Source organism: Enterovibrio sp. FF113, assembly GCF_041439165.1.
Taxonomy (GTDB): Bacteria; Pseudomonadota; Gammaproteobacteria; order Enterobacterales; family Vibrionaceae; genus Enterovibrio; species Enterovibrio norvegicus_A.
The window spans coordinates 1-57,671 of the sequence record NZ_JBGONO010000008.1 but is presented as its reverse complement, the minus strand read 5'-3'; the positions used below and the strand labels follow the sequence as shown (position 1 = coordinate 57,671).

The window sequence follows — 57,671 nt, the reverse complement described above, 5'->3', positions numbered from 1 at the left end:
TGAATGTTGAACGAGACACGGTTGGCATTGAGCTTGGCGGTAGAAGATTCCGTTACTTTATCTAAGACGTGTGATTGGAAAGTGTTGACCGCTTTTTGCATCGTCAGGGTTTTGCCCTGATTCGAACATGCTGCCAGCGTCATCGACTCGCTACACGTAATGGTATGCACGACTTCGATAGTATCGGCAAACGTCAATTCTTGACGAAGACGTTTCACGCGCGCTTCTTTTTTCGATTCTTGCAAATTGTCGAGTGCGCTTACCAACAGTTGTTTCTGGCGGTTTTCACCTTCAACAATACGTGTTTGTTCAGCGACAACTTGATCATTTTGAAGCGTCGATGTTTGATTTTCTTTTACAGCTTTCCATGCTGATTGATAATCATTTTTATACTGCGTGAGGTCAGTATCCGGATTTTCGATTAGGCGACGGAATTGTTCATCAAGACGCTCTTGCGCCATTGTCCGTCTCTTCTCTAGTTCAATCGCTTTACTTGCTAATGACTCTCGTTCTGCGAGCAAAGCATCCAGTTTATCTCTTTGCGTCTGGAGGTTTTCAGCGTGTAAGCCTATTTCACTTCTTTTATCAGCTAGCTTCTGCTCCAGAGCAACGACCGGATCATTGGTTGCTACATTGGTGTCATTGGCAAGCGATTGACCACTAAGAAGTATCGGCGATAACGCGAATACCAACGCGGTGATGCGATTACTTTTCATATGTCCCTTGCTTATTCTCAGAATTTCAATAGAAAAGCTTTGTCCCAAATAGCTAGATTAACACGTATGTGCTATTTAGCTCGTCCATGTTACTCATTATTTGATGCTTATCGTTATTAATCAATCTCTATCTTTTGATTAATAGCTCAGTAATTTTTACCCTTATTTAGATTAAGCCATAAATAGAGGGTGATGCTCACTTAATGATGGATAGAATAAGGTAATTATTGACGCATAATTATTATTTGGCGTCATAATTTTGACGTTTTGGGAAATAATGTTAATTCCGCGGGATGCTTAACGTGAATATGAAAAACGAAGGATCTTTTTCATCGGAACGATGATCATGGATTGATCATGACAAGAAAGTATCGAAAGCATGATCAAGCGATGTATTTACCCCTAAATTCAATTTTAATTAATTTAAGTTGTTGTTTTTAAAGTTATTGTTGGTTTTTCCCTATTTGGTCTTTGATTCGTGAACTTGAATGCCACTGAGATCTACAGCCAAATTTTGTTGAGATCATGCACAAAATCACAATCCAAATGACATTGCCCGTAGTTTGACCATCTCTTGATCATCTTTCCGTAGCGATTTTACTTCTTGTTTTCAGGGATAGCGTGGCAGAATAGAAGCAGTTAAGTCATCTATCATTATCCTATGGCATCTGAATTGAAGCACTCGCAAGTCATGGCATTACCCAACCATCCGTCGTTGCATGCGCACGACTACCGTCAGGTAGTGATTGGGTTGCAAGGCCAAACAGAGTTTGAGCTTTCTGGGCGCGGCAGTCTTGTCGGGCCGGGTCAAGGTTGCCTGGTGTCTGAGTCCGAGCTTCATGCGTTCTCTGGGCGTGGTCACAACGAGATTTTGGTGATCAACTTGCCAGATGCGGTGCTGATGGGTGAGCTGAGCATGAAACAGAAGGTCGATACCTTGTTTCAGCGCGACGCGTATTTTCAACTGGATAGCCAAGCGCAGGTATTAGTGAAAGCGTTGACAGCTGAAATGGTCGCCAATCCCGATGACCTTATATTGGGTAGAGCCTGCGCGGATACCTTACTTTGCGTCATGGAGCGACACTTTCGTGACCAGCTTGCACCGCGCCGCCAGGGTCATCGGCTTAACATGGATATTATCGACCTTTATATCCGTCAACATATCAGCCGTAAGATCAGTGTGGCGCAAATGGCAGGCTCGGTATTCCTGGCAGAAAGTCAGTTCCATCAGCTATTTAAAGCCCAAGTGGGCATGACGCCGCATCAGTACGTGCTGAAAAAACGCTTTGACCTTGCACAAGAACTGCTTTGTACCAGCGAACTCAATCTTACCCAGATATCAGACAGCTGTGGGTTCTCCTCCCAGAGCGGCTTTACCTCTGCATTCTCCCGATACTTTGGCACATCGCCATCTCGCTTCCGCCAACAACACTGATCTAAATCATTAGATATGAAATAAATTGTTATGCCTTGATAAAGGCAGTGGTTCTCTGTTTGTTAATCATCGGAGTTTTTTGCAATAATGCCGCAGAATTTTGAAAGACTCCCCGTCATATCACACCTAGAATCGGTCGCTAATCTAACATATTAGTAACATTTACCACTGCCTCGTGGTTTCAAGGAGAGAGGAATCTGCTTATGTTGAAAGCGACCGATGTGTTGGTGCCAAGCTATCTTGAGCAACCATCGAAAGATCTGTGGCCGGCTATTTCTGCCCACTACTGCGTGGACGAAAGTACGCTACTTGAATCATTGATTCCGTTGGCAACGCCATCGGCGCAGGAACGCAGTGAAGCAGAAGCACGTGCCACTGAGCTTATTGAGCGGGTGCGTGCAGATAAAAAAGCGGTGCAGATGATTGATGCGCTGCTCCTAGAATACAGTCTGGACACCCGAGAAGGCATTTTGCTGATGTGTTTGGCCGAAGCCTTGATGCGAGTGCCGGATAAGAAAACCGCAGATGCATTGATCCGTGACAAGTTAGGCGTGGCGGATTGGAAGGCCCATCTTAAAGGCTCTGACTCGTTATTTGTTAATGCCTCAACGTGGGGTCTGATGTTGACGGGGAAAGTCGTCAATTTGGATGAACGCGAGGAAGGCGGTCCCAGTAAGGTGATAAACCGCTTTGTGAACAAGATGTCTGAGCCAGTGATCCGCCAGGCTATGCATCAAGCAATGAAAGTGATGGGACACCAGTTTGTGCTGGGTCGTAACATCAATGAAGCGCTGGATAATGGCAAGCCACTGCGTCAAAAAGGTTTTTCATACTCTTTTGACATGCTTGGCGAAGCTGCGCTGACCACGCAAGATGCGCAGAAATATCTGAATGACTACATGCAGGCGATTGAAACAGTCGCACAGCATCTTCAAGTGGGTGGCGCACCGACGCCATCGGTTTCGATTAAACTCTCTGCGCTCCACCCGCGTTATGAAGTGGCCAATGAAGATCGCGTTCTGAGCGAGATGTTTGACACTGTGCTGGGGTTGCTCAAACGCGCTCGTGAGCTAAATGTTGCGATCACGATTGATGCAGAAGAAGCGGATCGCCTTGAGCTGTCGCTAAAACTGTTCGAAAAACTGTTCACCCATGAAGACATCAAAGGGTGGGGACAGTTTGGTCTGGTTGTTCAGGCGTACTCAAAACGTGCTCTCCCTGTCATCGTTTGGCTTGCCGCTCTAGCTCGCGAAAACAACACCAAGATCCCGATGCGCTTGGTCAAAGGGGCGTATTGGGACAGCGAAATTAAGCTGTCACAGCAAAACGGCTTACCGGGCTACCCGGTCTACACCCGCAAAGAGGGTACGGATGTTGCGTATCTTGCTTGTGCCCGGTTTCTCCTGTCTCAGCACGTTAGTGGCCTAATTTTCCCGCAATTTGCTAGCCATAACGCCCAAACCGTTGCAGCGATTCATGCCATGGCTTGCCATGATGATTATGAATTCCAGCGTCTTCATGGCATGGGCGATGCGCTTTATGCCCATGCACACGCCATGTTTGGCCAATCTGTCCGTATCTACGCACCTGTAGGCAGTCACAAAGACCTTCTGCCGTATCTCGTTCGTCGCTTGCTCGAAAATGGCGCTAACAGTTCGTTTGTTCACCGTTTGGTCGATGCACGTTGCCCAGTCAGTGACTTGACGTCGCATCCTGTCGACATGCTGGCATCACGCCCAACGCTTCATAACCCACGTATTCCTATGCCGAATGAGATTTTCGGTGAATCGCGCAGGAACTCAAAGGGCGTCGCTATCGACATTGAAAGCGAATGGCAAACGTTTGATGCCAGTGTTCAACGCTTCATGGCCACGCAATGGCAGGCCGGCCCTATTATCAATGGCGAACGCTTGTTAGGTGGTGAGCACAACGTGGTCGCGCCTTATGATCATCGCATTGACGTCGGCGTTATTCGTTGGGCGAATGCCCATGATGTTGATACTGCACTTTCTGTTGCTGCTGACAACACAGAAGCTTGGCGTACCTTGCCGACGGCAGAAAGAGGTAAGTACCTACTTCTACTTGCGGACAAGCTGGAAGAGAACTTGGGCGAGTTGGTCGCGCTTTGTCACCGTGAAGCGGGTAAAACCATTCATGACAGCATTGATGAAGTGCGCGAAGCGGTCGATTTTCTCCGTTACTACCCAGTGCAAGCCGAGCAAGTGATAAGCGATCTCCAAACCTTTACGCGCTTTGATGGCAAGACGGCGATACTCCGTCGTGAAGGCCGAGGTGTTTTTACCTGCATTAGCCCTTGGAACTTTCCGCTAGCCATATTTATCGGTCAAATTTCAGCGGCCTTGGTAACGGGGAATACCGTCGTGGCCAAGCCCGCAGAGCAAACGTCGTTGATTGCATTCCGCACCATTGAATTACTGCTGGAAACGGGCATACCGAAAGGCGTGATCCACCTGCTTCCGGGCAGTGGCGCAGTGGTAGGTAGTGCATTGACGGGTGATGATCGCATTGCGGGGGTTGCTTTCACGGGCTCAACGCCAACCGCGCAGCGCATTAACCAAACGCTGGCTTCTCGTCACGCGCTTCCGGTGCCATTTATCGCAGAGACGGGCGGGCAAAATGCCATGATCGTGGACAGCACTGCATTGCCAGAGCAGGTGACTCGAGATGTGATTCGTTCAGCATTTGCTTCTGCAGGGCAGCGTTGCTCCGCCCTTCGTGTGTTGTATGTCCAACAAGACGTCGCTGATCGCGTGATTGGTTTGATTAAGGGCGCGATGGCAGAAATGCGGGTAGGTTTACCTTATCTGCATTCCACCGATGTCGGTCCAGTGATTGACGAATTAGCGCAGCAAAAGCTGCAAAATCACGTTAATGAGCTATTTAAAACCAGCAACTTCATCGCTAAAGCGCCGATGGGCAGTGAAACGCGTATAGGCACTTACATTGCTCCCGTGGCCTTTGAAATCAACAGTATTACACAGCTGACTCAAGAGCACTTTGGCCCGATTCTCCATGTGGTGCGTTATCACGCTGATCATCTTGATCGTGTGATTGATGACATTAATCATGCAGGCTTTGGGTTGACGCTGGGTGTGCACAGCCGCAACGAAAACACCTATCGGCATATTGAATCACGCGCAAAAGTGGGTAACTGCTACATCAACCGTGACCAAGTTGGCGCGGTGGTTGGCGTGCAACCCTTTGGTGGACAAGGCCTATCAGGCACGGGTCCGAAAGCGGGTGGTCCGCACTATCTCTACCGCTTCACCAAAGAGGAGGTTGTGGCATGAGCAAGGTTCAAGGAATACAGAATATGACAGAAACAACGCGCTTGGCGGCACAGAGTCTAGCTGTCTGGGAAGAGTGGAATGGCATGGGTGTGGCAGATCGTCGAGTGTTACTGACTGCTTGGGCTGACAATGTAGAGCAGCGTGGAGGTGTTTTTGAAACCGCCGCACAAATGATTCGTTTTCATTTGCAACACGCCGAAGCTTTGTTAGAGCCAGTACACGATATGCCAGGCCCGACAGGGGAAACCAATGAACTGTATACCGCAGGTCGAGGCTTATTCCTGATCACGGGTGACGACAGCTTGTCACTGACTGCACTTGCCGGACAGCTGACGGCAACCTTGGTTGCAGGAAACTGTGCGTTGGTGGCTGTACCTGCTGCATTGCGTCACGACACAGATGCCCTGCTCGCTGATTTAGTCAAAGCGAGTGTATCGCATCGATTAGTGCTCACGATCGAACTAAATGACGTCGATAGTGCGTTAGCCGACGCGCCACTTTGCGGTGTAGCTGCAGTGGCCAGTGATGCACTTTTGATTGAAATGAACCGAACCTTGGCTGCCCGAGACGGTGTGTTGGTCCAATTTGTCGCTGAGAACAATGCCGACCTGCTGCCTATCGTGGCCTCGCCAACCTATTTGCTTCGCTTTATTACAGAGCGAACGCGAACCATAAATATCACTGCTGTAGGGGGCAATGCCACCTTGTTAGAACTCGGCAGTGGTGAACATTAAAACCAACAAAAATTGGGCGTCTCATTTTGGCGCCCGCGCATTGAGGGAAATAGAATGATTGAAAACAGCGTTGCAATCAGCGCCACGTTTATCGTGTACCTGGTTCTTATGCTTGGCATTGGTATTTATGCCTACAAACGTACATCAAGCTCGGAAGATTACTTCCTTGGTGGTCGATCGCTGGGCCCTTGGCCTGCGGCTATTTCTGCCGGCGCATCTGACATGAGTGGCTGGTTGCTGCTTGGTTTACCGGGTTATGCATATGCCGCTGGCATCGAATCCTTGTGGCTGGCGGCGGGTTTGTTAGCAGGCACTTACTTAAACTGGCTGATATGCGCCAAGCGACTTCGTACCTACAGTATTGAAGTTGATAATGCGCTGACCATTCCAGAGTTTTTATCGCGTCGCTTTGAAGACAAATCCAAGTTACTGCAAACCATTTCCGCGTTCTTCATTTTGCTGTTCTTCCTTTTCTACACCAGCTCAGGTCTGGTTGCTGGTGGCAAGCTGTTTGAAACTGTGTTCGGTCTTGATTACTCCACGGCCGTGATTGTTGGCACCGTGTGCGTGGTGTCTTACACCTTGTTCGGTGGTTTCTTGGCGGTATCGTGGACCGATCTGGTTCAGGGCTTGTTGATGGCTGCGGCCCTGATGATTGTTCCAATTGCGACCATGGACGGTGCGTTTACTGACCTGCCTGGGGCATTGGAAGCGAAAAATCCAGAATTGCTAACGCTTTGGAATGACATTAACGGTGAGCCTCTGTCTGCGATTGCAATCATCTCTTTGGTTGCGTGGGGGCTGGGTTACTTCGGACAACCACACATTTTGGCGCGTTTTCAGGCTACCCGTACCAACAAAGACATCACGACAGCGCGTCATATCGCAGTGGTTTGGAGTGCCATCTCTATGGTGGGTGCTGTGCTGATCGGTCTTGTGGGAATCTTGTATGTTGACCAACACCTTGGTGGTGAACTGGCTGACGGCGAAACCATTTTCATGTATCTGGTGAATGCGGCATTCCACCCTGTGATCGCTGGCATTCTTTTAGCGGCTATCTTGGCTGCGGTGATGAGTACAGCAGATTCACAATTGTTAGTTTCCTCTTCGGCATTGGCCGAAGACTTCTACAAACAAGTATTCCGTCCGCAAGCATCAACGAAAGAAGTCGTCATGGTGGGTCGTTTCGCCGTGGTTGTTCTTTCTGTTGTGGCATTGGCGCTGGCGATGAACCCAGAAAGTTCAGTGCTTGGCTTAGTGTCTTATGCATGGGCAGGATTTGGTGCAGCCTTTGGTCCTGCGCTGCTGTTGAGCTTGTTCTGGAAAGATATGAACCGCAACGGCGCACTCGCTGGGGTTATCATCGGTGGCGTGACTGTGGTTGTTTGGAAACAAATCTCGGGCGGCATTTTCGATATCTACGAAATCGTACCTGGATTTATTTTTGCTTCTGTTGCCATTATCTCGATAAGTAAAATGACAGGCGGTGCAGCGGATGCAGTCATGCAAAAATTTGATGATTATGAACAGAGCCTAAAGACACTGCCATAACTCAACATTGAATTGAATTCTTCAAAAAGAATTCATGAAGCAGAAAAGGGGGGATGCGAAAGCATCCCCCCTTTTTTATTTCAATCATAGGGTTAGTGTGAGTGGACTGATTTACTCATACTTTTCTCATGCCTAGCATGAGTATTGAATTATTAACAGATAACTCAAAAGCGAGATTCATGGGCTACAGTTACTAATGGGCAAATGCGTCTAGCGACCTATTTTTTTGTTGCACCGTTTAACCCGTGAGTTAAGAAAAGGCTGAGGGCGTTGATATGGCAAGCAAATTAATCATTACACAACTTGAAGGCAATGCACTGATTTTTGCCGCAGATGGAAGTGTGAGGGCGGCAGAGCAATATGCAGAGCTGAAGCCCGATGAAGTGCTTGTGACCGAAAATGGCGGTGCCGTGCTAAAAGAAAACGGCGACCGTGAGATACGACTTGGCCCAAATAGCGGCTTTCTTTTCGAACCTCCCCCAGAGTCTGACAACGATGTAAATGCCCTGAAGCGTGGTGTCGAAGAAGGTGATGACCCAACAGAAGGCGCGGATCCTGCAGCGGGAGAGCAAAGCAGTTCGTCCGTGTTTTTTGGCGCTGGCAATGTGATCGTGCAAGCTGCAGGCAGTGGCCGCCCTGGTTTGGGAGAGCTATTGCAAGAGGCTAAAGGGGAGGAGAACCAAAGCGTCGAGCCCCTGTCTATTAACAATTTCACGACGCAGCAACTAGGCTCTTTGTCTACCTTACAACGATTTTTTCTTGATCGTCTGAATCAAAGCGAGGCAAACGAAGAGTCTACTGCTTCCACTACAACGCCAGACATTACCACCTCTGCGTCCCCAGCGCCTGTGCCCACAAACCCAGAGCCATCTCCGTCATCAGAACCCACTGATCCTTCAGATTCTGACTCTGGCAATAATGCACCCGCAGTGACGCTCGCATTGAATAACGTCACTGAAGAGTCGGTATCTGAAGGGCAGTCAGTTGCAACGATCACGGCGACGGATGCCAATAATGATGCTGTTACGGTTAACTTGCTTAACAATGAAGCCGGTTATTTCCGCATTGAAGGCGGGCAGGTCGTTCTAACGCAAATCGGGGTGGACGCCATCAATGATGATGCGCTCGGACTTGATGCGTTGGAAATCGTCGTTGAAGCCAGCGATGGTGATTTGGTTGAACAAATAAGCGGTACGATTACCGTGAATAAAGTGAACGATAACGTGCCTACTCTCACAGTGGACGCAGTCAATGTGACGGAAGAAGCGGTCACCGAAGGCATGGTATTGGCAACCTACACGGCCAATGACGCAGATGGAAATACGCTCACCTTTACCCTCACTGACAATGATGATGGCTATCTGTCAATACAGGACGGTAACGTGACGCTGACTGCGGAAGGTGTTGCTGCCATTAATAACGACGCTTTGTCTATCGAGGCGATTGCCGTCAATATTACGGTGAGTGACGGAGACTTTCAGACCAGTGCTTCCGATCTTGTGGTGGTAACGCGCGTGAACGACAGCTCTCCTGAGATATCAGTGATTGCGAGCGATGTGACGGAAGATAGTGTATCAGTCGGTCAAACGATCGCGACGTTTACGGCATCAGATGCCGATGGCGGCGATTTGACGTTCTCACTGTTGAATAATGACAGCGGCTACTTTGTCATTTCCGGTAGCAATGTTCAGCTGACAGAAGCAGGTGTAAACGCGATTCAAGATGATGAGCTGGATATTCGCAGCTTGTCGATATCTGTCACCGCTTCTGATGGTGAAAATCAGACCACCGCCGCAGATACGATTTTGGTTGGTCGCGCCAATGACAACTTACCTAATGTATCAATATCGGTGAATTCACTGCTGGAAGAAGACGTGTCGGAATCGACGTTAGTCGCCACGGTGTTAGCGACCGATGCAGATAATGACCCAATAACCCTTACGTTGGCAAATAACGAAAGTGACTACTTCGTTTTAACCGGCAACGAAGTGTATCTCACTGAGACAGGCGTTGCTGCTATCAATCAAGATGGCGTAGATCCTCTCACGGCGATGTCGTTATCAGTACAAGCGTCTGACGGCACTTATTCCGTGGTAGCGACAGAATCAGTGAGCATTGATCGGGTCAACGACAACGACCCAACCATCACGTTGAATGTCTCCGACGCGATGGAAGAATCTGTCAGTGAAGGCCAAGTGCTGGCAACGATTGTTGCATCAGATCTAGATTCAGATTCGCTGGAATACAGCCTGATGACTGCCAATGCTGATTGGCTGGAAATCGTTGGGGATGAAGTGCGATTGACTGCTGATGGCGTCGCCGCCATCAATGATGATGTGGCAGAGCTGAACAGCATCAGTTTCAGCGTGACGGCAGATGATGGTGACCGTCAAACCAGCGTGGACGCCGATGTAACAGTGAATCGCGTCAACGACAATGCCCCTGTGATTAGCCTCACGGTGAACGATCTGACCGAAGAGTCCGTGTCAGAAAACGATGTGGTGGCGACCTTCACCGTCTCTGATGCGGATGAAGATGAGCTATCGATTACGCTCATTAACAACGATAGCAATTACTTTGTGTTGAGTGGCACGCAAGTGTTGCTTACTGCGACAGGCGTTGCTGCGATTAACAGCGACAGTGCAGACCCCTTGCTTACCTCAATGTCTTTCTCTGTGACAGCAAACGATGGTACAACGACCACAGAAGCGTCTGCCACTGTGTCCGTGACACGTATTGAAGATATTGTGGCGGCAGATGACCAAAATGAGATTACAGCACTAGGTACTATTACTGGCAATGTGATCTCAGGGCTAAATGGCGATGGCAGCGATACTGTGCACGATGGTGTTACCGTGACGCAGGTAAGCTATCTGGGTGATGATTACGTGCTGTCGGAAGGCAGCGTGACAATTGCGACTGAGTCTGGTTCTTTCACCATGACGGACGACGGCAATTACACCTATATCTCATCCATTCAAACTCAATTCTATGCGAGCGAGCTTATCGCGGCATTTGATAGCTCAAATGGCGTGACTTTCTATGGCGCCGGCTTAGACCAAAACATCTTCCTTGGTGGCAATGCCGCTGCAGGGCTAGATTTGGACACCCTCTTAAACCAAGAAATTCATGATGACAATCCTGCTCCAGCCAACACCAGCGACGATGTGATTGATGGCGGTAATGGTGATGACGTTCTCTACGGATATGGTGGCAACGATAACATCGAAGGAGGTAACGGGGTTGATGAGCTGCATGGCGGAGAAGGTAACGACATTCTCTCCGGTGGCAATGGCAAAGATGTGCTTTATGGTGATGCGGGGAACGATACTCTGGACGGCGGCAGAGGTGGAGACCGTCTTGTCGGTGGCGAAGGTGACGACACGCTAACATTGGGCAATGGCCCTGATGTGGTGGTGTTTGAGTCCGGCACTGACACTGTGAATGGTTTCAAAACCAGTAACGACAGCATCATCATCAAGAATGCCACCTCAATCGACACATTCGATGAACTCGTGATGGAGCAAGTCGGTGATGATACCCATATCACGCTCGACACTGGCAAACTGATTTTAAAAGACATCGATATAGATGATTTGGATACCGACAACTTTACCTTTGAAGGTGCTGTTGCTGGTGGAGATTACGCCGCATTAGTGTATGGGTTTCGTGATGAAATTGACCAGACTATCTTGACCCTGAGTGGACTCAATACCGACGACACCTTCGATTACTACTTGTATGGCGCTGATGGCGAGCAAGTGGGTAAGGGGTCTTCAACCTACACCGGAAGCGATGTGACTATCGAGGCGACAGAAAATACCTCGTTTCGCTACTTAGTGATAGACAATACCGATGTGCTAGTGGAAGCGCTTTATGGATCGTTAGAAACCCTGACCCTTACGGATGAAGCTTTCATTTACACGGTTGTTGATAGCGATTCAAACCTAGATCAAGCCACGCTGACGATAAGCTTTGACGACGCCACCAGTTTGGTTGCAACCGTTCAGACCGCTGGGCTCAGTGGTGAAGTCAGTGGTGCGCATATTGCCGAAGGAAATCTGGTTAATAATGATCACCTTACAGGCGATTGGTCTCTGTCTGCGGTCAGTTTTGACGGAGCGATCTATAACGCTGCAGAAGGCATCATGCTGATTGAAACACCCTATGGATCGCTGACCATTTATGGTGAAGATGAAGGCACTCATAAAAAAGGAGACTTCAGCTATCAATTGATGACAGATGTCACTGAAAACGACGTATTGGAATCGTTTAGCTATGAATTAGTGAATGATAGCAGCGGTCTGCGTTTTGAAAGCACGCTGGATATCCGCCTTGCAGACAACACCAATGAAGATTTGAGCGACCTTGTCAATACCACTGAGTTGACGGGTGACGACAACGCGAATTTGTTAGCGGGTCATCAAGGGGACGATACCATCAGCGGCGACGCGGGTGCTGACCATATTTACGGTGGCGCGGGTATTGATGTCATTGATGCTGGCTTAGGTGATGATCTGATTGTGGGTGGCAAGGGCAGCGATTCGCTAACAGGCGGGACGGGCGCAGATGTATTTGCGTTTCTTAAAGGCGATGCCGACACGTTTGCGACAGACGTAATTGCAGACTTTGATGTTGCGTTTGATAAATTGGATTTGTCTGATCTCCTCGAAGGTGCAAATGCAGATAACATTGATGATTACTTGGTATCTCTAAGTGACGAAAATGGTAAAGCGACACTATCAGTGGCGAGCGACGGTGAGAACACCGATCAAGTTATTGTGTTTAATGACAAATCGCTCACAGAGTTGAGCCAGGATGTACTGGGTATTGCGTCAGGATCGGGTTCAGAAATCTTGGGTCGAATGTTAGAAGATGGACTGCTGATCACGCATCAATAGTTTCAGATACGCCAGCTAAGCCCAGCTATTAGACAGAGGAAGACTCGCCATGAGAGATTTGAGCTCTTTGATAGAGCTTACACACGTTACTAACGGGTGATCAATTTGCATCTTCTTACCCTCATTCAGATACACCGTTCGCATACCTGCATTTACCCCTGCTTGTACCCCCAAAATTGTATCATCCACAAATAAACATTGGTCAGTGGGAGCCGCCATATTCATCGCTGCATAGTGAAGTAAATCGGGTGCAGGTTTCCAGCTGTTAGCATCAAACGCGCTGAATAGCCGACCTGTAAAGTGCGAAAGTAACCCTGTCATGCCGAGCGACAGTTCCATTTTTTCTACGGGGCCATTGGATGCCACGCACATATCGACTCCGGCTTCTTCAAGCATGTTGAGTAAATCAGGCACGCCATTAATGGGAGTGAGGTGTGTTTTAAACAAAGATTCGCACTTTTTCCGATACAGCGGCTCTAGCTCGTCTAAAGAGATTAATAGCCCATATCGCTCACAGGTCTGAAGCAAAATATCAGCGAGTTTCCCACCTTGGAAATTATCTAAACATTCTTGTAAATCAAGCACGATATCGTAGTGAGCGAATACATCGACCATGGCCATTTGACTGAGGACTTCACTGTCTACCAGCGTACCGTCACAGTCAAAAATAACGCAAGACAAAGGGGTGTCGTAGTCAAAAAGATTCATTCGATTTTAGTTAACCTGTTTACTGGGTTGAACAATCGGGCATACCGTAAGCCTTGACCTGACTAAGAAATTCGACAAGTGCTATTTAGTAAATTGCCAACTAGGTCTTGTCATTGGTGGTTAATCGGGGGAAAAATCAACGCCAGATCGGGTTTTATTATCAGTGAGTCAATGTGTTAGAAATGGGACGGGGAAAGGCGATCCTCGGCTCAGGAAGCCGAGGATCTAACAAGGGAAATGTGTGTCGTGAGTGTTAGTGGTCGAGGTATAGGTAGTTCTGCCAGCTCTTCATGCGGATAAGAATTTTACGCATGATGGAGACATGGTGGAAGCTGTCAGAATAAACGGCAATTTCAACGTTGGTGCCAAATGGAAGGTTGTACTCGCTCATATCATCGTTGATTTGAAGTACCACCAAAGCTCTGCCCTGCTTATTGAACATGGCATCACCAAGCAGTGCACCCTGCGCTTGAACTTGTCCTTCTCCAATAGCGGGTATGACTTCAACGACTTCTCCGCTGAATGTTTTGCCCGGCAAAGCACGGAAAATAAATTCAGCCTCAAAGCCCGTCTTCAAACGGAGCAAACTGTTTTGTCTGAATGCGCCTACAAAGCGCTCTTTTTCTTCATTCACGAACGTCATAACAGGACGCAAAGGCATAGGCACAGCCATCATGCCGGGGCGGAGTGTTACTTGTGTCACTAAGCCGTCAGTTGGCGCACGAACCACAGTGCTGTCGAGATCAAATTGAGCTTGTTCCAAGCTCGCCTGCGCTTGTGCAACCTGCGTGTTAACGCCATCAATAACAGATTCTAACGCAATAAGCTGGCGACTTTCTTCTGCTTCAGCAGCGGCTAACAAGGCTTGTGCAGCAAGATAAAATTGTCGTTTGTTGTCAACGTCAGACTTGGTGAATGCGCCTTTTTTTGCCCCTTTTTGGTAACGCTCAAATTCTAATTTGGTGCGATCGCGTTCTGCGACTGCTCGCAAGGTATTGGCTTTAGCCGTTTGATATGAGGCTTCCAAACCTAGAGCAGATTGTTTAGCTGCGGTGAGTGCTGCTTGAGCGTCAATCACGCGTGAGTTAAATCGCGTTGGATCAATCTTGAATAGCACGTCACCTTGCTTTAAAGGCTGGTTGGGTTGTACCGGTACTTCCACCACTTGTCCGCGTACATTGGGAATGATAGGGGTAGTGACATACACATTGCCACCTAGCGATGTGTGAGGGTGGTTATAGTTCATTAGCAAAATCAATGAGCCAATGAGCACCACGCCACCTAATACAGCGGTAGGCACTGTCCACTTGTTTAAAGGAATACGAAATATTTTGAAAATAGCGATACATAGCGCGGTATAGGTGAGAATAAGCAGTAAATCCATTAGATTTCTCCCTTTTTCGGCGCTAGGTCGTCTTGTGATGGAGGCGTTGATGAAGGTTGTTTTTCCAACTCTTGCACTCTTTTCTTGAGTGCGTTTAACTCCTCCTGTATCGACTCTTGATTGTGCTCAAGCGTACTCATGCCCCAACCTCTGTCGTGTTGCCACAGCGTTGCCCATATCCACAAAAAAGGCCAGAGGACGTGTAACGTGAACAAGCTGACCCATCCGGCATGATGAATTGCGTCCTGATGGGGGTGATTGCGCTTTTTAGCGATTTCATAGGGAATGTCATGAATCACTATCACGCCATAGAAGATGACCAGCGCGACAAAAATCAGCAGCGCCAGCGCGATGTAATCAAGGTTCATTTTTCATCCTTAAAATTTTGATATTGATATAAACCTACCTGTTTGCCTACATTTGAACACATGAATAGATGTGGGCACGGATAAGGCATTGTCAGTGTATAAGAATTTTCATTCCATCTCATTGTTTGTATGTCCAATAATTTTGAACCGACAAGCAGCGATGACAGTCATTCGCCATTTTTGTTTGAAGGCGCGGGATTGTTTGCTTGTGTGCGGAATCGAGTACACTGAGATTTCAATGCTAGGTGTTGTATCAAAGCATCTTGAGGTGGCTGAGGTGTATGTTTTCAATAAAAGGAGAAGGGATGTATTCGCACACATGGAAAGACGGCAAAGGCATTGCGTTACCGGCCGGAAAAGTGGTTTGTATTGGCCGGAATTACGTTGAACATGCCCAAGAGCTGAACAACCCAATTCCTGATGAGCCCGTGTTGTTTATCAAACCCTCCACAGCGCTGGTAGGCTCGTCTTCTTCTCTGGTGCTAAAAGAAACCCTAGCCCCTATACATTACGAAGCAGAACTGTCCGTGCTGATTGGTCAGCCGTTAACTCATGCAACGGAAGCCGAGGTGCGAGAAGCGATTATGGGTTTAGGTGTTGCACTCGACCTGACGCGACGAGAAGCGCAAAGTGCGCTAAAAGAAAAAGGGTTGCCGTGGGAGATTGCGAAAGCGTTCGATGGCAGTTGCGTACAATCCCCGTTTGTGGCGAATCACCAAATGGACTTAGCGTCGACCAAGTATGGGTTGGATATTAATGGCGAAGCGCGTCAGCGAGGCGATACACAATTAATGATAACGCCTGTGATCGCTTTGATTTGTCACCTTACTCAATACTTCACCCTATTGCCGGGGGACATTGTGCTGACAGGGACGCCAAAAGGTGTTGGCCAACTGCATGCGGGCGACGAGTTGGCGTTGTCATTGTCGGGTGACACTCTCGCGAATTTTCGCTGTGTGGCTGCGCCTTAAATAGCTCGTGCGCTAAACCGATGGAGCCCTGAACAAATACGGAAACAGGGCCTTTTTCTCTGAGTCGGAAAGCCCGCAAACGCGGTCGATGTTGATTTGTGGAATGTCTTCCGCGTTTCCACCGTAATACTTGAATGCCTTCTCGATACTCGCTTCGCGGATCAGATGAAACACAGGGAATGGCGACCGATTGGTCAAGTTGCTGTCGTCTTCAGGCTCGACATCAGCAAAGCAATAGTCAGGGTGAAAACTGGCGATTTGATAGATGCCACGCCAGCCAAATTGATCAATCAGCATGTCTGCCACATCCAAGAACTGGTTGTAGTCATCAAAGTCTTGAAAGAGATGGGGTGTGACGACCAAGGTTGTTTCCAAGTCCGCCACTTCACTGCTGTCTAACAACGATAATTCCGCCAGCAGACAATCCATCACTGTTTGATCATCTGTGCCTTCACACACTTCAATTTTGATTTGCTTGTTACGCTGTGGTTTAGCGGCAAAAGGGCAAAGATTGAGGCCAATGACGACCTTCTCTAACCATTCTGTGGTTTGTTGTTCGATGTCTAGAACAGACCATTGCGTCGTCATGGGAAATCCCCTTTGAATGCGAGGGAGTATAGTAGCGAGGGTCTGGTGAAATGCCTACGAACAAGGGTGATTTACAGTGCAAATCACCCTTGTTTGCTGATTAATTAGTCGTAACAGGGGCTTTCCACGCCTTGGTGCCCCAAAGTGGCACGGTAGACAGGCTGTGCTTGTGGCTGCCTTGTGTCTCTTTGGTGGAATAAGAGAGGTACATCAGAGTTTGATTATCAGAATCAAAAATTCGACGAATCTTCATCGATTTAAACAGAATGCTTTTCGATGCGGTAAAGACAACCTCGCCTGACTTTGATCTATCGACGTTTTCAATCATCTCTTCGGTGATTTCACCTGTTTGACGACAAGAAATGCCCATGTCTGACGGGTCAGAAAAATCCAGGTCGGCTTTCACGTGACTGATATGGCAAGTGACACCGGAGACTTCAGGGTCACTGAAAATTTGAATTTTAATGTCTTTGGTGGTGAAAAGACCCAGACTCACGTCTCCCACCTCATTGTCGGAACAACCTGTGACGGTCAGTGCAAGCAGAGAAGCGGCAACAAGAGGGCGCGAATAAGTTGAAAGTGAAGCTAGAGAGAAAAAGTTGGGTCGCATTGCGAGGTAACCTGCTAATCGTTGTTAAAAAAAGACGCTGACTCACTCTAACAGTGGCAAGCCTCGTTTGTCTAACAACGACTTGCCATGCCATCTATTGGTCACATATTACGCTGGTCTTGGCTGCGAAGTTACGGTGCATTCACGCGTGTACTTTGAGCGTTAAAAAGCGGCACTGTTGTTTTACGCGAAGATCACTTAATAATACAGGCGATCAGTTGAACTGAGCATCACCAGGCTTACGATCTAAGTTTTCAGGGTTGAACGATTTTAGCTCGTTATAGGCATCACAATAGCTGGCGGTGAGGTTGTACTTCTCACGCGCGGCTTCGATTTTTCGTTCTGCGATACGACGGTTGTCAGCGCCATTGCGCGTAGAGCTAAAAATTCGCTGCTGGGTAAATAATTCTTGGGTGAATTTATTTTTGCAGATCGACTCGTTTTTTTCTGTGACCACTTCACCGAAAGATTCTTGCTCTTCGGCGAAAACGGTGGGTGTGGCTAACAGTCCAATAACTAATGTTTTTACAAAGAGATAGCGCATCCGTGTTGCCTCTTGAGGTGATGTCATGATTAAAGATAGTTCACACTGGGCCGCCTCTCCAGTGGGACGAGTGATTGATTATTGATACAAGACGAGATTGTGTGCGTTGAATGGTTACTAAGCGGTTTTCCCGATATTTTCTGTCAGGTTGAAGAAAATGTGCGCTGATATCGGCGCGGGTTAACATTCCTGCAAAAAGGGAGATGAAGCAAACAGAGGTTTGGCGGTATCTTCTTCTTTTTCAAGGAACGACAGCGGCGTAGCAGATGCAAAAACAAGTGAACAGTTCATATCTACAACTCTTTATGCGTGAGTCAGGCACCGCAGCCATGCTGGATACAGAGCAACTGCCAGATGTGTCAGACGTTGATGCGATTGCCCTTTTTGATTGGATGGCCAGTAAGCGTTCATTTTCCACCTCCGAAGTGCGCGGTCAGCGTTGGATAAAATCGTGTAGTGCCGGTTACATCACCGAGCTGTTATTACATGCTGATGGTTCACTGGAAGAACATACGCTTTTCAATAGACTCCCGACCACGGGTTGTTGGAAGCTAGAACAAGGTGTACTTGATATCGAAATCACCAAAGGCAGTAATAAGTATCGTAGCCGTGTGATTGCGAATAAAGCAGTGAATATTCACTCAGCCATCGAATATAAAAACAACGAGTTGCATTCCTACCTCAAGCTTGCACAGGTTATGCCCGTGGCGAAAAGCGCCTAGTCCTCATTACCTGAAATTAAGCCGAACCTGAATCCAATTTGAAGGCCAGCACATGCTGGCCTTTTGCGTTTTATCATTAAGAAAAGTCCATCATTGAAAGGATTGATGTCTCGTCACGTTCTGTTCTCGACTATACCTTTAGAAAAAGGACGAAAACGTGCGAATAGGAATACCTACGTGGGCGGTTGTTGCCATTGGTTTGGTGTTAAACATTGTTGCTGCGTTGATGACCAACTTCGTGATCGATGGCTTGGGCGAGCAATCCGCGTCAGTTATCGAAACGCAAACCAACAATAATCAGCTTATTCAACTTAGCTGGCAGCAGCTCGATGCGCTCGAACGTCGTCGAGAAACCATCCTGGTCATTTTGGCTGTTAAACCTGATATGGGCTCTCTCCCCCTGCCGTTTAGTCGTCGATTGCTGCAGTCGTTCAATGATATGAGTGAGACTGCGGTTACACAGCACAATATGCCACTCATCATGGACGCCATTGACCAACAGCAGGATCTTCTGCGAAACAAAATTGATACGTTATATCTCGATAACCTACAGTTGGCTGACTCTCAACGAGATTTAGGCAGTAAAATCTCCGCTTACCGAAACCTCGCTCTCTTCCTCCAAGTACTTGGGCTGGCACTTATCATGGCCAGAGACCTTTCTAGAAAGCCAAGTTAGCCTGATATCCTCACCAATAAATCACAACTATACGAATGGTTATAAATTCTATTTTTATGTAAATTAATAGAATTTATAGCTGGATATTTTTGAAAATAAAGCACCTAAAATTGTAGGTGTTTTGGTCTAATAGCCGAACAATGTGTTGACGTTTTAAGACGTTTTAAGACGTTTTAAGACTTTTTTGCAGTGTTTTGCTGCTTTTGATTGATGCGATTTTTGGGGTGGGAAATGAAAGGCGCTAACCGCGTTCGTACTGTTGTGGCTGATATGTTTGCCATGGTCGTGTTCTGTTTTGTGACGGGCATGATGATTGAAATTTTTGTGTCGGGCATGTCGTTTGAACAATCGCTGGCATCAAGACTGCTATCGATACCGGTCAATATTTTGATCGCTTGGCCTTATGGCGTGTTTCGCGACAGCGTGCTGACATTTGCAACGCGTCGGTCGTCATCTCGGCTGGGCAAGCGCGCAGCAGATTTCTTTGCTTACGTGACGTTCCAATCTCCCGTGTACGCTGGCATATTGTTCAGTGTGGGTGCAGAGCCAAACCAAATTGTCACGGCAGTGGCGAGTAATGCGTTGCTTTCCGGCATGTTGGGCATGGTATATGGCGTGTTTTTAGAACGCTGCCGCAAGTTGTTTCGTGTTGGGGCAACTTTACCGAATCAGCTAAGTGCGTAATGCGAGATCGCATCAAATGAACATCGAAAAGGGGGCCAATGTGGCCCCCTTTTCGATCATGGCATCATGGCATCATGGCAACTTTCACATCATGCTATTGATTGCTCTTTATTTATCAGACCACACAGCAAATTCATTTCCGCTGGGTTCGGTAAAATGAAAACGTCGCCCGCCCGGAAATTCAAAAATGGGTTTCACGATTTTACCGCCAGTCTGGCGAACGTTGATTTCTGTTTGTTCCAGTGAGTCACTGAATAATACGATCAGAGCGGAACCATTGGCTGTGTCGGCGAACTGATCAGCACGAAAGAATCCACCATCTAAACCTTGGTCAGAAAATGCGGTGTAATCTGGGCCGTAATCGGTGAACGTCCAGCCGAACGCTTCAGAGAAAAAGGACTTGGTGGCGAGAAGATCACAGGCGGGAAATTCAACGTAATTTATCTTACCGTGTTGCGTCATTGGCGCACTCCAAAATAAGGGGCATGGACGGGTATAACATACGGTAACGTGTGTAGACATAACGTCCGTATTGGCTTAGAAACCCCGCACAGCCTCTGAAAGTTGATTGAGATGATGATAAATCAAGCCGTCTCCATTCATTGAGATCAAGGCCACTTTCTAAGCAATGCTAACGTCAGTGTAGGTAAACAAAATGCCGTGCGGTGACATTGCTTTCAATGTTATGGAACGCAGACTAGCGTTACATTTAAAAACAGGGAGATAAAGCGGCCTCAGAAGCACATTTCCCTCGCATCACCTAATTGCCATCTCACTGTCATGAGACTGTCACCGCAACAGGAAAAAGTAGCGCCATTATTCATGGTATTACAGGAGTTACCTCATGCGTACACAGCGCACTCTTCTACTTTCATTGTTAGCAGCATCTATCGCCACCGGTGTTCACGCCGCGGATAATCAAGCGTTCCAACGCATCAGTGCGTTCTCTACAGACAACAATATTCCGCCGGGCGTGGAAAGGACGCATGAAAGCTCGGCAGAAATTATTGCTGTTAGCGAAGATGGCAACACCTTGGTCTATTCAGACAGCCCTCTTCAAGGCGTCGGCCTTGTTGATATTCGTGACCCGAAAAAGCCAATGGGCAAGGGCTTCATCACGATGGGGGGGGAGCCAACCTCGATAGATGTGGTGGGTGAGACGTTTGTCACTGCGGTGAATACCTCGGAAAGCTATACCCAACCCTCCGGCTTTTTGGTGCAACGTAACCTAGAGTCGGGCAAACAAATCGCTAAGTGTGATCTAGGCGGTCAGCCTGACTCAGTCGCCGTGGCCAAAGATGGCAGCTTTGTTGCTGTCGCCATCGAGAACGAGCGCGATGAAGATCTTAATGATGGCGTAATGCCGCAATTCCCCGCTGGGCACTTGTCTCTTATCCCGCTTTCAAACGGCGTAATGGATTGCGACGCCCACAAGAAAGTCGCGATGACAGGGTTGTCTGACATTGCGCCTAACGACCCTGAACCCGAGTTTGTAGATATTAACGGTTTGGGTGAAGTGGTTGTTACCCTTCAAGAGAACAATCATCTTGTGCTGGTGGATGGCAGAAAAGGCACTGTGATCGCCGATTTTTCTGCGGGTGCGGTGGATCTTAATAACGTCGATTTGGATGAAGAGCGCGCCCTGACATTTGACGGTAAGCAAATGGCGAGAAAACGTGAACCCGACGCCGTGAAATGGATCGACGATGATCGCTTTGTGACCGCCAACGAAGGAGATTATGAAGGGGGATCTCGCAGTTTCACCATCTTCAACAAGCAAGGCAACGTGTTGTTTGAATCAGGGTTAGATTTTGAATATCGCGCGGCGTTGGCGGGTCACTACCCAGAAAAACGCTCAGGCAACAAAGGCGTTGAGCCTGAAGGACTTGAAATAGGCACCTTCAATGGTGAGCGCTTTATCTTTGTTACCTCAGAGCGCGGTTCATTGATCGGTGTCTATCGCGATACAGGCGCAGCGCCAGAATTTGTGCAACTGTTGCCATCCGGTATTTCGCCTGAGTCTGCGGTTGCAATCCCAAGCCGTGGCTTGCTGGCGACGGCCAATGAAACGGATTTGATTGAAGATGGCGGTGTGCGTTCGCACGTCATGCTTTATCAAGTAACGTCCGATGCGCCTGCTTACCCACAAATTGAATCAGTCATGATAGATGGCAAGCCACTAGGCTGGGGCGCATTGTCCGGTTTGGTTGCGGATCTGAATAACGAAAACACCTTGTATGCCGTCAACGACAGCTTCTATAAAGCACAGCCGTCAATTTTCGTCATAGATGCATCATCGACACCGGCCAAAATCACGCAGCGCATTGCTGTTACTGTCAACGGTAAGCCTGCGAAAAATGTGGACTTAGAAGGCATCACCACCGATGGCAACGGCGGATTCTGGCTTGCCTCTGAAGGGCGTACCGACAAGAACATTCCTCACGCGCTTTATCGCACCGATGCCAACGGCAAGATTGTCGAAACCGTTGCCTTTCCCGCCGAACTGCTTGCGGTTGAAAAGCGCTATGGCGCAGAAGGGATCACACGCGTAGGCGACAATCTGTGGATAGCGATTCAGCGAAGCTGGAAAGATGACCCTGAAAATACCGTCAAGCTGGTGCAATACAATACCCGTACTGGTGATTGGAAAGCGGTGCGTTACCCGACAGATATTGCCAAAAAAGGCTGGGTCGGATTATCTGAAATCACCGCTTACGAAGGCGCGTTGTACATCATCGAGCGTGACAACCAAATTGGTGATGCCGCGAAAGTGAAGCAATTGACGCGCGTTATCTTGGGTGATGTAACACCAGCCCCATTGAGTGGTGAACTGCCATTAGTCAACAAAGATGTGGTGTATGATTTTATCCCTGATCTACAAGCGACGGGTGGTTATGTGACCGATAAAATTGAAGGTTTTGCCATCACCAAAGATGGACGTGCATATGCAGTCACTGATAACGACGGCGTTGATGACAGCAGCGGTGAAACCTTATTCTTTGCGCTCAAGCATGATGGCAAGCCCGTCGACTTTGCAGCGCTGCGTCCATAACGCAACGGCGTTTTAACCATGGGTTAAATCCAAACCCATACGTTCAAAAACCCCCTCAAACGTCAGCAAATCGCTGGCGTTTTTACGTTCTGTTTTATTGATGTATTCACATTGTAAAACGCTGATTTATGAAATTGTTATTAAGAAGACACCTCGCCATCCATAACCTTACAAAAATGTATAGTTCAGGAAAGCCTCCTGACAACGACGGCGCGTAGAGTGGCTCCATCGACAGAGACATTCTGATTGAGCCAAAACTAATAACGAGGACACCACCATGAAAAAGAACATCAACTTTAAGCCTGCTGCTATTTCTGTACTTCTTGGTATGAGCGCCATGATGGCAATGGGTTCAGCAAATGCGAGTGATGCACCAACATCGCTAAATCAAGATGCGGTGTCACTGCTTCAAGCGGTTGAAATTGCGAAAAATGAAACGGGCGGTATTCCGCTTGAGGCAGAGCGCGACGTTAAACACGGTCAAGCGGTTTACGAAGTGGAGCTGTCTGCAACTGACGGCCAAGAAATCCACACCGTGATTAATGCTCAAACAGGCGAAGTGATTTTGATGCAAAAACGCCGCGACCATGACGACGATCAAGACGACCAAGTTGAAGATGCCATGTGGTTGTCAGGTTTGAACAACGGCACTTATCTGTCGCTCGAACAAGCCGTGATACAAGCCGAAACAGAATTTGGTGGTAAAGCGTGGAGCGTGGATGTAGACGATCACTTCGGCAAAATAACTTATGACGTGGAAATGCTTGATGCCAATGGCAAGCGCGTAGAAACACATATTGATGCCGTTGCGGTTGCAGCCAAGTAATTTGTTACAAGCAAAATAGAATCACACAAAAACGATTGTGATGACTGAGGCGATGTTGCCTAAGCAGAGACTAACAAACACAGAATAAGGGCGTCGTCGTTTGACGCCCTCAAGGAGTGAATAATGGTTAAATCTATACGTCAATCTATGTCAAAGCTATCGATGTCGAAGCTATGGCTACGGGCCAAAGCGCTGGCAAAGCAAGTTCGAGAGAATGGTGTCACTGCGGTTGTCGGTGTATTGAGCTTTTCCCTGCTTTTCATGCTAGGACTGGTTACACTAGGAATCACACTGTTAGCAGGTGTTACTGCGGTGATTATTGCCGCTTGGAAACAACGTCAGTTTAAAAATGACGTCGCTAACCCAACAGATCATAATATCAACAACGAGCCTATTGCTGCGGTATAAGCCGCCGCTTTCAAGAGAGAGTTCACATGCGAATATTACTGGTTGAAGACGATGTGAGTCTCAGCAGTTTTGTGGAAAAAGGGTTACGTGAAGCAGGTCATCAGGTCGAAGTGACCGACAACGGCAAATATGCGCTGACCCTTTGCATGGCAGAACAATACGATGTCGCGATTGTCGACCGAATGCTGCCCGGATTGGATGGCTTATCGCTGGTTAAAGCGCTCCGTGCTGCACAAATTGGCACTCCGATTTTATTTCTAACCTCCCTTGGCGGCGTTGATGACCGCGTGGAAGGGTTAGAGGCAGGGGGGGATGACTACCTGACCAAGCCCTTTGCCTTTTCTGAATTGTTGGCTCGTGTGACGGCGTTATCGCGCCGCTCTGTACTTAAATCCAACGAAACCAATCCTGAATTGAGCTTTGGCGATGTCGTGATCAATTTGTTTGAACACACGGCGATTCGACAAGGTATCTCGCTTGATTTGCAACCGAAAGAGTTTCGTATTCTGGAGCTCTTCCTGCGCCATCCTGGACGAGTGATCACACGTACCATGTTGCTAGAGCACGTGTGGGACATTCATTTCGACCCGCAAACCAGCGTAGTCGAAACCCACATCAGTCGATTGAGAAATAAGCTGGAAAAACCGTTCGGTGACACACTGATCCAAACTTTACGCGGTGTGGGCTACAAGTTAGAACATAAAGACGGCGGAGAGGTGAAATGATTGCAAAGTTTTCAGCCTCTGTTCGTCAGTACTTATCGTTCCGTCGCTTGCTTGATGCGCTTCCTAAATGGATGAAAACCTCTGCCACACAGCAGGGATTAATGTTTGGTGCCGTGTCATTGCTCAGCCTGTTTTTGATGGCGGCAGTGACATTTGTCTATGTCGAGCATGAACTGAGCGATCAAAATAGCGAGATAGTGAAAGAATCCCGCGCATTAATTGAAGGTCATGGTCAGCGGAAGGTTGATGATGACCCGATTGAAGATGATGAAATCCTCGCGGTATTAACATCAGGATTCATCTTAGCTGGCGTTTTGGTGTCATTACTCACCGCAGTACTGGTCGTGGCGATGGGGCGGATCAGCCAAAAGCGCATTAATCGTATTGAACGTGTGCTCAATGCGGCGGCAGATGGCGATTTGTCTGTGCGAACCGGAGAGCGATATACACACAACGATTTGGCGCGTATTTCGGTGTCAGTGGACGAAATGTTGTCGCGTCTTGAAGGTTCGGTCGCCGCCATGAGTGATATTTCATCCAACATTGCGCATGAGCTGAAAACGCCAATCACCCGTTTACGTCATAACCTTTTGACGCTGAGAGAAGAAGCGGAAACGCTGAAGGTGACGGAACAAGCCCCTTTTATGCAGGAATTGGATCATGCACTGGCAGACTCACAGCGGTTAGCCTCCATCTTTGATGCCTTACTGCGTATTTCACAAATTGAATCTGGCGCGAGACGTAGTCGTTTCTCGCAGATTGATTTGGTACACATTATCGATACGGTGGCCGAAATCTATGGCGATGTTGCGGAAGATGCTGGCATGTCGCTGGTGGTTGAAAAACCCATGCAGCCTCTGCTGTTTCAAGGCGACAGAGAACTGCTGATCCAACAAGTGGCAAACCTGATTGAAAACGCCCTGCGTTATTGCCCTGATGGTAGTCAGATCTCGCTTAGCTGCGGCCAAGCGCGAGAAAGTAATCAAGTCTGGTTGAAAGTGGAAGACAACGGCCCCGGTATTCCAGATGCTGAAAAAGAGCGCGTGTTTGAACGTCTGTATCGCGTCGACAAGAGCCGCACAGACGGCGGGCTGGGGTTAGGGCTTTCTCTTGCCAAAGCCGTAGCAGGGTTGCACCACGGCGTGATTACCCTGACTGATCGCAAGCCGGGGTTAGGTGTGATGGTTACTTTGCCGCGATAAGCTACCCACCCAATTTCATCCCCCCACACGAATTGACAAAACTGTCGCTAGTGGGGGGCAGGCTGCCTGAGCTAGATCTTCCCTTCCTTAAAATCTTTTTGGAAATAGAGCACTTTTTGCAGATAGCGTCTGGCTTCATCTTTAGGATGTTTCGTCGTGAGTGCATCGTACACCTGACTTGGCGAGCGCTGATTCAATGCAACCATCGCTTTTTTCCTGTCAGTGTGGAATGTCGCCAGTACACCGCCCGTTCCGCCGTTATATGCTGAAATCATACTGAAATGCCGTGAAGATGGGTTGGTGACGTCGCGTAAATATCGCGTTTTTAGAATGTATAAATACGCTGCGCCAGTATCGATATTGTTAGCAGGGTCAAACAGGTATTCTTTGGTTGGCATTCCTGGCTTTTTCTTTACCAGATTAAACACATCCGCCCCTGCTGTTTTTGGGATCACCTGCATCAAACCGTACGCACCCGCATGGCTTACTGCATAAGGGTTGAAGCTACTTTCGGTTTTGATCACCGCATAAATCAAGCCTTCAGGAATGTCATAGCGCTTTGATGCATCGCGCACCAAGTGGGCGTATTGATATTCACGTTGGGCAAGGTGGTCTTTTACCATGTCGATTTGGACGTAGTAAGCGTTACCTTTCTTGATGGTTTTGGATTGCAGCTTGTTTTCAAGCATGTAGGCGGCAAAGCGATTTGCCCGCCATTCCCACTCAATCGATTTCCCTTCCTGATCGACCACTTGCCCTAAGAAAAACGGTTTGCCTTTAAGCTGAATATCTTTGTCCGTGAACTGTTCAATATCTTTAGGATCGGCAGGCATGAGCACGGTTTGAACAATCGCTTTGTGCAATTTTTCCATCGGCTTATGCTGCGACACGGTTGAAACATAGATTTTACCCGCATCAAAGTCGATGTGTGCCCGAGTCTGATAACCGTCGAGATATTTCACATAGCGATGCTTGCTGGATTCGATGTATTCGTCTTCACCCCATTGTTTCTTCGCTTCTTTGGCGAGCAATGAAAACAGCGCAGCAATCGCTTTTTTGTTGCTATCGGAAATCGGCTCACCAGCAATCGACGGCGTATGATGATCATTGCTTTGAGGTGGTGTCGAACAGCCTGTCATTAGGGCTGTGCAGAGAAACAGAACGGTTTTTTTCATGATGAATTAAGTATCTCTTTTCTGAGTGAAGAGTGTTTTTTAATCAGATGGTTGGCGGGAGAATAATGGAGAACCTCCGCCTATTGAATAGAGGCGACGATGCTATGCCTAGGCTTAAGAAAAGAAAAGGAATTTGTGGGAGATCATGTGGTGCAGACATCATAAGTTTGGCGTGAATACCGACTTAAAACCACATTAAGCCGAACTGGGCGTTGCGAAATAACACGATTGACGATTATCCCTTACGCCGTCAGTTCGTTTCAGTTGAACACGACTTTCTGATAACAATGTAAACCATAACAATGGTTTGAAGATTCTGTCGCGAATTGCATAAAGAGAGTGGCTGTGTATCACTGCTGCTGTTTTTTGAGCGTGATGTTATATGCCAACTTAAAGCAATACAAACCAATACCAAGCCAGATCAGGATAAACACGAACGAAGGCAGGAAGGTTAGCTTACTTAAGGACACATGATCGCCCGTCTGATCATAAGACCATAAATAAGTGGGTGAGTAGATGGAGTTCAGCATGACGAAAATGCCGAGGAATCGGAGGAAATAACTGCCAGCTTTACCAAGGTACCAGCTAACGACAAATACGCCGATCACAAAGCTTAAAATCAGGCCCGTTGTCAGACTGTCAATATACAGGAAGAAAAAAGCGCTGAAAGCAATGAGAACAACTTTTATACCCTTACTGGCGTTAATGCTCGTGGCGTAGATAAGAAGCCCCCAAAGAGACGCACCCGCATAACCAGAGAAAGCAATAATAATCTGACCTATCCGTCCACTAACCGCGGAAATAACATGTCCTTCCCTCCACGCTAGATGCAGGCTTTGAAGGTGGTTTCCAGTCAGTAAAGTAGCAAGCGCGTGTGAGCCCTCATGGAGAAAAACCTCAACGGGTTTTAGTGAATAACTCAATATTGCCGAATGACTGAAATGATGCATCCATAACGCTAAAAAAGCGAAAAGAAGAAAGATAAACAGATCCCCTTTCGCGTGTTGTTGTATGCGTTTAAACATCGATAACCTCAACCGACTAAGAACAAAATTGCCTTTATTCAAGATATGGCAAGAAAAGCCTATTCTGGAATTTTACGAGTGTAACTTTTCACATGTGTAAATGGTAAACACTGTAAATGGTACTTGAGAAAAATCGCAGAAACGAAAAAGGCGTTATCAAACCCTAAGTTTCTAACGCCTTGAATAAATTGAACATCATGTTGTGTATGACGAACATGGGCAAACTGAATATTTGCGCTTGGTTTAACGATTAATCAATGTCGCAATCAGTACAACTTTGCAGCGCGATTTCATGTTCAAAGACGGCTGCTTCGCTACCCTCTGCCAGTAGCTCTGCTATTTCATCCGCGACCTCTTGCTCATCTTCCGCTTTCACTTGATTTGCGAGTTCTTCTTCTGAGTAGCCGTAGAAATTCAGCAATAAGTAGTCACGCGCTTCGTCTTTAGTGCAAGTAACGTGCACTGAAAGATCGGGTTCAACGTTGCCTTGCGCGATAATCGCAGCCATTTGCGCGACGACATCATCTTTCATCGCAGCCGTTAACCAACCAAGATCCGTGCTGACTTTGGTTTTTTTACAGTTAAAACAAGGAAGTTGATGAAAGTAGTATTGAAAATCAGTCATGGGTAATTTTTCTTTAAGTGTTTTGTAGCAAGATTATGAGCGTTTTCTAGCAAAATACTATCTCAATAGACATTGAAGACAAGATTGTCTTGGATGATTTTGAGTGCAAATTGATGACCGCTTACTTAATCTGAACGGTATAAAATATCTTGAGAGTCGAGGCCAACAAAATATTGTGCGCATAAGGTAAGAACAGCCGCTATGCGTCTAATTTATCGACAATGAAGTTCGCAATCGGAAAACATGACGTGGCGGCTGGCGATGGCGCATTGCATACCACCAAGGTGTGTGGGGTTTGATGGAATAAGAAATCATCCACCATGTCGCCGTTTTGATAGACCGCCTGCGCTCGGATACCAGAAGGATATGTGAGCAAATCCTCTTTGGTTAGCAACGGGCAGTATTTCTGCACTTCTTTGAGATATCCCGGCTTCCATACCCCGTTACGTAACTCTTTCATCGCTGAAGAAAAATTGCGTCGAATAACGTTGTAAAAGCCGACATATTGCAGCATTTCTGCGGTGTCTTTGAAAGAAAATGAAAACCGCGAGTACCCTTCGCGAGCAAGACTTAGCACTGCATTAGGGCCGACGGTGACCGAGCCATCAATCATCTTGGTGAGGTGAACGCCGAGAAAGGGCAGGTCGGGATCGGGGATGGGGTAAATTAGACTAGAAATAATCCCATTGTGTCGCTGTGGAAGCTGGAAATAATCGCCTCGGAAAGGCACGATTTGGAAATCTGGCGTTTTGCCGAGCATACGCACAATGCGATCTGACATGACACCGCCACAGGCAATCACCTTGTCGGCATGGAGGATCTGGGTGCCAGCAACAACCGTCACACCTTCCTCGGTTTCCTGTATGTATTCGACGCTGCTATTGAATATAACCTCGCCGCCGCTCTCCTTGATCAGTGTTCCGAGTTTTTCACAGATCTGGCGGTAATTGACAATGCCTGTTGATGGCACAAATATCGCGCCAACCCCTTCAATGTTTGGCTCTTTTTGGTGAAGTTGAGCCGCGTCTAAAACCTCGAATTCCAAGCCGTTTTCTTGGGCGCGGGTTTTTAATGCTTCCATGCGACCAAGTTCTATGTCATTCGTGGCAACTAGCAGTTTTCCGCATTCTTCAAAAGGAATGTCGTGCTCGCGGCAAAACGCTTTAATCGCTAGGTTCCCCTCGGTACAGAATTTGGCTTTCATGCTGCCCGGTGTGTAGTAGACACCTGCGTGAATCACACCGCTGTTACGGCCAGTTTGATGACTGGCGACTTGGTCTTCTTTATCCACCACCACGACGTGTGCATCGGGATAGCGAGTTTGCAGTTCATGCGCCACGCTAAGCCCAACAATGCCTGCGCCAATTACCAGATAGTCACAATTCTTCATTTGCCAGTCCTAGCGTGTTGTCCAACAAAGCGTTTCGCTCAACGTTAGCATTGAAGGCGAAAATGAACGAAATGAAAAGGAGGGATCGGCCAGTCTGTGATGCGAGTGTCCGAGAGTTGGGCGAGTTAGCTGGCGGATCTCGGGAATAAGAGGTGGTTGCTTAATCCCGCTTTTGCTGAGGATATGACACGCGATAGTGGGAGAGGCTCGCCGAACACATAACCTTGAGTGTAGTCGAGGCCGGCATCTTGTACTTGCTGATAGTCCTCTTCGTTGTTGACTTTCTGTGCCCCTGTTTTGATGTTGAGGGTGTCACCAATCTGTTTGATGGATTCAACGATACGTTTCTCCACTCGGCTCGATCGCATCAGAGAAATAATGCTGCCATCAATTTTGAGCATGGTGACATTTAGGGTTTTTAAATGGCTGAATGAGGTGAGTTCTGCTCCGAAGTTATCAACGGCTACTGAGCAGCCTAAAGCACGGAACGTTGAGACGACATCTCTGGCTTTCATTGGGTCTATCAGTAAGGTGTTTTCTTTGATTTCAATACACAGGCTTGAAGCCGGTAGCGCACTCTGTTTGATGAGTGTTGTGCAATGTTCAACAAAGGCGCTGTTGTAGAAAGCTTCAGATGAAAGGTTAACAGCGACAGAAAGATTCGCGTCATGTAATGCCTGTGCTTGTTTTTCCAGCACTTCACTAAACACCCAGCGTTCAATTTTTATCAGGCGTCCTGTTTGCTCCGCGGCACTAAAAAACGTATTTGGGAGCAGCAGCTGTCCATCTTCTGTGATCATTCTGATCAAAAGCTCATGCCATGTCGCAAGGCCGTTTCGTCGGGGAACAATCGGCATGCAAAGTAACGTGAATGAACCTTGCTCAATTGCTGTGTCGATTTGTTGTAGCAGATTATCTCTACTGAGTTGCATGCTTTGCTTTGGTGTTGATTCATCGAAGAGAGACACATGGGGAGCCTCACCATCAACAGCCAATGCCAAGGCGACTTGAGCGTGATAAAGCAATTGAAAAGGGGGAATCTCTAATGTGTTGGCTGCGGTAAGACCAATGGCACTTTCTATTGAAAACGCTTTGGCATCGTGGGTGTATTTGAGGTGATCCAGTTTAGTGGTGATTTCTTTGGCGATTTCGAACGCATGAGACGGCGCGCAGTGTTGGAGTAAAATGGCAAACCTGTCATCGCTGATCCGTGCAAGATATCCGGCTTTGTGTACGTTGGCTTTTAGAACAAGCGCAGCAGACTTGATCACTTGATCCCGTGCAGGTCGACCGAGTAAGTCCTTTAGCGCTCCTAGTCCTTCAAGTTGAACAACAGCGAGTGTGTGCTCCCCCGAATGTTGTTGCAACGTGTCGATATGATGTTGCAGCACATGGTCAAAATCGCGGCGATTGGGCAAGCCTGTTAATTTATCCAATCGCAAATCGTTATCTGTCTGATCCATCCAACTTGCTTTCGCCGTATGTTGCAGCGTGAGAATCCATCCTTCAAGTCCGCCTTCTTCTGAGAATACGGGTTTGGCAGACAGCGCGACTTGAACGTCAAGGCCTCGCGTGGTTTTCAACCAAAATACACTATCTAGCATGAAATCGTTGCTAGGTGTATTAACTAACATGCGCTCAAGCGAAAGTAGCGCTTCACCATCAAACAGTGAAAAACAAGCATCAATTCGGCTTCCAACGCTGTCTGCGCTGCAATGGGTAATATCACGGGCACTTTGGTTTATCACTTGAATATTGAGGTTTGTATCTAGCACGATAATGCCTTCACTCGAAGCATGGATAGCCGATGCTAGCTGTGTTTTTGCATTCTCTTGCGGGGTGTTCGCTGCTGAAACATGCGGCGTCACGGTGCACACGCCAACTAAGTGCGGATGGTTATCATCGAGAGTGATTTTTGCCATGAGTGAATGATGCGGGTTTTCTTTACCGTCAAGCACTCGGCGTACATGGGTGTGATAGTGAGCGCCGTTAATCGCCAATGCAAACATGGCATCAAACTGACGGCGATCGTGAGGGTGGAGTAGGTTGCGCCACATGCGTTTGTCAATGAACTCCCCCGATTTCATTCCAAACAGAGCGTACATTTCAGGGTTCCAATACAACACATCGTTTATGGGGCTGTACTCCCACACGCCAAACTGGGCAGCTTTGAGTGCTAATGCTGAGCGATCAATCAGTTCGATGTCTTTCGAGGCATCGCGTTCATGACTGATATCTGTCATCGTGCCAATGACTTTCTTGGTCGAGTCTTGATCTAACTGCTCAATAGGCTGACTGCAATCACGTATCCAGCGATAGCTTTGTTCATCGTCAATCACGCGGTATTCCATCGCCACGGGCTCTAGGCCAATTCTAGAGACAGAGTGTTGGTATTCTCTGAGATCATCAGGATGAATATGGGCCATCCATTCATACAGACGTTTAACTGTATACGCTTTGATGCCAATGGCTTGATAAGCATTGTCTGACAAATGCATGAATTTGGTATGACATTCCATTTCATAAACCGCGATGCGGTTTATGCCCAGCGCAAACTCAAATTTCTGAGACCACATGTTTCGCTCTGCATCAATGCGGCGCTCTTTATCAATATTTTGTATTTGGTAGACAAAATGAATTACATCGTCTGTCCATTGATCTCTGACGGCGGAAACGCCAATTTTCACCCATAAAACCCGTTTATTTTTGGTTAAAAAACGTAACGCGAGTTGGAAGCTATCCGTCTCTCCTGCCGCTAGCTTTTGGCATTGCTCGTTCACATCGTGTTTGTCTGAATGAAACACAAGCTGATTGAAATTCTTGCGTTGAAGGTCTTCGTCGCTCAGCCCGACAAGGGCTAAAAAACTGCGGTTGGCATTAATCATGCGACCTTCAGGCGACACCATGACCATTCCGATCACGGATGCATGCATGGCACCGGAAAATAGGGCGGCTTTCTCAGCACTCATTTTCTGTATTTGTCGCAACTTGGCGGATTTCACTGCCAACAAGATACCGATCAACATTGCGCCAGCGATGGGGGGCAATAAGCCCGCAGGATTAGCGGCAGCATCCGAAAATGCGAGGTTGGTTGACGGAGAAACCATTAAAATATCGAGAACCATGGACACGAGAAATGCAGTAATAAACGCAGAGAGTCGATCCAATACGGCACAGGCGAAAGTCAGTGCAAAGGCAATGGCAATGAAAGGGTATGACACATGCGAGAGGAGATAGCCCGACAGAGCCGTGATACCTAATATCAAACAGACTGTTTTCATATTAGAAAATGACGATGGCAGTTCGATAGGTCGCTTGAGCAAGATATAGGTCACGGGTGTCATCGCCAAAATGCCAATCACATCACCGAAATACCAAGCCAGGGCGACGTCGTTAAAGGGGATTGAAAGCGCTTTATGTAATGTATAGCCACCCGCGATAGCGCCAAGCAAAGGACTGAGTAAAACCGTTAGACCAATAAAAATGGAAAAGCTCTGCATTGATAAGAAGGGTGAAGCGTTTCGACTGGCATAAACGAGAGCCACGCAGCCAGCAGTAATCGTCGCGGTGTTGGACAAAGCGAGTTGTATGCTCTGAAGTGGACCATCGCCAAACAGTATATTAGCCAGCAATATGGCAATAAAGGCAGTGCCGGTCAGCGCGGCACGTTGAGAATTCGGTGCGAGTGATATCAGCGCGATGGCCAAACCATTCGCGTACCAAGTGAAGGCTGCACTGCCAGGTTGTCTGAGTAGATAGATGGCTACCAGCGATAAAGATAGACAGCCAATAAACACCAGCATGGCGCGCACGAGCAAGGCATCGTTAGAAAACAAGTCTTTTGATTGTACTTGCTCGTCAGAGAGTGCCATCTACTCATCCATTGTTTAGTCGCGAAAATTGATTAATGATTAAAAATTAATTACCTATCCTGACTGCTTACCGGATGGAGGAGATCAATGTGCCCAGTATCCGCCTAAAGGGGGATACTGAGCACACGTGTCCTTTATCAAAAGTTTAGCCCATGTCTCACTTGTGGGATGTGAATTTAGGCGCTTTCACCTGACGAAAAGGAGTGGAGAATCTATAGCTCGTTGTATTTAACGGCGCGACCATAACATTTTTCGACGGGATATTTTTCGTTGTTAAGCACGAGTTTCTTATCACAGGCCTCTTCAAGATCAATATTGCACTTCTCTGCAATACGCAGCAAATACAGCTGAATATCTGCCAGTTCATGAGCCAAGGCTTCTTTCTTTTCTTTCGGAAAATCAGCCGCTTGTTCTGGGGTTAACCACTGAAATAATTCAGCCAGCTCACCGACTTCGCCGCTTAGAGCCATCACGAGGTTTTTCGGGTTGTGGAATTGCTCCCAGTCACGTGCTTTGGCGAAACTCGCCAGTTCACTTTGTAAGCGTACAAAAGGAGATATCGCGGTGTTTTTCATGCTGTCACTGCCTGTTAACGGGTTTTGAACGCCAGTTTGTCACGTTAATCATGTGGTGAAAATAGCTTGCTCGCGATGGTCAATCAGAAAATTCTCAATGTCTCGTCATGGAACAAATTTGAAGAAAAGCGTGTCCTATTTTTGTGAATTTAAAGACTTTCTTAGTAATCTGAAAGCGAAACGTCGTTGAACCTGTCTATTCTCTAAGAGTTTAATAGCCACATGAGCGCGCCTTTTGAATGACGTGACAACAACCCTTTTACAGTATTCGCCGCTAACGCTTTTTTTTGCGGTGATTTTGCTGTCCTATCTCCTTGAAGATCTCGCCATCATTACGGCAAGTGTCGCCGCTTCTCAGGGCGTAATGTCTGTGCCTATGGCACTGCTCGCTATCTTTATCGGTATCGCCACGGGCGATGCTGGCTTGTATGCGCTTGGATATTGGGCTCGAAAATGGCGTCGTTTACGTGGTTTTTTGCTGACGAAACCGAGTGTAAGGGTGATTCGAAAAAAACTGCGCGCACACGCAATCGGCAATCTTTTCCTCATTCGATTTGTTCCGGGTTTACGTTTCGTCGGCTTCTGCCTGAGTGGTTTTTTCCGCGTTGGGCTACGTGATTTTTTAATGGCTGTGGTGTTTGCAACAACACTATGGACTGCCGCGGTGTTCACATTGGTTTACCAACTCGGTGAAATCGAATGGATTAACAGCAATGTCAGTTGGGCGCTTATTCCTGTCGTGCTGATTTTGCTTATTGTTATTAACCGTTTTGCAGGCAACAAGCTTAAGGAGAAAGCGGTTTGCACAGATTAAAATTGGTGGAAGAAAAAACAGCACCTGCCTTACCCGTTAATCATGGGATGCCACCATTGAACATGGAAGGTAACCCATTTTCCGCTTTTGAGTTTTGGCCCGGTTGGGTGTTTTATACCCCAGTTGCCGTGCAGTGGATTTGGCATGGCATTAAATATCGCAGCGCAAGTCTCCCCCTTATTGCTAACCCTGGTATTGAACTCAGTGGCATGGTGGGCGAATCCAAAGACGCCATATTGTCGCTGGCGGGAGAAAAAGCCAAACCATGGATTTTGCCTTATGTGATGTGGGAAAAATCCACCGTCCCAGCAGAAACACAAGCGCATCAGGCACTCACCACTTTGCATCAAGCAGGGCTAGGTTTTCCTGTGGTGGCGAAGCCGGATTTAGGTTGTCGTGGTGCGGGTGTACGTTTGGTTGAAAACAAAGCCGAATTGGAAGAATACCTGCGCCTTTTCCCTGATGGGGCACGGCTCATGTTGCAAAAGAAAGCGCCGTATAATGCTGAAGCGGGCGTTTTCTATGTGCGATATCCCGGTGAAAAACGCGGTCGGATTTTCTCTCTTACCCTGAAATACAACCCCTTCGTAATTGGTGATGGAAAGCGCTCGTTAGCGCAGTTGATCGATGATGACCCTCGCGCCGGAAAATTGCGTCATTTGTATCGTGCCCGTCATGAAGACAAGCTCGATTTGGTATTAGCCACTGGTGAGACCTTTAGGTTGGCGTTTGCAGGCAGTCACTGTCGAGGCGCTATCTTTAGAAATGGCAGTGAATACATTACTGACGCATTAGTTGCTCGATTAGATGAAATTTTTGATGATTTCCCCGGTTATCACTACGGGCGCATTGATCTCAAATTCAGCGACATTGAAAGCTTGATGCGAGGTGACGATTTCGCGCTTATCGAAGTCAATGGAGCGAGCAGTGAAGCCGCCCATATTTGGGACAGAGGCGCGACGTTGAAAGATGCGTTTTCAACCTTGCTAGAACAGTACCGTATCTTGTTTGAAATTGGCGATTTACAGCGTAAATCGGGTCACAAGGTGCCGACGTTGGTTGAGCTTTATAAAGCATGGCGGCGTGAAAAAGCGTTGGTGCAACATTATCCATCTACGGATTAAAGCGCGAGTCGATGAATGTACTTAGGCTTAATAACAAAAAAAAAGAGTATGTGAAAAATGAAGGGGAAAGCATGTTAGCAAAGGATGCCGTGAGCAATCACAATCTAAGTGCGGTCAAAGATGCGCGAGCAGAAGTGCCAGCCGAAGTTATCGGCGGGATGGATGTCGCGGCGCAAGCCTTGGAGCTGCTACATCAGCTATCTGATGAGCAATATAACCATGTGGCAACGCCGTACCTGCAAAGTGCCATTGGGCAGCACATGCGCCATATTCTCGATGTTTTTCACGCGATCACAGTTTGGCCGAACTCTGATTTTGTTGATTACGACATTCGTCGCCGCGCCCATCCTGTCGAGAGAGAAAAAAGCATTGCCATTGAAGAGTGGATATCGCTCTATCATTGGCTGGAAACGATAAGTGAAGCGAACCTTTCAACGGGCATGAACGTTAGTGGAGAAGTCAGCTTGAAACACCATGTCGCGTCCGTCACGCAATCCACCCTTGGTCGTGAATTGTCTTTTGTTGCCAGCCATGCGGTGCATCACTTTGCACTTATCCGCGTGAGTTTGTGTGCGCAGGATATATCAACCGCCGAGACCTTTGGTATGGCACCTGCGACCGCGACTTTTTATCGAGGAGGCGACTAAATGTGCACGGTAAGTTGGTTGCTGCATGAGTCGGGCTACGACGTTTTTTTCAATCGCGATGAACAAAAAGGGCGTGCTATCGCCTTCTCACCTCAATTATTTGCGCACCGTAATACGGCTTTTATGATGCCAGTCGATCCTGATGGTGGCGGCACATGGATGGCGACTAATCAGCATGGCTTGTCGCTCTGCTTATTGAATTACTACCAAGGTGACATTCCTGAATTGCCGCTTATAAGCCGAGGCTTATTGGTGAAAATGCTCGCACCATCGGCCATGGTGTCAGATGTGGTAGCGACGTTAAATACACGCCATTTGGGATCGTATGCGCCGTTTACCTTGCTGGTTTTCGCACCAGATTTGTCGTCACGACAAGGTCATGTGATCGCATTTCAATGGGACGGCCACGTACTAACCCAAAGGCCAAGTATTGAGCCCATGATATCGTCTTCTGTTGCGTTTACTGAAGTTATGCAGGCGCGAAGACAGGCACATACTGTGATTCTAACTGCGCCGCGCAGCGTTGAAAAAGCGTGGGAATTTCACCGCAGTCATGTACCAGAGGCAGGTTATAAATCGGTGTGCATGCACCGTGAAGACGCGAATACTGTGAGTTTTACCCACCTTAAGGTGACCCCTGAGCAGGTGGAAATGGTCTACGTGGATGGCCCTCCCTGCCAAAACGGTGAGGCGGTAACGACAGCGCTTGTGAGAAAGAACCAGCCACTTAAGCTGGTGGCGAGTGATCAAGGTTAAAGGCGCAGATAGACGTGAACATTGATTCAAACGAGTGATTAAAAACCTCGCAGAAAAGCGAAAAGTCGTGAAAGGAAAAGTGCACTGCTCGGTCATATCTCCCAGCAACGAATTATTAAAAAATGGAGTGATGAAATGTCTCGAATTTTACTATTGATCTCACTGTTCTTTTCCGCGGCTACGTTCGCGGCTGAAGACGTTTACACGGGTTTTTTCAGTAACAAAGCGGTGAGTGGATACGACACGGTTTCTTATTTTGAAGGCGGCCCTGTGCAAGGGAAGTCTGACTTTAAAACGGAGTACCAAGGCGCGGAATGGCTGTTTTCAAGCCAAGCCAATCTCGACAAATTTTTGGCCAATCCCGAACAGTACGCCCCTCAATATGGCGGCTATTGCGCATGGGCCATTGCAGAAAAAGATGACCTTGCTCCTGGCGACCCAGCTTACTGGAAAATCGTCGATGGAAAGCTTTACCTGAACTACGACAAATCGATTCAGGGCAAATGGGAAAAAGATGTTCCCGGCTTCATTTCTCAGGGCGATTTGAACTGGGTGAAACGTTAGAAAAAACGAGAGGCGCCTTATTATAGATAAGGGGCTAAAGACGGCATCATGGTGCCATTTTGCATTCACGAGTTGCAACTTACCGTGTTGCACGTACTTGGCTTCATCAGGGAGAGAGAATGAATACCAGCCCCTTTCTATTGCCAAGAAAAACGCCGTTTGGCGTGGTTGAAAAAACAGTGGAGTCCTTAACTGGGCTCCGCACTTTAGACAAATACTATCGCCTTCGCCCAGAAGGGATAGATACCGATCATTTTCTGACTTATACCCTTGATGTGTTGGGCATTGATTATCAAGTTGTGTCACAAGAAGTTGATCATATTCCCCGTTCAGGAAGCTCTGTCGTTGTCGCCAACCATCCGTTAGGCGGTGTGGAAGGGGTTATCCTTGCCAAAGTGCTGCGTGAAGTGCGGCCTGATGTGAAAGTGCTCGCCAATTACTACCTTAAACGTATTCCTGAGCTGAGCGATCTCTTTATCGGCGTGGATGTGTTTGAAGGCGAAAGTGCTCGTCGTGCCAATATGCGCGCGCTGCGAGAAGCGCATCAGCACGTTGGTGACGGTGGACTGTTACTGGTGTTTCCCGCCGGAGAGGTGTCGACCTTCGACGAAAATGGCTTGTTAAATGACAAAGCATGGAGCCGCTCTGTGGCGGCCATTGTGAGAAAGCACAAAGCCTCTGTCGTACCTATTTTTATCGGTGGGCGTAACAGCCGCAAGTTTTATCGTGCAGGAACGATTCACCCACTACTTCGCACTGTGTTGCTCGGGCGAGAATTGCTCAACAAACGTGGAAAACCTATCCCTCTGACCATCGGTGAACCGATCAAATGGAAAGAGTGTCGGGCGTTTGAAAACGATGATGCACTGGTTAATTATTTGCGTTTGAACACCTATCTGCTGAATCAAGAAAAAGCCGTCAGTGCTTTGGCTAGCAGTGATGGCGAACCTATCATTGATTCGGTCGGGACAGATGTCATCGAAGCTGAAATCAAAACCCTACCAGACGATGCCAAGTTACTGTCGTCGAGCGAGTTTGATGTGTATTGCACAACCAGCGAGCACATCCCCTGCATTCTTAAAGAAATTGGTCGCATGCGTGAAATCAACTTCCGAGCAGTGGGCGAAGGGACAGGGCTTTCGTGCGATCTGGATGACTACGATAACTATTATCTGCACTTGTTTATTTGGGACAGAGAAGCACAACAAATGGTGGGTGCTTATCGTTTAGGGCAGGTCCAGGACATTGTGAAAACACACGGAATTGAAGGGCTCTATTCGCGCAGTCTGTTTCAATATGATGAGCGGTTTGTCGACAGCATGAACGTATCGCTGGAAATGGGACGCTCGGTGATCGATGTAAAATATCAGCGTAGCTTGTCGGCATTGTTATTACTTTGGAAAGGCATTGCGGAATATGTCAGCCGACATTCGCATATCACCACTCTGTTTGGCCCTGTGAGCATCAGCAATGATTATCCCCTGACAGCAAGACGTCTATTGGCAGAAAGCTTGAGCGTTCATCATTACGACGACAACATGGCACAGTTGGTGAAACCTACCACGCCACTAGAAACCTCAGAGCCTGTGCCATGGCACACCTCAATGCTATCTGCGTTGGGTGACATGCAAGTGTTATCGAGAGTAATAAGCAGAATGAGCAGCGGTTTGGGTGTGCCAGTGTTACTGCGCCAGTACCTTGGTTTGAACGGGAAGTTGGTGTGTTTCAATGTCGATCCGGCGTTTAACAACGCGTTAGATGGGTTGATTGTGGTCGACTTGCGCAACGTACAAGCGAAGACATTGGGACGATATATGGGTAAAGAGCAAGCAGAGGCTTACCTCGAAAGCCATCAAGCGCTGTAGCCAAACCTTTCTAGCCTATGGCTTAAGGTTTAAGTACGCGCTCTAGTTCTTGGTCTCGCTCTTGATATAAACACCCAATAAAGAACAGCGCCGATAGGGCGCTGTTTTGGTTTTCTTTGTTTGGCTTTGGGTCTAAAGGCTGAATCGGCTTAGAAATTTAAGCGAGCGCCAATAGAAATGCTGCTGGTTTCCGCATTGCCACGGTCACGATAACCCAATTCAATTGCCATGCCTGGACCAATCGCGGGTGCAAGGCTCAGACCAATTGCACCAATCAAACCATAGCCGTCTTCGACTTCGGTGCCATAGGTGTTTTCGTAATAGTTGCCACCGCCGCGCACATAGACATCACCCAACACAATCGGCAAGTTAACCTGCAGTGCCAGTGGAACAGAGATAGACGTGAAATCCTGATCAACGCCATCAATATCGGGGATTTCAGCCGTCGTTTCACCATAGCCTGAGTAAATACTGGTCATACTGGTGAGCTTTAGGTTACCCGTGACGGCCCAAAAGTAGCCTGTCGCACTGCGCCCTTTATATTTAACATCCGCAACACCGGCATCGGCACCTACCGAAAGTGGCAATATCAATGCAGAAGCAGAAGACGCAAACATGGCGCCAACAAGCGCTGTAGCTAATGTGAAAATCCGTGTTTTGGCCATAAATTCACCTCATGTGAAAGACGGTTAAAGTGTGTCAGTTATGCGACGCGCAATATGCATTTATTCTAGGAGTGAATCGGACGAACTGCGGGGAACTTGAGGGTGATTTTGTAATTAGAACAGAGATTTGTGAGCCATCCCAAAGCATGGCGAGACCTTGTGAAACAAAAACGGCACCCGAAGGTGCCGATAAGCATCATATGTCCGCGTTTTATGCCAGCGAACTGGGATCACCGCTCGCTTAGTTGTTAAGCCGTGACGAGTGCAGAGACGACACCAATCAAACCACCAAACACGCCACCCCAAACAACCAGCCAGCCAAGGTGCTCGCGGATCATCGTTTGAACAATGTCTTTCACCATGTCAGGGGTTAGCTCATCAAGACGTTGCTCGATAACGGTTTCAATGTTGGCGGTGATATCGCCTAACATCTCTGGTTGTTCAATCTGGCCTTTGAGTGCTTCACGGAAACTTTCTTGCTGCGTAATGTCGATCACGGACTGACGCATTTTCGCCACGAACGGTTCACGCAACGGGGTCAGCGCTTCTGCACCGCCCATCATCATTAACATGCCACCGAATTGGCTGTTATTGATCACGTCAACTAAGCCGTCAAACGTCGGATTGAAATCAATCTTCTCAATGACAGGGTCAAGGTTCAGGTTGGCGCCGCCTGACATTTCTTTGTTAAGGAAGCGATCAATGTTCTCCTTAGTAAAGAACTGATCCATCATCAAAGATTTGATGCCCAACTTAAAGGCTTCAAAACGCGCTTGAATAACCCCGGAGCCATAAAGCCCTGGCACTTTCTCAAATAGCATGTGCACAGCCAGCAAATTGGTGAGTGAGCCAGACAACGCAAATAAACCGCCATAAAGGGCAATGGGTTGGTCAAGGAAATAGCCTGCCGCGAAAATGGCCGCAGCGATGATGTTAGTCAGAAAACTCTTGTTCATGGTTTGCCTTGCGAAATCAATTTGATTGGGCGAATTCTAAAGGATGGTGTCGTGAGTAACAATATCGCGATTTTTTTAGATTCACCCCTCAGACCGGATGTAGCACGCTTTTCAAATCAATAGTGCGCCACCTACACTTTTTGAGTTCTCTTAAACGCGGAGTAGGAATGATGCGACGACATTGGCTGTGTGTGGTACTGGTTCTCGCATTGAGTGCCTGTAGCAGTAGCAGTCGTCCTTTTGCGTTTAAAAATCTTGCTAAATCCGACATGGATTTGATCACGGATATTCATATTGTGGAGATCCGCGATTTAATTCAAACCCTCACCATCAAACTCTACAAACGTAACCCAAGAGAGCTCACCAAAGTGCCCGGCGCAACGGTGAACGCCCGCCTTGCTTCTTTTATGACCGTTAAACGCCCAATAAATGGCTACGCAGAACTTGGCAACATCGACGGGGTAGATGCCCTGTATCTTGCGTTTGCGGAGGAATTCGAAGGGGATCGTGTGTTCGCGCTGATGGTCGGTATCACGGGTATGGTCAGCAGCAGTTACAACAACCAACTGGAGTTCTATTTGCTGGACGATATTGATCAGCAAAAGCTCTACAACAGCGCCCGCAACCTAGAAACTGTCGCATGGTTGCTGAACACTCGCACAGACAGTAACGGCAATCTCATGCTGTGGAGCAATGGCCTCACCGAAGAGGGCGTGCCCAATTACAGTTATGAGCGCGTGTTAGGTCAAATGATGGTTATCCAAGACATGATGGCGAAAATGGTGGCCGACAGCACCAACCGTCACATCAATCAGGTGGTGCACGGGTTTGCATCGATGACTTTCTTCCCGATTTAAATCCCCCTTTCTCGCGGCTCTTTCACAAGACTCACCATGCGAGCTTCCCGTTTTTTAATCTATTCATCAGTAAATAAAGGCCAATTCGCTTGACCACATCGGGCAGGATTTTGAGCCAATCACGCATTGTTGATGTGTGCCTCTTTCTAAAGATGAAAGCGAAGCTATATCGGTTTTTACGCCGAGAGAGCACCACTAAACAGCGACAGTTATGTCGCAATTATAAGATATGCAACTAATCTTACTCAATATGTGTTGTTAACAAGACAAGTTGCGTGACGCTGATTGAGCAGAATGATGATGTGGCTTATCAGTGGTTCATTTGACGTACGACATTCTGCCCAAGAAAAGAGTCAGTAAAATGAAGCTTTCGATCAAACTCTCCGCCTTTTTCTTATTCCTAGCATTGCTCATGGTTGTTATGGTCGCGACGGTGTCTTTGAAAGGAAAAGACATTGCGCAATCCACCGTATTGACGAGTATTGAGCGCGAAGCGGCGCTGCTGATCAAACTCATAGATAGGGAGCTTCTTGCGCGTTATAACGATACAAAAACCTTCCCTCTTTCGCTTGGTAGTCTTGATGAGCAGCGCTTGAAAGGCTTGGGGGAAACGGCTGCTCTTGCTAAAACGCTGAACGGTTATGTTCGACATGACAACATGTATCGTCGAATGGTTGTCTTCGATCTTGAAGGCAACGTTGTTGCGGCAAACAGTCAAAATACGTTTGGTAAGCCACTCGCCGATCTGTCTATATCCCCTGCAGCAATACGAGAACGTGATTGGTTTCAACGCGCCATTCAGGGTGAATCCCTTAATCCAGAGATGCCTAATGGCACATTTGTTGTTGGACCAGAGCGAAATCTTCTGGAAAACGACAGTAATCACTACGACATGATCTTTTCGACCGTGTTGCGTGATATGTCAGGTAACCCTCTGGGGCTTTGGGTCAATGTGGTTGATTTTGAAGCGATTGAGCGAATCATTGAAGAAACCTATGCACTGTTGTCGTCTGAAGGTTACAACGGTGTAGAGCTGACTCTGTTAGATCGCCAAGGCTACGTTATTGTCGACATGGATCCTGTGGGGCAAAAAGCAGCCAACTATCAGCGAGATTTCACCACGATCGGACAGTTAAACCTCATGGAGCGTGGCGTAGAAGCGGCGAAACTCGCCGTGTCTGGGTTTAGCGGCGCTAACATTTCTATGCACTCTCGGAAACACATTCAGCAAGTCACGGGTTATGCACATTCCAATGGCGCGTACGATTATCCTGGATTGTCTTGGTCGGCACATATTCGGGTGGGAGTAGATGAAGCATTTGCTGCGTCTGATACCTTAGTTCGCAACGCCATACTTTTCGCATTGATGTTTGTTGCTTTCGGTCTGGCGCTCGCATTTTACCTTTCTCGGCGCATTGTTGTGCCAATGAACCCTTCAACTGGCGCTGTTAATCTGATTGGTCAGAACCAAGCTCATGTACCTGTCTCCAAGATGTATAGCCTAAATGAACCGGAGCCAATGGTCGCATCATTGGTCGATATTCATGCTGAAGGCGAGCGTGACATCATATACAGAGCGGCCTTTAGTCAGGCGGCCGTTGGTATTGCAAGGGTCTCACTGGATGGTCGCTTTTTGGAAGTGAATGATAAAATGTGCGCGCTCATGGGATATGACAAAGAGCGAATACTAAATAAGAGCCTTTATGAGATTACTCATCCAGACTGTCGACAAATCACTAAAACGTCAATTGATGAGTTGATTACCGACAAAACGAAGTCGTTTACCTTGGAAAAACAATACATTCGAAGTGACGGTGAGGAGTTTTGGTCCACGACATCGGTTTCTTTAGTGTGTGATGACCAAGGGGGGCCAAAGTACCTCATTGAAGTTGTTGAAGACATCTCAGAGCGAAAGGAAGCAGAGAAGGAGCTTCTCAGTGCGAAAGAAACCAGAGACGAATTACTTCGTGGGATGAAACTGGCCTCAAATGCCGGTGGGATTTGTAACTGGTCCATGGATATTCACACGAGTGAATTGAAATGGGACGAAGGTATGTTCAACCTCTATGGTTTTTCCAAAGCGAATGCTTTGACGTATGAAGACTGGCGCAAAACGATACACCCCGATGACGTTGACTATGCCGAAAATGAAGTGCGTCGCTCGCTTAATGCGAATACTGCGTTTAATGCCGAGTTTCGTATTGTTCATGGTTTTACGAAAGAGGTGAGATGGATAAAGGCGGCGGGCGATGTCTACCATAATCCCAATAGTGAGCAATATACGTTATTTGGCATTAATCTCGATATCACCGATGAGCGCACGTTGCAGAAAAAGCTGGAGCAGGAATCAAAAACAGCATTGAAAGCGAGCGAAGCCAAGTCTCGGTTTCTTGCTACCATGAGCCATGAAATCCGCACGCCGATGAATGGCGTTGTGGGCATGATTGATTTGCTCAGAGAGAGTGAACTGACCAAAGATCAGCAACGGATGACGGCCACAATTCGAGATTCATCTTTTTCATTGCTTGAGATTATCAACGACATTCTCGACTTCTCGAAAATTGAGTCGGGGCAAATGGAGTTGGAGTACCGAGATACGGATCTGCTGGGTTTGATCGAAAGAACACTTGATGTTTTTTGGGTAACGGCGCAAGAAAGCAACGTGGTACTGAGGATTCACTACGATTTTCGGTTACCTAAACAAATAAAAATGGATTCGGTACGCATTCGACAGGTATTACTCAACTTAGTGGGTAATGCTATTAAGTTCTCATACAGACCCGATAAAAAGGCGTTTGTTACTGTGAGCACGGAATATCTTCAAGACAGCCGCTCTCTCCGTATTTCTATCTCCGACACTGGCGTAGGGATGACGGAGGCGCAGGTCGATAAGCTATTTATGCCGTTCACACAAGCCGATAGCTCTACCACGCGAAAATATGGCGGCACGGGACTGGGTCTTAGCATTTCAAAATCCTTTGTTGAACTGATGAAAGGTAATATTTGCGTCACCAGTGAGCCTGAAATAGGCAGTGACTTTACGGTGACGCTGCCGTTGTATCACAGTACATCAGATGAAACCTTGCTTAATAATTATGACTTTCACGACTACCATTTCGTTGTGATGATAGAAGACGAAGAAATTTATCGCACCTGTGAACAAATTATTTTGCAATGTCAGCCTAAGATGATCACACGTGAAATGCCTACCTCTATTGATGATTGTCGAACCATTGTCATCACGGTTAATGAGCCTTTCCATATCAACGATCAGAAATTAAAAAACATTGTGTTAGATACGGAAGTCTCCGAACTCGCAGGTTATGTTGCTCCACAGCTCTATTATTTGGGCATTCGACCGTTCAACCCAAGCGAGTTGATCACGGCATTATTTGTGCTCTGTGGCTTTGAAAAACCGGATTTCACAAATGTAGATTATTCATTATTCAACAGCACAGCTGACGACGTTGATGATGATGGTATTGAGAAAGACAGCATTGTTGTTCTATGCGTTGAGGATCAGCCTACCAATCGAATGGTGCTGGAGCGCCAGCTTACAAATCTTGGCTATCACTATGAAATGACAAAAAACGGTGTGGAAGCCCTGATGAAATGGAAGTCGGGTCACTATCCTGTTGTGTTAACGGATTGCCACATGCCTGAAATGGATGGTTTTGCACTCACTACTGAAATTCGTCGATTAGAAGCCGAACAACAGCGTGATAAAACCATCATCATTGCGATAACAGCCAATGCATTGGCGGGCGAATCGGAAAACTGCATTCAAGCGGGAATGGATGACTATATTTCCAAACCTGTTGAGCTCGTCAAACTGAAATCAACACTGGCAAGAAATGTCATAAAAATGCCGGTTAATGCGGTATCGACATTGCCAGCCAAACTGCCCAGTACATCGATTGCGCTGAACACTGAGCTTTTTGACTTCGACCACTTAGAGAGCATGATCGGCACCTGTGACAAAAAAATGATGAATGCAGTGTTGACCATTTTTTGGGAATCACTGATCTCTGACATGGCTTTATTGGAACAAGCCATTTCAGACAATGATATCGATCAGATTGGTGTGCTTACCCATGGCTTAAAAGGATCCTCCGCATCAAGCGGTGCTTTGTCATTGAGTGCGCTCTTTGACGTGATGGGAACGAGTAAAGCAGATATTAGCAAGGTAAAGCAGGTACTTGCCGAGGTGAAAACCATGATGGGAGGTATTAAAGAGGTACTTACCAAAGAAAGCGATATCAATGTGTGACCTTACCTTAACCTTAGGCTTTTTCCGCTGGCGTGAATGGCTATGTCTAGCGGAAAGGCCGCCATGTTTAAGGGCGTCATGAGTACCAAAAAAGCATGACAGGACGGTTTCATTATTTTCTAGACGCCTGTCATTGTCCGAAAATTTGTCAGGTTCGATTCGTGTGGTTTTTACACATATGCATCGAGCTGAAATCGACGGTCTTTGAATGCTGCTCGCAGTTTTTTCTCTAACGACGCCCATCACGTAAAAAAGATCACATCGTTAATCGAAAATCCATACTAATTGTGTATGAATATCATCCTCCCCAATTTCAGTTTAACAGGCATTTTTGCTTTACTGCCTTAAAATTCCGTTCAAACAAAGATGACTTAATTGGCTTTGCTGAAGTATTTCGTTCTGTACTCGTGCGCGAGAAAGCGATTTCTTCTCATGCACGTCTCTATCAAAACCAATTAAGGAAGAGATACCGATGGCAAATATCATTAATGGAACCAATGGCGATGATGTTCTTCGCGGCACACCCGGCGCTGACGAGATTTATGGCTTGGACGGCAATGACTTTATTCAGGCCGATGGCGATACCGATTATGTTGACGGTGGACGTGGTAATGACACCGTAATTGGCGGCGACAACGACGATGTTGTACGTGGTGGCGAAGGGAATGATTCTGTACGTGGTGGCTTTGGTAACGACGAGTTGTTCGGTGATGATGGTGATGACATCGTTGAGGGTGGTTTGGGAGTAGACCTTCTCTATGGCGGCAACGGCAACGATTCTTTGCAAGGTGATGAAGGTAACGACACACTTTACGGTGATGCGGGCAACGATCGCCTAAGAGGCGGCGTGGGTGACGACAAACTGTTTGGTGGCGTAGGAAACGATATCCTGTTTGGTGGTGACGGTAACGATACATTAAATGGCGATGACGGTGTCGACGTGCTTTGGGGTGACGCTGGAAACGACACCATGAACGGCGGGGCGGGTAACGATACCTTACGCGGTGGTGACGGTGCTGATGTGATGCACGGCAACGAAGACAATGACGTGATCTTCGGTGAAAACGGTAACGACGCGATATACGGCGATGCGGGTAACGACCAACTGTTCGGCCAAGCGGGTGACGATAAACTTTACGGCGGAACAGGCGACGACATCATTAACGGCAATGATGGTAAAGATACCCTGTATGGCCAAGCCGGGAACGACTTTCTTTACGGAAAAGACGGCAACGATAACCTTCAAGGTGGCGATGGCCACGACGAGTTATTCGGCGGCCTTGACGATGATCTGTTGAACGGCGGCAACGGTGACGACATGCTTAATGGTGGTTATGGCGAAGACGAACTGCACGGTGGTGAAGGTAATGACACCCTGTTTGGGCGCGGTGACGATGACACCGTGTTCGGCGGCGCGGGTGATGATTACGTCAGCGGTGGCCTTGGCGATGATCAAGTGAATGGCGGCTCAGGCAATGACACTATTCTTGGCGAAGAAGGTAACGATTACTTGATAGGACTTGAAGGTAACGACACCATCTATGGTGGCCTTGGTAATGATTACATTGACGGCCATACCGAAGACGATGTGCTGTACGGTTGGTCTGGTGAAGATACGCTTCGTGGCGGATTGGGTAATGACAAATTGTTTGGTGAAGCGGACAACGACAGACTGTACGGTCATGATGGCTTAGATCGCCTAAACGGCGGTGGCGGCGATGACTACCTTGATGGTGGTATGGGTCGAGATATTCTCACTGGCGGTGCGGGTTCGGATGTGTTTTTCTTCAACAACAGCAGTGAGAACGACATCATTCTGGATTTCAACGGCAAGTACGACACCATTGCGCTTCAAAAAACACTCGCAACCAAAATGGGCGACATCAACATCCGTCAGTCTGGTGAAGATGTGATCATGACGTTCGATAACGCGCAAACCAAAATCGTACTCGATAAGTTCAATGCATCCGATCTGGATAACAGCATGTTTGATTTCGTTTAAACCCTAGATTTCGTTTAGACCTCAGTTTTCGTTCAGACTTAAGTTTTCGCGAAAACATCCCAAAGCGGAGGTACGCCTCCGTTTTCTCGTTGAACGATCCCCAATGCGAATCTCCTCGCCTCAACAGACTTAAATCTACCAACCAATGGTCAATATCAGACCTTTGTTCGCGCACTCTGCGCGTTTTGTGATTAGAGTGATAAACCCAAGCATCTTGAGGTCACTTGCGTATATCTCGCATGTCTATTGCTTGCGCTGTTAGCCCAACCGATAACGAATACGTCAGAAAAGGAACGCTGATGCATAACGGAGAGATCACCAATAGGGGTAGCGATAACTTCGACAGCAACATCAAGGCACTGCTCGGTACCGAACTTCCCATTATTCAAGCGCCAATGGCAGGCGTGCAAGACAGCACGCTGGCCATCGCAGTGAGTGAAGCGGGTGGGTTAGGGTCTTTGCCTTGTGGCATGTTGAGTATCGATCAAATCGTGAGTGAGATAGAAGCGATTCAAGCCTCGACGACCAAACCCTACAATCTCAACTTCTTCTGTCATCGCATGCCGCAATTCGACCAAAGCCAACACGCAAAATGGAGAACTGTGCTGACGCCGTACTTTGAAGAGTTTGATGTGAATGCAGCAAGCCTGCTCAACAGCGCAACCAGAATGCCGTTTAACCACGATATTGCTGATGCCATCGAACCTTTTTGCCCCTCATTTATCAGTTTTCATTTTGGTCTTCCCGATAAACAACTTTTGGCGCGGGTAAAAAGCTGGGGCGCAAAAGTGGTGTCTTCTGCGACCACGGTTGAAGAAGCTATATGGTTAGAAGCCAATGGGGCTGACGGTATTATTGCGCAAGGCATAGAGGCGGGCGGTCATCGAGGCATGTTCCTGACGGATAACCTTACTACCCAAATGGGAGCCGCTGCGCTGATCTCGCAAATCGCCCAACGTGTCAATGTGCCTGTGATTGGCGCGGGTGGTATTGGTGACAGTAACGACGTGCAAAGCGCTTTGTCACTAGGTGCCGATGCTGTGCTAGTTGGAACCGCGTATCTATTGTGCGTGGAAGCTAAGACCTCACCATTGCACCGTGCTGCTATTCAGAGCGGCCAATCACCGCATACCGCGCTGACGAACATATTTTCAGGCAGACCCGCTCGTGGCATCGTCAATCGCGCCATGAAAGAGCTGGGTTGTATCCATCCACTCGTCCCGACGTTTCCGTTTGCCTCGATTGAGGCGACCCCTCTTCGAAGCCAAGCTGAATTGCAAGGCCGTGATGATTTCACGCCACTTTGGTGTGGACAAAACACATCAGGTTGCAAAGCAATTTCAGCGGGTGAATTGACGAAAGCGCTATATACTCAAGCATCTTGAGGCTGCTTGGGTATATAGTTGCGCCTGAATCTCTGCTATGGAGGTTGTTCGGGTCTATCTATCAATTTGATAGACAGAAACGACTGTTACTTTTCAGCTTATTGTTTATAGTTCTATCACTAAAAAATGAATGACTTGCTCTGAGGGCTTCAGGCAAGTGGGATTGCATTATGGTCAAACCAGAAAATAATTGTATCGTCATCTTTGGCGCGTCGGGTGATTTGACCCATCGCAAATTAATTCCTGCCTTCTATCATCTTTTTGCTAATGGATTGCTGTCAGAAAAATTCGCCATTCTAGGGGTCAGTCGTACCCACTACTCTGATGCCGAATTTCAAGAAAAACTCAAAATCTCGCTAACAGCGAATGAGAAAGTTGATCAGCAAATGCTGACAGAGTTTCTTGAGCGTGTTCATTACCAGCCGATTGATACGTCAGATGTCGACGATTACGGCAAGTTGAAAGCGCGCTTGGATGATATCGAGCAAGTGTACGAAACCGGTGGCAACACCACCTTCTATTTGGCAACACCGCCAAGCTTGTATAGCGTTATCCCAACGAGCCTTGCTGCTCATGGCCTGAACACAGAAGACAACGGCTGGAAACGCCTGATCGTTGAAAAGCCATTCGGCTATGATCTTGCGACCGCTGAACAGCTCGATAAAACCCTTCACAATGCTTTCCAAGAACATCAGATTTACCGCATTGACCACTACCTTGGTAAAGAAACGGTTCAAAACCTGCTGGTTTTCCGTTTCGCTAACGGCATGTTCGAACCCCTTTGGAACCGCAACTTCATCGATTACGTTGAAATTACTGCGGCAGAATTTCTGGGTGTAGAAGAACGTGGCGGCTATTATGACGGTGCGGGCGCCGTGCGCGACATGTTCCAAAACCACCTGCTGCAAGTATTGGCAATGGTGGGTATGGAGCCGCCTGCGGTCATAAACGCAGATTCAATGCGTAACGAAGTGGTGAAAGTGCTGAACAGCCTTCAACCACTGACCGAAGAAAAGTTGAAGAATAATCTGGTACTGGGACAATACACTGAGTCTGATGTACGTGGTGCTCACCTCAAAGGCTATCGCCAAGAGAATGGTGTAGCAGATGACTCCCGCACGGAAACGTATGTCGGTTTGAAGATGTTTATCGATAACTGGCGTTGGAACGGCGTGCCATTTTACGTTCGTACCGGTAAACGCTTGCCAACGCGAGTGACGGAAGTGGTCATTCATTTTCAAAAAACGCCGCACCCAGTGTTTGGCGCGAATGCCCCAGAGAACAAGCTGATTATTCGTATTCAACCTGATGAAGGCATTCAAATGAGCTTTGGTTTGAAAGAACCGGGCGCAGGCTTTAAAGCCAAGGAAGTCTCGATGGACTTCCATTACGACACCCTTGAAGAAACCCAAATGCTCACGGCATACGAACGTTTGCTGCTCGACTCAATGAAAGGCGATGCCACATTGTTTGCGAGAACCGATGCAGTGAAAGCGTGTTGGGAATTCGTTCAACCGATTTTGGAATACAAGGAAAACCCTGAGCACCTATACGGCTACGCCGCAGGGACGTGGGGGCCAAAAGAAGCGGATGAACTATTGAACGACGAAGATCGTTCATGGCGCTTCCCTTGTAAGAACTTAGCAGATACGGATTATTGTGAACTATGAGTAACATGAACTATCGCGTATTCGATGATTCTCAGCAGGTGGTTGAAGCCCTTGCTCAGAGCTTGTTGGAATACAGCGAAATGGGACGTCCTATACACATTTCACTGTCTGGTGGCAGCACGCCATCACAGCTTTTCAGTTACTTGGCAAACGCGGATTACGCCACGCGTATTCAGTGGCAGAACCTGCATTTCTGGTGGGGCGACGAACGTTGCGTGGTACCAGATAATGAGCAAAGCAATTACGGACAAGCAAAGGCACTGTTGTTTGACCACATCCAGATCCCTGCTGAGAACATCCACCGCATCCGTGGTGAAGATTTCGTGGCAGGCGAAGTGATTCGTTTTACGGAAGAGATGTATGACACGATTCCAGATAGCGAAGGTCAACTAGACCAAGGTAAGACACCTGCATTTGACTGGATTTTGCTTGGCATGGGCACAGACGGACATACCGCTTCCCTGTTCCCAGGTAAAACAGATTACGAAACCACAGAAATTGCGACCATTGCTTCACACCCTGAGAGCCATCAGTTCCGTGTGTCCAAAACTGCGCATCTGTTGAAAAACGCAAAACGCATTACCTACTTGGTATTGGGCGCTAGCAAAGCGTCGGTATTGAAAGAAATCGCCGACAACGCGCCAGCAGCAGAGGCTTACCCTGCTGCAAAAGTTCGCTGTGAAAAACAAGCGGATACAACCGAGTGGTATTTAGATTCAGAAGCAGCCCAAGAGCTGGCCTAAGGAGAAATAAATGAAAGCTGATATTGGTGTAATCGGACTGGCCGTGATGGGTCAAAACCTGATCCTGAACATGAACGACCACGGATTCAAAGTCGTTGCTTTTAACCGTACTGTCGCCAAAGTGGACGAGTTCCTTGAAGGCCCAGCGAAAGGCACCAACATTGTGGGTGCTACCTCGCTAGAAGACATGGTGAGCAAACTAGAATCACCACGCAAAGTGATGTTGATGGTTCGTGCAGGCGATGTTGTTGATCAATTCATCGACGCGCTCGTTCCTTTGCTAGACGAAGGTGACATCATCATTGATGGTGGTAACACTAATTACCCAGACACCAGTCGTCGTGTCGCTGATCTGCGTGAAAAAGGCATTCGTTTTGTCGGTACCGGTGTTTCTGGCGGCGAAGAAGGTGCACGCTTTGGACCGTCAATCATGCCAGGTGGTAACCCTGAAGCATGGCCGTTCGTGAAGCCTATTTTCCAAGCCATTGCCGCGAAGACTGACGATGGCGAAGCATGTTGTGATTGGGTTGGCCGTGAAGGTGCAGGTCACTTCGTGAAAATGGTTCACAACGGTATTGAATACGGCGACATGCAGCTGATCAGCGAAGCCTACCACTTCATGAAAGAAGGTTTGGGTATGTCGCATGATGAAATGCAAGCGACCTTTGCCGAGTGGAACAACACCGAGCTAAACAGCTACCTGATCGAAATCTCTGCTGACATTTTGGGTTACCGCGACGAAGACGGCGAACCACTGGTTGAGAAAATCATGGATGCAGCAGGCCAAAAAGGCACGGGCAAATGGACAGGTATCAATGCGTTAGATTTGGGTATTCCATTGACGCTGATCACCGAGTCAGTGTTCGCGCGCGTGCTGTCTTCAATGAAAGACCAACGCGTTGAAGCGGCTGCGTTGTTCGACAACCCAATCCAGCCTGTTGAAGGCGACAAGTCAGAGTGGCTAGATGCGCTACGCCAAGCGTTGCTTGCATCTAAAATCATCTCTTACGCGCAAGGCTTTATGCTGATCCGCGAAGCGTCAGAAGCGAACAACTGGGAACTGAACTACGGCAACGTGGCGCTAATGTGGCGTGGCGGTTGTATCATCCGTAGCGCATTCCTTGGCAACATCCGTGATGCGTTTGAAGCAAACCCAGAACTGCCATTCCTAGGCACAGATGCGTACTTCAAAGACATCCTGCAAGGCAGCCTGCCAGCATGGCGTAAAGTGGTGGCTAAGTCGTTCGAAAGCGGCCTACCAATGCCATGTATGTCGTCTGCACTGACCTTCCTGAACGGTTACACCACGGCTCGCCTTCCAGCGAACATGATTCAGGCACAACGTGACTACTTCGGCGCACACACATACGAGCGCACGGACAAAGCACGCGGCGAGTTCTTCCACACGAACTGGACTGGCACAGGCGGCAACATCTCGTCTACCACCTACGACGTGTAAGCACCGAGTGCAATTAGCCTTTTAAGCAAGGCGACAAACACCCAAGGGCAGGATGAAAATCCTGCCCTTTTTCGTGCGTGAAATTTACAGACAAAAGTTGAACAAAAATCACACAATCACTTGCAATCTATAAGCCATTGAAGCCATCGATTACCTGGGAGTTATGCACAGAAATTGGGGATAAGGTTGGGAGGGGAGTTGAGTGAGATGACGTTGTAAATAGCGCTTTTTGAGTGACAGTGCTGTCAGAGCCTGTCCAGCGACGTTCTGCAACGCGCCAACAACACGCAATGCGCCCTGTAAAACGTATCTTTCAGCCCTCTCCTACTCACTCAAAAAACACAAATCGCTAATGACTGTATGAACATTCGCCACTCGCGCTCCAGTGAGATCGAAATCAAGTATTGCTTTATGCACTTCATGGTACATTCGCGCCGAAAAATGCAGACAGTGATGGCGTGTTGCGTGCCGACAATGCAAAAACGAACACAAAGAGTTTTTTTCGAATATCTATCCTATCACTGAGTTAGCGTAGGTCATCAAAATTACAGTGGCTGCTTACACGAAAGAGGCTATCAATAAGGCCTTCACGCGTCTTAATGAAATAATACTAAGAAGGAAAATGAATGAAGGCAGATTTTAGTGCTTACGACTTTGCCAAAAGTAGAGAGCGTATTGATGAAATTCTAAAAGGCTCAGACGCGGATTATAAGGACAAGGATTCAATCCCATCACGCGATGACCTTACCTTTACTAACGGCTTTAACGTGAATTGCTCAGCATTATTCGTCGATATTAGAGGTTCTAAAGAGCTCAACCGTAAGCACACAAAGCCCGTGCTAGCCAAGATATACAAAACTTATATTTCCGAATTGGTAGCGATACTGAAAAGTCACTCCAAAGTAAAAGAGGTATGTATTGAAGGGGATTGCGTTTGGGGAATATTCAACACTCCAACAAAGAACGATATAAGAGAGCTTTTCAGTATTGGTGGGAAAGTATCATCATTAATTGACGTCCTTAACATCAAGTATAAAAAACGTGGTTACTCTCAGCTAACAGTGGGCATTGGCATGTCTTACGGACGATCATTACTTGTGAAATCAGGATATAAAGGAAGCGGTATCAATGAGGTAGTCTGGCTCGGTAGCTTAGTGAGTGAAGCAGCGGAGCTATGCGGATTTGGTAACAAAGTATGGTCTGACAACGAAATGATGGTTTCAGAGGTGTTTTATGGCAACCTAAACGATGAGCTAAAGGAGCTGTTAAGTTATAACGCAAATAGAAACTGCTATCACGGGAATGTGATTAACACATCAATGAATGAATGGGTGGAAAACAATGGATAGTAAGTCAGACTTCATTGTGGCCGCTATCCAAGACTGCCAAGCAACAATTCGCGCTACTGATGTTAAGGTTGGGGCATTGCTCGCAGGTCTGCTTTTACCATTTTCGCAGATAAATCAGATATGGGAGTTCCTCAAGCAACTATCCACGCGAGTAGAGTGTGGTATGGTGACTTACATCTTTTTTTTCCTCTGGTTTCTCGCGATATACTCACTAATTAGGACAATATCAGCAATAGATAACCCTGCAAACCACATCACAAATGAGAGCATATGTAATGGCTCTTTCTACGGAAGTAGGCTTTATCGCTTCGGATTTCTTGATTCACTGCTAAACAGAGAATCCATCAAGGCTGTGAAGGATATAGCAAACGTTGCCGCGACATACCCTGATACCGCAGATGGCATTGAGTTAGAGTTGTCGTTCGAGCACATGAAGCTGATTTATATTCGAGATATTAAGTTACACCGATTGAATTTTTCTCTGGCGGTTTCTGCAATTTGGTTTGCAGTAGGTCTGTGTGCATTTATCTATCTTGTGACTAATTAAAAAATGATTTTATTTGTTTTGAATTTTGGTGAGTGAAATATGCTTACAGTAAGTGAAAAAAATGAGTTAAGAACGATAATTAACGCTAGTCTGGATCGAGCTGAAAAGGAGTGGCGGGAAGGAGGGCACCTACTTAAGGCAATTCGTTCCATATCGAATGAGTCAATGTGTGAAAGTGTTATGGACTCTGCCGAACCTTCAAAAATTCCGGGCCATGAACTAGTTCGAGATGGCGAAACTGTTATCGATGAGTTTGTTGCTTTCGTTGCTGATATGAGAGGATCCAGCCAGCATCTTATGTGCGCTATCAGTCCCAAACATGCAGATGTTTCAGGATTACAAAGAGTCTACTATGAAACATCAGCTCTACTTCCAGCTTTAGCTTATGCAGTCTGCAATGAAGAAGGAAGTGTTACTGAATATTTAGGTGATGGTATTTTAGCGCTATTTCGAATAGATGCTGATGCCAGAGAACAAGCTATATATGCATCCCATAGAGCAGCCAAGAATGCGATAGGTGATGTAAGAGATCTTGTTAATAAGGCATTATCCGAGCGCTATCGATTGCCGCCAGTAGATATAGGCGTTGGTCTAGCTGTAAGTAAGACACTCATTACATTAGTTGGTTTAGCACCAAATAAGCAGCCCAAAGCATTTGGTGAATGTGTATTCAGGGCAACAAAACTATCGGATGGTAACAATGAAGTCATTTGCGATGAAAACATGAAAGCAATTTGGCCGTCATCTAAAGGCGGAACGTTGAGGTTTTCAAGGAAAAATGTCAAAAACATTGATGGTTACGTAATTGGAACAGCTGCTTAGGTTGGAATTTTTTTGACTAAATAAATCTGCTGATTAAGGGGCAAGTGAATGTGTCGAAAAGGTTCACCTTAGCCTAGATGAAGAGCCTTAGACTTTCCAGATACCGATGTGAATAGCAGATGGACTATCAATTCCCCAAAGCTTACCTTATCCGACCCTAACGGCTTAGAGCACCAACTCTTAGTCGTTTCTGCCCATAGTCGTGTCAGGCCGTTCTGTTCTGGCACGTTTATGGGTTAGCGGGGACAGGCACTCAAAAATGCCCACAACCTTGCCATACTCAAAGTGATAGAATAGTATCACTTTGAGTATGTCTTCGAGGTAACACAGATGAAAGTAGAATTGGTAACGTCGTTGAAACGCCAAGCGACCAAAATCTTGTCGGAACTGCACGATAG

At 47.4% G+C, this 57,671-nt stretch carries 46 protein-coding genes and 1 pseudogene (1 of these 47 running past the window's edge); 31 read left to right on the top strand and 16 right to left on the bottom strand.

The window, feature by feature from the left end:
- A protein-coding gene (locus ACED36_RS08100; RefSeq protein WP_371733076.1) for an SUMF1/EgtB/PvdO family nonheme iron enzyme crosses the window boundary here: on the bottom strand, positions 1-716 show its 5' portion. 1,123 nt of this gene lie to the left of the window's left edge; only the first 716 of its 1,839 coding nucleotides appear in the window; it begins with the start codon at positions 714-716; its stop codon lies off the left edge, out of view.
- 661 nt (positions 717-1,377) lie between these two features.
- Here ACED36_RS08100 and ACED36_RS08095 point away from each other — a divergent pair.
- The 5 genes from ACED36_RS08095 (at position 1,378) to ACED36_RS08075 (ending at position 12,648) form a co-directional block, all read left to right on the top strand.
- Positions 1,378-2,151, top strand: coding sequence for an AraC family transcriptional regulator (locus tag ACED36_RS08095; RefSeq protein ID WP_017006808.1), 774 nt, complete (start codon positions 1,378-1,380; stop codon positions 2,149-2,151).
- A gap of 203 nt (positions 2,152-2,354) precedes the next feature.
- Positions 2,355-5,462: a bifunctional proline dehydrogenase/L-glutamate gamma-semialdehyde dehydrogenase PutA gene (gene putA, locus ACED36_RS08090; RefSeq protein ID WP_371733075.1), complete on the top strand. Its 3,108-nt coding sequence runs from the start codon at positions 2,355-2,357 to the stop codon at positions 5,460-5,462.
- A gap of 23 nt (positions 5,463-5,485) precedes the next feature.
- Complete coding sequence (locus ACED36_RS08085; RefSeq protein WP_371733074.1) at positions 5,486-6,196, top strand: delta 1-pyrroline-5-carboxylate dehydrogenase; 711 nt, start codon at positions 5,486-5,488, stop codon at positions 6,194-6,196.
- Positions 6,197-6,250: 54 nt separating this feature from the next.
- Positions 6,251-7,747, top strand: coding sequence for a sodium/proline symporter PutP (gene putP, locus ACED36_RS08080; RefSeq protein WP_371733073.1), 1,497 nt, complete (start codon positions 6,251-6,253; stop codon positions 7,745-7,747).
- A 275-nt stretch (positions 7,748-8,022) separates the two neighbouring features.
- Entirely contained in the window at positions 8,023-12,648 is a 4,626-nt protein-coding gene (locus tag ACED36_RS08075) for a hypothetical protein (RefSeq protein WP_371733072.1), read from the top strand.
- A 15-nt stretch (positions 12,649-12,663) separates the two neighbouring features.
- Here ACED36_RS08075 and yieH read toward each other — a convergent pair whose 3' ends face one another.
- From yieH to ACED36_RS08060, 3 genes are all read right to left on the bottom strand, one after another.
- Complete coding sequence (gene yieH, locus ACED36_RS08070) at positions 12,664-13,356, bottom strand: 6-phosphogluconate phosphatase (protein WP_016959903.1); 693 nt, start codon at positions 13,354-13,356, stop codon at positions 12,664-12,666.
- Positions 13,357-13,609: 253 nt separating this feature from the next.
- A complete protein-coding gene (locus tag ACED36_RS08065; RefSeq protein ID WP_016959902.1) occupies positions 13,610-14,740 on the bottom strand; it encodes an HlyD family secretion protein in 1,131 nt (376 codons plus the stop codon).
- Positions 14,740-15,108 (bottom strand): DUF3302 domain-containing protein, encoded by a 369-nt coding sequence (locus tag ACED36_RS08060; protein ID WP_016959901.1) that lies wholly within the window; start codon positions 15,106-15,108, stop codon positions 14,740-14,742. The genes ACED36_RS08065 and ACED36_RS08060 overlap by 1 nt, the downstream gene beginning before the upstream one ends.
- A 305-nt stretch (positions 15,109-15,413) precedes the next feature.
- Between ACED36_RS08060 and ACED36_RS08055 the strand changes: the two genes are divergently transcribed.
- On the top strand, positions 15,414-16,079 hold the full coding sequence (locus tag ACED36_RS08055) for a fumarylacetoacetate hydrolase family protein (RefSeq protein WP_016959900.1): 666 nt from the start codon (positions 15,414-15,416) through the stop codon (positions 16,077-16,079).
- Positions 16,080-16,091: 12 nt separating this feature from the next.
- Here the strand turns inward: ACED36_RS08055 and ACED36_RS08050 are convergent, their stop codons facing one another.
- From ACED36_RS08050 to ACED36_RS08040, 3 genes are all read right to left on the bottom strand, one after another.
- On the bottom strand, positions 16,092-16,667 hold the full coding sequence (locus ACED36_RS08050) for a DUF1415 domain-containing protein (RefSeq protein WP_016959899.1): 576 nt from the start codon (positions 16,665-16,667) through the stop codon (positions 16,092-16,094).
- A gap of 100 nt (positions 16,668-16,767) precedes the next feature.
- On the bottom strand, positions 16,768-17,277 hold the full coding sequence (locus ACED36_RS08045) for a CreA family protein (RefSeq protein ID WP_016959898.1): 510 nt from the start codon (positions 17,275-17,277) through the stop codon (positions 16,768-16,770).
- A gap of 214 nt (positions 17,278-17,491) precedes the next feature.
- Positions 17,492-17,821: a hypothetical protein gene (locus ACED36_RS08040; protein ID WP_016959897.1), complete on the bottom strand. Its 330-nt coding sequence runs from the start codon at positions 17,819-17,821 to the stop codon at positions 17,492-17,494.
- Positions 17,822-18,087: 266 nt separating this feature from the next.
- Here ACED36_RS08040 and ACED36_RS08035 point away from each other — a divergent pair, with 266 nt between their 5' ends.
- The 3 genes from ACED36_RS08035 to ACED36_RS08025 all read left to right on the top strand — a co-directional run bounded on the left by ACED36_RS08035 (position 18,088) and on the right by ACED36_RS08025 (position 19,903).
- Positions 18,088-18,543: a hypothetical protein gene (locus tag ACED36_RS08035; protein ID WP_016959896.1), complete on the top strand. Its 456-nt coding sequence runs from the start codon at positions 18,088-18,090 to the stop codon at positions 18,541-18,543.
- A 157-nt stretch (positions 18,544-18,700) separates the two neighbouring features.
- The gene (locus ACED36_RS08030) at positions 18,701-19,219 is read left to right on the top strand and encodes a hypothetical protein (RefSeq protein ID WP_016959895.1); all 519 of its coding nucleotides are present in this window, start codon (positions 18,701-18,703) and stop codon (positions 19,217-19,219) included.
- Positions 19,220-19,450: 231 nt separating this feature from the next.
- Positions 19,451-19,903 (top strand): L-alanine exporter AlaE, encoded by a 453-nt coding sequence (locus ACED36_RS08025; RefSeq protein ID WP_016959894.1) that lies wholly within the window; start codon positions 19,451-19,453, stop codon positions 19,901-19,903.
- 108 nt (positions 19,904-20,011) lie between these two features.
- Here the strand turns inward: ACED36_RS08025 and ACED36_RS08020 are convergent, their stop codons facing one another.
- Positions 20,012-20,365, bottom strand: a complete 354-nt coding sequence (locus ACED36_RS08020) for a VOC family protein (RefSeq protein ID WP_017003059.1) — start codon at positions 20,363-20,365, stop codon at positions 20,012-20,014.
- A 382-nt stretch (positions 20,366-20,747) separates the two neighbouring features.
- On the opposite strand from ACED36_RS08020, the gene ACED36_RS08015 reads away from it, so the two are divergent.
- From ACED36_RS08015 to ACED36_RS07995, 5 genes are all read left to right on the top strand, one after another.
- The gene (locus tag ACED36_RS08015) at positions 20,748-22,955 is read left to right on the top strand and encodes an esterase-like activity of phytase family protein (RefSeq protein WP_371733071.1); all 2,208 of its coding nucleotides are present in this window, start codon (positions 20,748-20,750) and stop codon (positions 22,953-22,955) included.
- Positions 22,956-23,232: 277 nt separating this feature from the next.
- The gene (locus tag ACED36_RS08010) at positions 23,233-23,781 is read left to right on the top strand and encodes a PepSY domain-containing protein (RefSeq protein ID WP_371733070.1); all 549 of its coding nucleotides are present in this window, start codon (positions 23,233-23,235) and stop codon (positions 23,779-23,781) included.
- A gap of 123 nt (positions 23,782-23,904) precedes the next feature.
- Positions 23,905-24,189, top strand: coding sequence for a hypothetical protein (locus ACED36_RS08005; RefSeq protein WP_016959888.1), 285 nt, complete (start codon positions 23,905-23,907; stop codon positions 24,187-24,189).
- A gap of 26 nt (positions 24,190-24,215) precedes the next feature.
- Positions 24,216-24,914 carry a response regulator transcription factor gene (locus ACED36_RS08000; protein ID WP_016959887.1) on the top strand — a complete coding sequence of 233 codons (699 nt, stop codon included), beginning with the start codon at positions 24,216-24,218 and terminating at the stop codon, positions 24,912-24,914.
- A complete protein-coding gene (locus tag ACED36_RS07995) occupies positions 24,911-26,116 on the top strand; it encodes a cell wall metabolism sensor histidine kinase WalK (protein ID WP_017003057.1) in 1,206 nt (401 codons plus the stop codon). The genes ACED36_RS08000 and ACED36_RS07995 overlap by 4 nt, the downstream gene beginning before the upstream one ends.
- A 71-nt stretch (positions 26,117-26,187) precedes the next feature.
- Here the strand turns inward: ACED36_RS07995 and mltC are convergent, their stop codons facing one another.
- The 6 genes from mltC to ACED36_RS07965 all read right to left on the bottom strand — a co-directional run bounded on the left by mltC (position 26,188) and on the right by ACED36_RS07965 (position 34,778).
- Positions 26,188-27,291, bottom strand: a complete 1,104-nt coding sequence (gene mltC / locus ACED36_RS07990; RefSeq protein WP_371733069.1) for a membrane-bound lytic murein transglycosylase MltC — start codon at positions 27,289-27,291, stop codon at positions 26,188-26,190.
- A gap of 350 nt (positions 27,292-27,641) precedes the next feature.
- Entirely contained in the window at positions 27,642-28,316 is a 675-nt protein-coding gene (locus ACED36_RS07985) for a M50 family metallopeptidase (protein WP_016959884.1), read from the bottom strand.
- Between the two features lie 250 nt (positions 28,317-28,566).
- Entirely contained in the window at positions 28,567-28,941 is a 375-nt protein-coding gene (locus tag ACED36_RS07980) for a hypothetical protein (RefSeq protein WP_371733068.1), read from the bottom strand.
- Positions 28,942-29,140: 199 nt separating this feature from the next.
- Entirely contained in the window at positions 29,141-30,331 is a 1,191-nt protein-coding gene (gene lhgO, locus ACED36_RS07975) for an L-2-hydroxyglutarate oxidase (RefSeq protein WP_371733067.1), read from the bottom strand.
- A gap of 125 nt (positions 30,332-30,456) precedes the next feature.
- The gene (locus ACED36_RS07970; protein WP_371733066.1) at positions 30,457-34,203 is read right to left on the bottom strand and encodes an EAL domain-containing protein; all 3,747 of its coding nucleotides are present in this window, start codon (positions 34,201-34,203) and stop codon (positions 30,457-30,459) included.
- Between the two features lie 212 nt (positions 34,204-34,415).
- On the bottom strand, positions 34,416-34,778 hold the full coding sequence (locus ACED36_RS07965) for a nucleotide pyrophosphohydrolase (protein WP_371733065.1): 363 nt from the start codon (positions 34,776-34,778) through the stop codon (positions 34,416-34,418).
- Positions 34,779-35,013: 235 nt separating this feature from the next.
- Here ACED36_RS07965 and ACED36_RS07960 point away from each other — a divergent pair, with 235 nt between their 5' ends.
- The 6 genes from ACED36_RS07960 (at position 35,014) to ACED36_RS07935 (ending at position 40,548) form a co-directional block, all read left to right on the top strand.
- Positions 35,014-35,592: a DedA family protein gene (locus ACED36_RS07960; protein WP_016959879.1), complete on the top strand. Its 579-nt coding sequence runs from the start codon at positions 35,014-35,016 to the stop codon at positions 35,590-35,592.
- Between the two features lie 47 nt (positions 35,593-35,639).
- A complete protein-coding gene (locus ACED36_RS07955) occupies positions 35,640-36,716 on the top strand; it encodes a D-alanine--D-alanine ligase (protein WP_371733122.1) in 1,077 nt (358 codons plus the stop codon).
- 71 nt (positions 36,717-36,787) lie between these two features.
- Entirely contained in the window at positions 36,788-37,363 is a 576-nt protein-coding gene (locus ACED36_RS07950; RefSeq protein ID WP_371733064.1) for a DinB family protein, read from the top strand.
- Complete coding sequence (locus ACED36_RS07945; RefSeq protein WP_017003052.1) at positions 37,364-38,119, top strand: NRDE family protein; 756 nt, start codon at positions 37,364-37,366, stop codon at positions 38,117-38,119.
- A 135-nt stretch (positions 38,120-38,254) separates the two neighbouring features.
- Positions 38,255-38,683, top strand: a complete 429-nt coding sequence (locus ACED36_RS07940) for a YHS domain-containing (seleno)protein (protein ID WP_016959875.1) — start codon at positions 38,255-38,257, stop codon at positions 38,681-38,683.
- 119 nt (positions 38,684-38,802) lie between these two features.
- The gene (locus tag ACED36_RS07935) at positions 38,803-40,548 is read left to right on the top strand and encodes a lysophospholipid acyltransferase family protein (RefSeq protein ID WP_017003051.1); all 1,746 of its coding nucleotides are present in this window, start codon (positions 38,803-38,805) and stop codon (positions 40,546-40,548) included.
- A 149-nt stretch (positions 40,549-40,697) separates the two neighbouring features.
- Here ACED36_RS07935 and ACED36_RS07930 read toward each other — a convergent pair whose 3' ends face one another.
- Positions 40,698-41,213, bottom strand: a complete 516-nt coding sequence (locus ACED36_RS07930) for a hypothetical protein (protein WP_371733063.1) — start codon at positions 41,211-41,213, stop codon at positions 40,698-40,700.
- A gap of 248 nt (positions 41,214-41,461) precedes the next feature.
- Complete coding sequence (locus ACED36_RS07925; RefSeq protein ID WP_016959872.1) at positions 41,462-42,169, bottom strand: hypothetical protein; 708 nt, start codon at positions 42,167-42,169, stop codon at positions 41,462-41,464.
- A 167-nt stretch (positions 42,170-42,336) separates the two neighbouring features.
- Between ACED36_RS07925 and ACED36_RS07920 the strand changes: the two genes are divergently transcribed.
- The 11 genes and pseudogenes from ACED36_RS07920 to ACED36_RS07870 all read left to right on the top strand — a co-directional run.
- Positions 42,337-43,026, top strand: coding sequence for a hypothetical protein (locus ACED36_RS07920; RefSeq protein ID WP_371733061.1), 690 nt, complete (start codon positions 42,337-42,339; stop codon positions 43,024-43,026).
- A gap of 361 nt (positions 43,027-43,387) precedes the next feature.
- The gene (locus tag ACED36_RS07915) at positions 43,388-47,296 is read left to right on the top strand and encodes a PAS domain S-box protein (protein ID WP_371733060.1); all 3,909 of its coding nucleotides are present in this window, start codon (positions 43,388-43,390) and stop codon (positions 47,294-47,296) included.
- Positions 47,297-47,768: 472 nt separating this feature from the next.
- The gene (locus ACED36_RS07910; protein ID WP_371733058.1) at positions 47,769-49,298 is read left to right on the top strand and encodes a calcium-binding protein; all 1,530 of its coding nucleotides are present in this window, start codon (positions 47,769-47,771) and stop codon (positions 49,296-49,298) included.
- Positions 49,299-49,597: 299 nt separating this feature from the next.
- A complete protein-coding gene (locus ACED36_RS07905; protein WP_016959868.1) occupies positions 49,598-50,683 on the top strand; it encodes a nitronate monooxygenase family protein in 1,086 nt (361 codons plus the stop codon).
- 170 nt (positions 50,684-50,853) lie between these two features.
- On the top strand, positions 50,854-52,353 hold the full coding sequence (gene zwf / locus ACED36_RS07900) for a glucose-6-phosphate dehydrogenase (RefSeq protein ID WP_016959867.1): 1,500 nt from the start codon (positions 50,854-50,856) through the stop codon (positions 52,351-52,353).
- A complete protein-coding gene (pgl, locus tag ACED36_RS07895; protein ID WP_017007236.1) occupies positions 52,350-53,096 on the top strand; it encodes a 6-phosphogluconolactonase in 747 nt (248 codons plus the stop codon). The genes zwf and pgl overlap by 4 nt, the downstream gene beginning before the upstream one ends.
- A gap of 10 nt (positions 53,097-53,106) precedes the next feature.
- A complete protein-coding gene (gnd, locus tag ACED36_RS07890; RefSeq protein ID WP_371733057.1) occupies positions 53,107-54,555 on the top strand; it encodes a decarboxylating NADP(+)-dependent phosphogluconate dehydrogenase in 1,449 nt (482 codons plus the stop codon).
- A gap of 626 nt (positions 54,556-55,181) precedes the next feature.
- The gene (locus ACED36_RS07885; RefSeq protein ID WP_371733056.1) at positions 55,182-55,904 is read left to right on the top strand and encodes an adenylate/guanylate cyclase domain-containing protein; all 723 of its coding nucleotides are present in this window, start codon (positions 55,182-55,184) and stop codon (positions 55,902-55,904) included.
- A gap of 352 nt (positions 55,905-56,256) precedes the next feature.
- The gene (locus ACED36_RS07880; RefSeq protein ID WP_371733055.1) at positions 56,257-56,451 is read left to right on the top strand and encodes a hypothetical protein; all 195 of its coding nucleotides are present in this window, start codon (positions 56,257-56,259) and stop codon (positions 56,449-56,451) included.
- A gap of 39 nt (positions 56,452-56,490) precedes the next feature.
- Positions 56,491-57,273 (top strand): hypothetical protein, encoded by a 783-nt coding sequence (locus tag ACED36_RS07875; protein ID WP_371733054.1) that lies wholly within the window; start codon positions 56,491-56,493, stop codon positions 57,271-57,273.
- A 330-nt stretch (positions 57,274-57,603) separates the two neighbouring features.
- Positions 57,604-57,671: pseudogene (locus ACED36_RS07870) on the top strand (type II toxin-antitoxin system prevent-host-death family antitoxin); the annotation flags it as partial.

Bases quoted from the DNA above. Each gene is read 5' to 3' on its own strand.
- ACED36_RS07970 (WP_371733066.1), bottom strand. From the start codon at position 34,203: ATGGCACTCTCTGACGAGCAAGTACAATCAAAAGACTTGTTTTCTAAC.
- ACED36_RS07940 (WP_016959875.1), top strand. From the start codon at position 38,255: ATGTCTCGAATTTTACTATTGATCTCACTGTTCTTTTCCGCGGCTACG.
- ACED36_RS08025 (WP_016959894.1), top strand. From the start codon at position 19,451: ATGAAAGGCGCTAACCGCGTTCGTACTGTTGTGGCTGATATGTTTGCC.
- ACED36_RS08000 (WP_016959887.1), top strand. From the start codon at position 24,216: ATGCGAATATTACTGGTTGAAGACGATGTGAGTCTCAGCAGTTTTGTG.
- pgl (WP_017007236.1), top strand. From the start codon at position 52,350: ATGAGTAACATGAACTATCGCGTATTCGATGATTCTCAGCAGGTGGTT.
- ACED36_RS07935 (WP_017003051.1), top strand. From the start codon at position 38,803: ATGAATACCAGCCCCTTTCTATTGCCAAGAAAAACGCCGTTTGGCGTG.
- ACED36_RS08065 (WP_016959902.1), bottom strand. From the start codon at position 14,740: ATGGATTTACTGCTTATTCTCACCTATACCGCGCTATGTATCGCTATT.
- ACED36_RS07945 (WP_017003052.1), top strand. From the start codon at position 37,364: ATGTGCACGGTAAGTTGGTTGCTGCATGAGTCGGGCTACGACGTTTTT.
- ACED36_RS07955 (WP_371733122.1), top strand. From the start codon at position 35,640: ATGCCACCATTGAACATGGAAGGTAACCCATTTTCCGCTTTTGAGTTT.
- ACED36_RS07950 (WP_371733064.1), top strand. From the start codon at position 36,788: ATGTTAGCAAAGGATGCCGTGAGCAATCACAATCTAAGTGCGGTCAAA.
- ACED36_RS07985 (WP_016959884.1), bottom strand. From the start codon at position 28,316: ATGTTTAAACGCATACAACAACACGCGAAAGGGGATCTGTTTATCTTT.
- putP (WP_371733073.1), top strand. From the start codon at position 6,251: ATGATTGAAAACAGCGTTGCAATCAGCGCCACGTTTATCGTGTACCTG.
- putA (WP_371733075.1), top strand. From the start codon at position 2,355: ATGTTGAAAGCGACCGATGTGTTGGTGCCAAGCTATCTTGAGCAACCA.
- ACED36_RS07965 (WP_371733065.1), bottom strand. From the start codon at position 34,778: ATGAAAAACACCGCGATATCTCCTTTTGTACGCTTACAAAGTGAACTG.
- gnd (WP_371733057.1), top strand. From the start codon at position 53,107: ATGAAAGCTGATATTGGTGTAATCGGACTGGCCGTGATGGGTCAAAAC.
- ACED36_RS08050 (WP_016959899.1), bottom strand. From the start codon at position 16,667: ATGACGACGCAATGGTCTGTTCTAGACATCGAACAACAAACCACAGAA.
- ACED36_RS07920 (WP_371733061.1), top strand. From the start codon at position 42,337: ATGATGCGACGACATTGGCTGTGTGTGGTACTGGTTCTCGCATTGAGT.
- ACED36_RS08060 (WP_016959901.1), bottom strand. From the start codon at position 15,108: ATGAACCTTGATTACATCGCGCTGGCGCTGCTGATTTTTGTCGCGCTG.
- ACED36_RS07925 (WP_016959872.1), bottom strand. From the start codon at position 42,169: ATGAACAAGAGTTTTCTGACTAACATCATCGCTGCGGCCATTTTCGCG.
- ACED36_RS08040 (WP_016959897.1), bottom strand. From the start codon at position 17,821: ATGCGCTATCTCTTTGTAAAAACATTAGTTATTGGACTGTTAGCCACA.
- ACED36_RS08085 (WP_371733074.1), top strand. From the start codon at position 5,486: ATGACAGAAACAACGCGCTTGGCGGCACAGAGTCTAGCTGTCTGGGAA.
- mltC (WP_371733069.1), bottom strand. From the start codon at position 27,291: ATGAAAAAAACCGTTCTGTTTCTCTGCACAGCCCTAATGACAGGCTGT.
- ACED36_RS07915 (WP_371733060.1), top strand. From the start codon at position 43,388: ATGAAGCTTTCGATCAAACTCTCCGCCTTTTTCTTATTCCTAGCATTG.
- yieH (WP_016959903.1), bottom strand. From the start codon at position 13,356: ATGAATCTTTTTGACTACGACACCCCTTTGTCTTGCGTTATTTTTGAC.
- ACED36_RS08005 (WP_016959888.1), top strand. From the start codon at position 23,905: ATGGTTAAATCTATACGTCAATCTATGTCAAAGCTATCGATGTCGAAG.
- ACED36_RS08035 (WP_016959896.1), top strand. From the start codon at position 18,088: ATGCAAAAACAAGTGAACAGTTCATATCTACAACTCTTTATGCGTGAG.
- ACED36_RS07910 (WP_371733058.1), top strand. From the start codon at position 47,769: ATGGCAAATATCATTAATGGAACCAATGGCGATGATGTTCTTCGCGGC.
- ACED36_RS08055 (WP_016959900.1), top strand. From the start codon at position 15,414: ATGTATTCGCACACATGGAAAGACGGCAAAGGCATTGCGTTACCGGCC.
- zwf (WP_016959867.1), top strand. From the start codon at position 50,854: ATGGTCAAACCAGAAAATAATTGTATCGTCATCTTTGGCGCGTCGGGT.
- ACED36_RS08010 (WP_371733070.1), top strand. From the start codon at position 23,233: ATGAAAAAGAACATCAACTTTAAGCCTGCTGCTATTTCTGTACTTCTT.
- ACED36_RS07995 (WP_017003057.1), top strand. From the start codon at position 24,911: ATGATTGCAAAGTTTTCAGCCTCTGTTCGTCAGTACTTATCGTTCCGT.
- ACED36_RS07875 (WP_371733054.1), top strand. From the start codon at position 56,491: ATGCTTACAGTAAGTGAAAAAAATGAGTTAAGAACGATAATTAACGCT.
- ACED36_RS08095 (WP_017006808.1), top strand. From the start codon at position 1,378: ATGGCATCTGAATTGAAGCACTCGCAAGTCATGGCATTACCCAACCAT.
- lhgO (WP_371733067.1), bottom strand. From the start codon at position 30,331: ATGAAGAATTGTGACTATCTGGTAATTGGCGCAGGCATTGTTGGGCTT.
- ACED36_RS08015 (WP_371733071.1), top strand. From the start codon at position 20,748: ATGCGTACACAGCGCACTCTTCTACTTTCATTGTTAGCAGCATCTATC.
- ACED36_RS08020 (WP_017003059.1), bottom strand. From the start codon at position 20,365: ATGACGCAACACGGTAAGATAAATTACGTTGAATTTCCCGCCTGTGAT.
- ACED36_RS07905 (WP_016959868.1), top strand. From the start codon at position 49,598: ATGCATAACGGAGAGATCACCAATAGGGGTAGCGATAACTTCGACAGC.
- ACED36_RS07930 (WP_371733063.1), bottom strand. From the start codon at position 41,213: ATGGCCAAAACACGGATTTTCACATTAGCTACAGCGCTTGTTGGCGCC.
- ACED36_RS08045 (WP_016959898.1), bottom strand. From the start codon at position 17,277: ATGCGACCCAACTTTTTCTCTCTAGCTTCACTTTCAACTTATTCGCGC.
- ACED36_RS08075 (WP_371733072.1), top strand. From the start codon at position 8,023: ATGGCAAGCAAATTAATCATTACACAACTTGAAGGCAATGCACTGATT.
- ACED36_RS07885 (WP_371733056.1), top strand. From the start codon at position 55,182: ATGAAGGCAGATTTTAGTGCTTACGACTTTGCCAAAAGTAGAGAGCGT.
- ACED36_RS07980 (WP_371733068.1), bottom strand. From the start codon at position 28,941: ATGACTGATTTTCAATACTACTTTCATCAACTTCCTTGTTTTAACTGT.